49 protein-coding genes and 1 tRNA gene (1 of these 50 running past the window's edge) are annotated in these 57,671 nt (G+C 37.6%); 12 read left to right on the top strand and 38 right to left on the bottom strand.

Annotation, left to right across the window (positions count from 1 at the left end; genetic code table 11):
• The 3 genes in view from EDD61_RS10440 to EDD61_RS10430 are tightly spaced (at most 1 nt apart) and all read right to left on the bottom strand, a layout consistent with a single transcriptional unit that may run on beyond the window.
• Window positions 1-747, bottom strand: the beginning of a protein-coding gene (locus EDD61_RS10440) for a U32 family peptidase (RefSeq protein WP_132225304.1). The gene continues 1,554 nt to the left of window position 1, outside the view; 747 of the gene's 2,301 nt are visible here — the first part of the coding sequence; its start codon is at window positions 745-747; its stop codon lies beyond the left edge, outside the window.
• Window positions 737-1,192, bottom strand: coding sequence for a threonine/serine exporter family protein (locus EDD61_RS10435; protein WP_008689777.1), 456 nt, complete (start codon window positions 1,190-1,192; stop codon window positions 737-739). The genes EDD61_RS10440 and EDD61_RS10435 overlap by 11 nt, the downstream gene beginning before the upstream one ends.
• A gap of 1 nt (window position 1,193) precedes the next feature.
• Entirely contained in the window at window positions 1,194-1,958 is a 765-nt protein-coding gene (locus EDD61_RS10430; protein ID WP_132225302.1) for a threonine/serine exporter family protein, read from the bottom strand.
• A gap of 204 nt (window positions 1,959-2,162) precedes the next feature.
• Here EDD61_RS10430 and EDD61_RS10425 point away from each other — a divergent pair, with 204 nt between their 5' ends.
• On the top strand, window positions 2,163-3,044 hold the full coding sequence (locus EDD61_RS10425; RefSeq protein ID WP_132225300.1) for a diacylglycerol/lipid kinase family protein: 882 nt from the start codon (window positions 2,163-2,165) through the stop codon (window positions 3,042-3,044).
• Between the two features lie 169 nt (window positions 3,045-3,213).
• Here the strand turns inward: EDD61_RS10425 and EDD61_RS13850 are convergent, their stop codons facing one another.
• Genes EDD61_RS13850 through EDD61_RS10415 form a run of 3 tightly spaced genes read right to left on the bottom strand, consistent with a single transcriptional unit; the run spans window position 3,214 to window position 4,718 of the window.
• Window positions 3,214-3,360, bottom strand: coding sequence for a hypothetical protein (locus EDD61_RS13850; protein WP_008689780.1), 147 nt, complete (start codon window positions 3,358-3,360; stop codon window positions 3,214-3,216).
• A gap of 12 nt (window positions 3,361-3,372) precedes the next feature.
• Window positions 3,373-4,020 (bottom strand): HAD family hydrolase, encoded by a 648-nt coding sequence (locus tag EDD61_RS10420; RefSeq protein ID WP_132225298.1) that lies wholly within the window; start codon window positions 4,018-4,020, stop codon window positions 3,373-3,375.
• Window positions 4,020-4,718 (bottom strand): YjjG family noncanonical pyrimidine nucleotidase, encoded by a 699-nt coding sequence (locus EDD61_RS10415; RefSeq protein WP_132225296.1) that lies wholly within the window; start codon window positions 4,716-4,718, stop codon window positions 4,020-4,022. Before EDD61_RS10415 ends, EDD61_RS10420 begins: the two co-directional genes overlap by 1 nt.
• Before the next feature lie 217 nt (window positions 4,719-4,935).
• Here EDD61_RS10415 and crcB point away from each other — a divergent pair, with 217 nt between their 5' ends.
• Window positions 4,936-5,304, top strand: coding sequence for a fluoride efflux transporter CrcB (gene crcB, locus EDD61_RS10410; protein ID WP_008689785.1), 369 nt, complete (start codon window positions 4,936-4,938; stop codon window positions 5,302-5,304).
• 276 nt (window positions 5,305-5,580) lie between these two features.
• Here crcB and EDD61_RS10405 read toward each other — a convergent pair whose 3' ends face one another.
• Together EDD61_RS10405 and EDD61_RS10400 are read right to left on the bottom strand one after the other, a co-directional pair.
• Window positions 5,581-6,024 (bottom strand): GNAT family N-acetyltransferase, encoded by a 444-nt coding sequence (locus EDD61_RS10405; protein WP_008689787.1) that lies wholly within the window; start codon window positions 6,022-6,024, stop codon window positions 5,581-5,583.
• Between the two features lie 181 nt (window positions 6,025-6,205).
• A complete protein-coding gene (locus tag EDD61_RS10400; protein WP_132225294.1) occupies window positions 6,206-8,203 on the bottom strand; it encodes an FtsX-like permease family protein in 1,998 nt (665 codons plus the stop codon).
• A gap of 514 nt (window positions 8,204-8,717) precedes the next feature.
• Here EDD61_RS10400 and EDD61_RS10395 point away from each other — a divergent pair.
• From EDD61_RS10395 to EDD61_RS10380, 4 genes are all read left to right on the top strand, one after another.
• Window positions 8,718-8,791, top strand: a tRNA-Trp gene (locus tag EDD61_RS10395).
• A gap of 124 nt (window positions 8,792-8,915) precedes the next feature.
• The gene (locus tag EDD61_RS10390) at window positions 8,916-10,181 is read left to right on the top strand and encodes a hypothetical protein (protein ID WP_132225292.1); all 1,266 of its coding nucleotides are present in this window, start codon (window positions 8,916-8,918) and stop codon (window positions 10,179-10,181) included.
• Between the two features lie 131 nt (window positions 10,182-10,312).
• Entirely contained in the window at window positions 10,313-11,605 is a 1,293-nt protein-coding gene (locus tag EDD61_RS10385) for a GNAT family N-acetyltransferase (protein ID WP_132225290.1), read from the top strand.
• A gap of 239 nt (window positions 11,606-11,844) precedes the next feature.
• Complete coding sequence (locus EDD61_RS10380; RefSeq protein WP_132225288.1) at window positions 11,845-15,072, top strand: DEAD/DEAH box helicase; 3,228 nt, start codon at window positions 11,845-11,847, stop codon at window positions 15,070-15,072.
• 126 nt (window positions 15,073-15,198) lie between these two features.
• On the opposite strand, the gene EDD61_RS10375 is transcribed toward EDD61_RS10380, so the two are convergent.
• Entirely contained in the window at window positions 15,199-15,645 is a 447-nt protein-coding gene (locus EDD61_RS10375) for an NUDIX hydrolase (protein WP_132225286.1), read from the bottom strand.
• A 32-nt stretch (window positions 15,646-15,677) separates the two neighbouring features.
• The gene (locus EDD61_RS10370) at window positions 15,678-16,088 is read right to left on the bottom strand and encodes a DsrE family protein (RefSeq protein WP_132225284.1); all 411 of its coding nucleotides are present in this window, start codon (window positions 16,086-16,088) and stop codon (window positions 15,678-15,680) included.
• Between the two features lie 88 nt (window positions 16,089-16,176).
• Between EDD61_RS10370 and EDD61_RS10365 the strand changes: the two genes are divergently transcribed.
• The 5 genes from EDD61_RS10365 to EDD61_RS10345 all read left to right on the top strand — a co-directional run bounded on the left by EDD61_RS10365 (window position 16,177) and on the right by EDD61_RS10345 (window position 22,013).
• Complete coding sequence (locus tag EDD61_RS10365; RefSeq protein WP_008978853.1) at window positions 16,177-17,628, top strand: hypothetical protein; 1,452 nt, start codon at window positions 16,177-16,179, stop codon at window positions 17,626-17,628.
• Window positions 17,629-17,685: 57 nt separating this feature from the next.
• Window positions 17,686-18,201 carry a bifunctional pyr operon transcriptional regulator/uracil phosphoribosyltransferase PyrR gene (gene pyrR / locus EDD61_RS10360; protein WP_008689801.1) on the top strand — a complete coding sequence of 172 codons (516 nt, stop codon included), beginning with the start codon at window positions 17,686-17,688 and terminating at the stop codon, window positions 18,199-18,201.
• Window positions 18,202-18,237: 36 nt separating this feature from the next.
• Complete coding sequence (locus tag EDD61_RS10355) at window positions 18,238-19,266, top strand: M42 family metallopeptidase (RefSeq protein ID WP_132225320.1); 1,029 nt, start codon at window positions 18,238-18,240, stop codon at window positions 19,264-19,266.
• Between the two features lie 186 nt (window positions 19,267-19,452).
• Window positions 19,453-20,097: a TMEM165/GDT1 family protein gene (locus tag EDD61_RS10350; RefSeq protein ID WP_132225282.1), complete on the top strand. Its 645-nt coding sequence runs from the start codon at window positions 19,453-19,455 to the stop codon at window positions 20,095-20,097.
• A 149-nt stretch (window positions 20,098-20,246) separates the two neighbouring features.
• On the top strand, window positions 20,247-22,013 hold the full coding sequence (locus EDD61_RS10345) for a M3 family oligoendopeptidase (protein WP_132225280.1): 1,767 nt from the start codon (window positions 20,247-20,249) through the stop codon (window positions 22,011-22,013).
• A gap of 149 nt (window positions 22,014-22,162) precedes the next feature.
• On the opposite strand, the gene EDD61_RS10340 is transcribed toward EDD61_RS10345, so the two are convergent.
• The 28 genes from EDD61_RS10340 to EDD61_RS10205 all read right to left on the bottom strand — a co-directional run bounded on the left by EDD61_RS10340 (window position 22,163) and on the right by EDD61_RS10205 (window position 55,246).
• Entirely contained in the window at window positions 22,163-22,474 is a 312-nt protein-coding gene (locus EDD61_RS10340) for a hypothetical protein (protein WP_132225318.1), read from the bottom strand.
• 83 nt (window positions 22,475-22,557) lie between these two features.
• Complete coding sequence (locus EDD61_RS10335) at window positions 22,558-23,601, bottom strand: SGNH/GDSL hydrolase family protein (RefSeq protein ID WP_132225278.1); 1,044 nt, start codon at window positions 23,599-23,601, stop codon at window positions 22,558-22,560.
• Between the two features lie 17 nt (window positions 23,602-23,618).
• Entirely contained in the window at window positions 23,619-25,181 is a 1,563-nt protein-coding gene (locus EDD61_RS10330; RefSeq protein ID WP_008689810.1) for an MBOAT family O-acyltransferase, read from the bottom strand.
• 10 nt (window positions 25,182-25,191) lie between these two features.
• The gene (locus tag EDD61_RS10325; protein ID WP_132225276.1) at window positions 25,192-25,419 is read right to left on the bottom strand and encodes an acyl carrier protein; all 228 of its coding nucleotides are present in this window, start codon (window positions 25,417-25,419) and stop codon (window positions 25,192-25,194) included.
• Window positions 25,420-25,424: 5 nt separating this feature from the next.
• The gene (locus EDD61_RS10320; protein ID WP_132225274.1) at window positions 25,425-26,939 is read right to left on the bottom strand and encodes an amino acid adenylation domain-containing protein; all 1,515 of its coding nucleotides are present in this window, start codon (window positions 26,937-26,939) and stop codon (window positions 25,425-25,427) included.
• A gap of 432 nt (window positions 26,940-27,371) precedes the next feature.
• Window positions 27,372-28,901, bottom strand: coding sequence for a response regulator transcription factor (locus EDD61_RS10315; RefSeq protein ID WP_132225272.1), 1,530 nt, complete (start codon window positions 28,899-28,901; stop codon window positions 27,372-27,374).
• A complete protein-coding gene (locus EDD61_RS10310; protein WP_132225270.1) occupies window positions 28,901-30,391 on the bottom strand; it encodes a sensor histidine kinase in 1,491 nt (496 codons plus the stop codon). Before EDD61_RS10310 ends, EDD61_RS10315 begins: the two co-directional genes overlap by 1 nt.
• Complete coding sequence (locus tag EDD61_RS10305) at window positions 30,388-31,326, bottom strand: sugar ABC transporter substrate-binding protein (RefSeq protein WP_132225268.1); 939 nt, start codon at window positions 31,324-31,326, stop codon at window positions 30,388-30,390. Before EDD61_RS10305 ends, EDD61_RS10310 begins: the two co-directional genes overlap by 4 nt.
• Before the next feature lie 651 nt (window positions 31,327-31,977).
• A complete protein-coding gene (ptsP, locus tag EDD61_RS10300) occupies window positions 31,978-33,678 on the bottom strand; it encodes a phosphoenolpyruvate--protein phosphotransferase (protein ID WP_008689816.1) in 1,701 nt (566 codons plus the stop codon).
• Between the two features lie 114 nt (window positions 33,679-33,792).
• Window positions 33,793-34,074 carry an MG284/MPN403 family protein gene (locus tag EDD61_RS10295; protein WP_008689817.1) on the bottom strand — a complete coding sequence of 94 codons (282 nt, stop codon included), beginning with the start codon at window positions 34,072-34,074 and terminating at the stop codon, window positions 33,793-33,795.
• Window positions 34,075-34,193: 119 nt separating this feature from the next.
• Window positions 34,194-34,385 carry a hypothetical protein gene (locus EDD61_RS10290; protein ID WP_008689819.1) on the bottom strand — a complete coding sequence of 64 codons (192 nt, stop codon included), beginning with the start codon at window positions 34,383-34,385 and terminating at the stop codon, window positions 34,194-34,196.
• On the bottom strand, window positions 34,382-35,764 hold the full coding sequence (locus EDD61_RS10285) for an ABC transporter ATP-binding protein (RefSeq protein WP_008689821.1): 1,383 nt from the start codon (window positions 35,762-35,764) through the stop codon (window positions 34,382-34,384). Before EDD61_RS10285 ends, EDD61_RS10290 begins: the two co-directional genes overlap by 4 nt.
• Window positions 35,764-36,750, bottom strand: a complete 987-nt coding sequence (locus EDD61_RS10280; RefSeq protein ID WP_008689822.1) for an ABC transporter ATP-binding protein — start codon at window positions 36,748-36,750, stop codon at window positions 35,764-35,766. Before EDD61_RS10280 ends, EDD61_RS10285 begins: the two co-directional genes overlap by 1 nt.
• Before the next feature lie 11 nt (window positions 36,751-36,761).
• On the bottom strand, window positions 36,762-38,615 hold the full coding sequence (locus tag EDD61_RS10275) for an ABC transporter permease subunit (RefSeq protein ID WP_132225266.1): 1,854 nt from the start codon (window positions 38,613-38,615) through the stop codon (window positions 36,762-36,764).
• 11 nt (window positions 38,616-38,626) lie between these two features.
• The gene (locus tag EDD61_RS10270; RefSeq protein WP_008689825.1) at window positions 38,627-39,592 is read right to left on the bottom strand and encodes an ABC transporter permease; all 966 of its coding nucleotides are present in this window, start codon (window positions 39,590-39,592) and stop codon (window positions 38,627-38,629) included.
• A 97-nt stretch (window positions 39,593-39,689) separates the two neighbouring features.
• On the bottom strand, window positions 39,690-41,474 hold the full coding sequence (locus EDD61_RS10265) for an ABC transporter substrate-binding protein (protein ID WP_119957636.1): 1,785 nt from the start codon (window positions 41,472-41,474) through the stop codon (window positions 39,690-39,692).
• Between the two features lie 454 nt (window positions 41,475-41,928).
• The gene (locus tag EDD61_RS10260; protein ID WP_008689827.1) at window positions 41,929-42,276 is read right to left on the bottom strand and encodes a hypothetical protein; all 348 of its coding nucleotides are present in this window, start codon (window positions 42,274-42,276) and stop codon (window positions 41,929-41,931) included.
• Window positions 42,277-42,387: 111 nt separating this feature from the next.
• Entirely contained in the window at window positions 42,388-43,800 is a 1,413-nt protein-coding gene (locus tag EDD61_RS10255) for a spore germination protein (protein WP_132225264.1), read from the bottom strand.
• Window positions 43,801-43,985: 185 nt separating this feature from the next.
• Window positions 43,986-44,987, bottom strand: coding sequence for an oxidoreductase (locus tag EDD61_RS10250; protein ID WP_132225262.1), 1,002 nt, complete (start codon window positions 44,985-44,987; stop codon window positions 43,986-43,988).
• Between the two features lie 17 nt (window positions 44,988-45,004).
• Complete coding sequence (locus EDD61_RS10245; protein WP_132225260.1) at window positions 45,005-46,858, bottom strand: ABC-F family ATP-binding cassette domain-containing protein; 1,854 nt, start codon at window positions 46,856-46,858, stop codon at window positions 45,005-45,007.
• A 15-nt stretch (window positions 46,859-46,873) separates the two neighbouring features.
• Window positions 46,874-48,187 carry an N-acetylmuramoyl-L-alanine amidase gene (locus EDD61_RS10240; RefSeq protein ID WP_008689831.1) on the bottom strand — a complete coding sequence of 438 codons (1,314 nt, stop codon included), beginning with the start codon at window positions 48,185-48,187 and terminating at the stop codon, window positions 46,874-46,876.
• A 133-nt stretch (window positions 48,188-48,320) separates the two neighbouring features.
• Window positions 48,321-49,133, bottom strand: a complete 813-nt coding sequence (locus EDD61_RS10235) for a LicD family protein (protein WP_008978875.1) — start codon at window positions 49,131-49,133, stop codon at window positions 48,321-48,323.
• A 192-nt stretch (window positions 49,134-49,325) separates the two neighbouring features.
• On the bottom strand, window positions 49,326-50,144 hold the full coding sequence (locus EDD61_RS10230; RefSeq protein ID WP_132225258.1) for a Cof-type HAD-IIB family hydrolase: 819 nt from the start codon (window positions 50,142-50,144) through the stop codon (window positions 49,326-49,328).
• Complete coding sequence (locus tag EDD61_RS10225) at window positions 50,145-51,596, bottom strand: glycoside hydrolase family 1 protein (protein WP_128125416.1); 1,452 nt, start codon at window positions 51,594-51,596, stop codon at window positions 50,145-50,147.
• Between the two features lie 76 nt (window positions 51,597-51,672).
• The gene (locus EDD61_RS10220) at window positions 51,673-53,106 is read right to left on the bottom strand and encodes a glycoside hydrolase family 1 protein (RefSeq protein ID WP_132225256.1); all 1,434 of its coding nucleotides are present in this window, start codon (window positions 53,104-53,106) and stop codon (window positions 51,673-51,675) included.
• Between the two features lies 1 nt (window position 53,107).
• Entirely contained in the window at window positions 53,108-53,437 is a 330-nt protein-coding gene (locus tag EDD61_RS10215; RefSeq protein WP_008689837.1) for a PTS lactose/cellobiose transporter subunit IIA, read from the bottom strand.
• Window positions 53,438-53,452: 15 nt separating this feature from the next.
• Entirely contained in the window at window positions 53,453-54,742 is a 1,290-nt protein-coding gene (locus EDD61_RS10210; protein ID WP_008689838.1) for a PTS sugar transporter subunit IIC, read from the bottom strand.
• A gap of 177 nt (window positions 54,743-54,919) precedes the next feature.
• The gene (locus EDD61_RS10205; protein WP_008689839.1) at window positions 54,920-55,246 is read right to left on the bottom strand and encodes a PTS sugar transporter subunit IIB; all 327 of its coding nucleotides are present in this window, start codon (window positions 55,244-55,246) and stop codon (window positions 54,920-54,922) included.
• A gap of 327 nt (window positions 55,247-55,573) precedes the next feature.
• On the opposite strand from EDD61_RS10205, the gene EDD61_RS10200 reads away from it, so the two are divergent.
• Window positions 55,574-57,493 carry a BglG family transcription antiterminator gene (locus EDD61_RS10200; RefSeq protein ID WP_017144564.1) on the top strand — a complete coding sequence of 640 codons (1,920 nt, stop codon included), beginning with the start codon at window positions 55,574-55,576 and terminating at the stop codon, window positions 57,491-57,493.
• The last annotated feature ends 178 nt before the right edge of the window (window positions 57,494-57,671 follow it).

The following is a 57,671-nucleotide window of genomic DNA, read 5'->3' as shown; positions in this document are numbered from 1 at the left end:
CATTCTGCCTTCAATCTTAAAGGATGCTATCCCTGCCTCAATTAAGGTCGGTACTTGTTCTAAGGTATTTAAATCCTTCGGACTTAACAAATACTGCCCTTTGGTCGTGATTTCTTTGTGTAAACCATGATGATCTTCTTCCAATGTATATTGCATTCGACAGGATTGGGCACATTCTCCTCGATTTCCACTGCGTGCCAAAGTCAGAGAAGACATCAGACACTGCCCGGAATACGATACACATAAAGCCCCTTGTACAAACACTTCCAAATCTACGCCAAGTTTTGCATATTCGCGAATTTCTTCAATCGTTGTTTCTCTTGGAACAACCACTCTGGCTGCCCCCATTTTCTGTAACATCGCAATGCCTTGCGGATTATGAATATGCATCTGTGTAGATGCATGTAACTCCATATCCGGAAATCGCTCATGCAGCAAGGTAAATAAGCCGACATCCTGAATGATCAAAGCATCGACATCCATATCCTGCAAACGTTTTACATACGCTATGACTTCTTCCATTTCCTTCTCATAAAGCAGTGTATTCACGGTTACATATACTCGCACACCATATACATGTGCATATTTAACTGCCGTTTCCATCTGCGTATCATCAAAATTATGCGCAAATGCTCTTGCGCCAAACATAGTTCCTCCTAAATATACTGCATCACAACCATTTTGAACGGCTGCCTGCAATGCCTCAAAGCTTCCTGCCGGAGCTAATAATTCCACATTAGTTCTCACTTCTTTTCACCTGCCGTTTCGTTTTAAAAACTGAGCGCATGATTGTTGAAACCATTAAGATACCTAACACCAAAACGCCTGCAATACTAATTGTATCTAAGCCAATATTTAATGCCTCATCTACATGTCCCTGGATCGCCTGTAACATCATGCGATACATACCACCACCAGGTACCAAAGGAATTAAGGCGCAAATGATAAAGGTCGTGACCGGTGTCTTACAGATACGTGCTAAGATTTCTGAATAAAGTGAAAAAGCGATAGATCCCAAAAACATCGCCATCATTTCACTACAGCCATACTGCATGGACAATTGATACACAACACCGCCAATACTGCCGCCAATACCAGCTAGTAATAATTTATTTCCTTTGATATTAAATAACACCCCAAAGCCTAAGCTGGCAAGAAAACTGGAAATCATCACACTGCCCAGATTCAGCATATCAGACACCTCCTTGTACCATGAAAATACTTAAGATAAAACCGATGCCTACCGCAATGGCAATCGCCACTAAAAATGCTTCACAGGCTCTGGCAACTCCGGATAAATAATCACCGGCAACCGTATCCCGTATGGCGTTGGTGATTGCCAGTCCCGGCACTAATAACATAATGCTGGAAATAATCATAATATCAACATCCGTATTCGTTAACAACTTATGCAGACCTAATGCAACCATCGCCGCAAAAGCCGCTCCAATCGCATTAATGAAAAAATTATTTAAATCTCGCTGTTCCATAAAGCACGTAATTGCTTTAATGATCAAACCGATGAAAAAGGCACAGCCTGCCTCTAACATACTGCCTTGAAAGAAGATGGCAAAACCTCCTGCACTAAGCGCACTGAATAGTAAGGTCATCCCAAATGAATAACGCTCTTTTCGACCAATTTCCTGCAATTGTTGATTCAATTCTTCTAAAGAAAAAGCAGTTTCACTCGCTCTTCTTGACAATGCATTGATACGGTCAATGCAATTTAGATCGACCCCTCTTGAATGTACGCGCATGATTTTTGTCGAAGTCTTACCATCCACCGTGATTGACAACATGATACCGGTTGGCGTAACAAAACTTTCCGCATCCTGTACCTCATGAAAACTGTGGCATAGGCGGACCATGGTTTCTTCCACCCGATAGATTTCCGCTCCACTCTCAATTAATAATTTACCGGCATATCCTACGACATTCAGCAGTTGATCACTCTTCATTCTTTCACTTCTTTCTTTCCTTAAACAGTATATCGAAATGGGGTCAAAAAAGAAACCTTTTTTCTTTGAATTTTCAATTACGTCTGCTTATATATATGCGTAAGTTTGACTGCTACATGAACGAATAGAAAAAGATTACGATAAATTATTGGTAATTTTTGGCCTTTTTCATTATAATGTTAGTTATATGCAGGAGGTGATACCATGCGGCAAGTCATGCTTATTGTCAATCCAAAAGCCGGTAAAGGAAATGCCAAAGCAAATTTATTTACCTTATGCAATGCATTTTGTGCTATGGAAGATGAAGTCAAGGTATTTGTGACACAGTTTGGTAACCATGCACGCCAATTGGTTGAAGAAAAGGCCGAACAATTTGATTTACTGTTATGCTGTGGAGGAGATGGCACATGGAATGAAGTTATCAGCGGTCTAATGAAGGTGGCACAAAAACCGGCAGTCGCTTATCTTCCAACGGGAACCGTTAATGATTTTGCCTCAACACTGAAATTAGCAAAAAGTCCTGGTAAGCTGATGGAACATCTGGCAACACCAACGCCTTTTGCTTGTGATATCGGACAGTTCAACAAACGCTATTTCACCTATGTTGCCGCCTTTGGTCTGTTCACCGAAATCTCCTATTCGACACCTCAAGGAAGTAAAAACACCTTTGGCAAGGCTGCTTATTTTTTGGAAGGCATTAAGCAGCTGACCCATATCCCACGTTATCATATAGTTTTAGAAACAAAAGATATGCGTATTGAGGAGGATTGTATCTTTGGCTGTATAACCAATTCACGTTATGTGGCAGGCTTTACTTCTATCACCGGGGAACATGCCAAATTAGATGATGGTTTATTTGAAGTACTTTTACTGCGCGTACCGAATAATCTATTAGATGTGCAAAATATTATAACGGCCTTATTGAAACGCGAAGTAAATACTACCTGGATGCATTTTCTGACAACTTCTGCTTTGACGATGACTTGTGATCAAGCAATACCATGGACCTTAGATGGAGAAGATGGAGGAAGCGTGCATTGTGCCAAGATCCAAAATCATCATAAAGCGATTACCATACTGCTATAACACGATGCAGAGAAATAACAGAATTCTTTCCATTGATCATGATGATAAAGATAAGCAATTTTTTACGCTTTTATCACGCCATTCATAATATCAAATATTACCCATACAAACGTAAAAGTATGCTAAAACACTTAACCTTATCAAATAAAAAAAACAGGAAGCGTTCCTGTTATCCATTGAAATTCACTTTACCAAACTTTGCGCCATTTTTCTTATTTTTCAACTTACGTTCTAACAGGGAGCCTTGTGGCTTCTGTTTTACGCTGCGACTTTTTTCCAGCAAAGCTTTCGTATCTAATTTCTTTTTTTCACTCATGCATTTCACTTCCTATCTTTTACTAAGTAAATATTGTTTTAATTCTTCAACATCGTTCACGATGACATCCGCACCTGCAAGTTGTAATTCCTCTTCATCTCCATAACCAAACAATACACCGACACTGGCAAGATCATGTTCCTTTGCCCCCAATATATCATGCTTACGATCACCAACCATCACACAATGCTCTTTTTCTAGGTTTTCCTTTTCCAAAATATAGGCGATGACTTCACCTTTACGACTTCTTGTGCCATCCAATTCACTGCCATAAATACCATCAAAATATTCAGCAAGGTGATAATGATGTAAAATCGTTTTCGCAAAAACATGTGGCTTGCTCGTTGCCACAAACAACTGTCTTCCATCTTCCTTCAGTTGTTGCAACATCGTTTTTATACCAGGATATACTTTATTTTCCAGGATTCCCTTTTCTTTAAAATAAACGCGATATTGTTTGATTGCTTCATCGCACTGTTCCTTATTAAAACCATAAAATTGTGCAAACGAATCTGCTAAAGGCGGACCGATAAAGATAATTAAATCATTTTTATCTTCGATAGGGATACCCGCTTTTTCTAAAGCATATGCCACGGAATTTGTAATGCCTTCCTTAGGATCCGTTAAGGTACCATCTAAATCAAATAGAATTGCTCGCATTATTTTTCATCCTCCTCTAATATAGAATATAACTCTTTTAAATGGGTTATTTCATAGGTAATTGGTAAATCCTGCACATTTGGTTTTTGTTTAGGATTCATCCAACAGGTCGCAATACCTGCATGAATACCTCCCTGCATATCACTTGATAAGGAATCTCCGATTATTAATGTCTGCTCTTTTTCAAATGATGGAATATGAGCAAAACAATAATCGAAATATTCCTTCATTGGTTTTCGATAACCGATTTCTTCTGATATGAATGCTTTACGGATATGTTGATCTAAGCCTGAATCATGCAAACGTGAATGCTGCGTTGCACTTACCCCATTTGTTACGATATACAATTCATAATCTTTCTTCAAATGTTTCACAAGTTCGAGCGCATGTGGCATGAGGGCATGTCCTTTTCCTAATTCTTTTTGATATATATGCTCAAATTGAACACCATCTTCAGCAATATGGAATTCATTAAACAGCTTACCAAAGCGTGTAAAGATAACTTCTTCCCTTGTCATTCTTCCTTCTTCATAGGCATTCCATAAAGCAGTGTTAATCTGCAGATAACGGTTTTTCATCGCTGGAGTAAAGGGAATATTCTGCATGGTAAAGGTTTTACGCAGAGCTTCTTTTTCCGTCTTATCAAAATCCAACAAGGTATTATCTGCATCAAATAATAGCGTTTTATATTTCTTCATACTGACTCCTTATGCGTAACGTTCATAATGCCATCATAACTTTTACAGCGGCATCACTTTATCACAAACTTCATTCTATTCCTTTACGTATTCATTTTAATCCCACATAACTATATCATAAACAGGAAATAAAACCTATAAAAATTGCCGATCCTTTGCTTTTCTACAACTTAGAACCATGATACAATCATTACCATAAGAGCAGGAGGGCATGTGAATGAAAGAATTGATTTTAGTGGGATGTGGAGGCGCCTTAGGAGCCATATTGCGTTATGGTTTAGGACTTCTTCCGATGCGTACTTCTTTCCCCTTTATGACTATGCTAATAAATATTCTTGGTGCACTCTGTATTGGTATGATAATAGCTTATGCTCAAGAAACAAAAGCACAACCGGATATCATACTTTTCATTAAGACTGGATTTTGTGGAGGCTTTACGACTTTTTCTACCTTTTCTTTAGAAACGGTGCAGCTTTTTGAAACACAACGTTATCTTAGTGGCAGTATATATGCATGTGGCAGTCTGCTGTTTTGTATCCTTGCTGTCTTGTTAGGACGATGGCTAATGTTGCTGTTTCTTTCTTGATATACTATAAAAGATGATTACAGAAACACTGTATTTATCAATGATTAGTGTATTAGCACTCTCATTTATAGAGTGTGTTTATACAAGTGATGTTGATGGATGTTGATCAAATAAGCTCTTGTAGTTTTTCTAAATCAAATAAATTTGTCGGTAAGGTTAATAACGCTTTCTTCCTTCCATCATTATAATTATCTAATAAATATTGAATTTACGACGCACTCCCACCATTTCCTAATGAAAGGTTTTTTTCCTCATATGTTTTAAGGATAAAATCATTTATAAAAGATACCCATTTTTTGTATACAACATCGGAATATAACGAATGCCGCCGGCTTCAATTTCATGATTGATGGCGCGAAAGCCTAAATGTTCGTACACTTCTTTTGCATAGAGTGAGGAATTCACCGTGATGATCATTTGTTTTTGTAAACGCAACATGCTTTGAAACAAAGCTTTCCCTACCCCTTTGCGATGGTAGTGTTCATCTACAAAGAAAAGTGAGATGTGTCCCTCACACATTGCCATTACTCCAATCAAAATATCCTCTTCATATGCTCCTAAAAAGATGAGACGCTCAAAAAGATCATCCCGCATCAGATAGGCATAGAAATCCTTCACACCTTCTTCACTATAATCAACTGCATCAAATCGCAAAAAGGTTTTCCATATCAGCTCCCTCACCTGAACATCTTCTTGTTTCGATATCCGATCAATTCGCATTTACGCTCATCTCCTTTCCATATTTGCGTATATGCAATGTTTTTTAAACCCATCGTTATACATGCTGATAGATAAAAATATTATTTCATTATCAGATTATTTTTCTTACCTATAGCATACCATGAGCAAAAGAAAAAGCATATCCTAAGTATGCTTTTTCTTTAATCATTAAGCTGAATTCTTACTTTCTTGCATATAGTGTCTGTTTATAACTCATGCACGTAAATACATAATAGCTTCCATAAATTAAGATAACGACAATGGCACAGAAGAAATTAGCTAATCCTATATCACCGATTCCCAAACCGGACATTAAAGATGTAGATACTACAGGAATACCAACAGATGCATGAATAACAGCCAACACTAATGGCAATAAGAAATAAATAGATATCTGTGCATAGATGGAATGATTCATCATCTTTTCACTTGTACCGATTTTTCTTAAAATCAAATAACGTTTTTGATTATCCTCAGCCTCAGAAAGCTGTTGCAATGCTAATACTGCTGCACTTGCCACTAAGAAGACTACTCCCAAATACAAACCGACATACGTGAACAGCATACCCAATCCTGCCTGATTATCAATAATCAATTTACGAGTCATAGAAGAATAGCGAAGAGTTTGTTCATTCGTTCCCAACAGCTTCTTTGCATTCTCATGTACCTTCGTATCATATGCCTCGATCTTACTTTCATCTTTAACATCAATATTCCAGAAAGTATGATGGCTAGCTATTTGCGGTGGCAATATGGCATCAGGCACAACGATGGCAGCCCCTGTACTAAACCCAAATTCTGTGGCAATATTGATGGCTTCCTCTTGCTTTACTTGTAAATGCAGTTTATGATTAAACACCTGCAGTGGCTTTTTCGTCTGTTCTGCGATTTCATTTAAGGTTGGAATGATACTAGATGAGCCGCTGATAAAGAAAGTTTCATCCTGCTTTAACTGCATGGGAGATAACTTCCAGGCACGTCTGGCTTTATTAAAGTCACTTAATGTGATAATTTCCAGATTTGCATCTTTATACAACATACCAGTGTCTACATCTTTCGCATAATTAAATAAATCCTTTAATTTCAGATGATCCGTATAAACGGAAATTGTCTCACTACTCGTTATATTTTTATCCGTGTCTAGCATCAAGATCTGACGCATCTTTTGTGTATCAGCTTTTTGATATTGGGTAAAGGAATAAGCATATGGTGTCTGTGTATCCAAGGATGTTTTTAATGAATCATTCAGATTCCATCCTACAGATAAGGCTCCTACACTTAATAACAGCATGAGGCAAACTATGCTCATAGAAACAAAACTAGTATTGATTTTGGCATTTACCTGACGTAATACAAACATACGCAATCCGCGATAGTATAAACGCTTGCTGGAACGTATGAACTGTAAGAGAAAACCCGATAGGGACAAAAAGAAGAACAATGTTCCTAAGCTTCCCATAATAAGAATAGGAACTAAACAGCTTGCAAACATCTGAGTAGAGCGTGTCGCCAGATAATAAGCTGCCCCTAACAACAACAAAGAAACGATAAAGATAAGTACAGCGATGAAAGGTTTTTGAATTCTAGCTTTTTCCTGTTTACGCTCAGCCTGCAATAGTTCTATCAATTTTACTTTCGCTATAACTCTGGTGTTCAGCAACATGATAACCAGAAAAATAATCGTAAAGGAGATAGCAGTGATAATAGCTGCTGATGGCGAGAAGACAAAGTTATAATTTACTTGAACTGAGAACAGATGTGCGGTAAAGATGCCTAAGCCTTGTGAGCACAATATACCTAGTAATAATCCAACACCAAGTGATACCACACCAATGCATACGGTTTCATAAATTAAAACCTTAGAGATATCTTTTTTCTCCATGCCCAACAACATATATAAACCAAATTCTTTTTTCCGTCGTTTAATCAAAAAGTTGTTGGCATACATGACCAGAAAGGCCAGTACGATAGCCACAAAAACGGATAAGATTCCCATGAAAATGCCAAGTGTTTGTAGCATGATGGATTGTGAGTCATTTAATGACATGATTTCCTTTTGCGCTTGAAAGGAATTAAAGGTATAGAATAAACAGATAGAAAACATCAGAGTTAGAAAATAGATCATATAATCTTTATAGCTTTTTCTGACGTTATGCAGCGCAAGTCTGGTTAATTTCATTTACATCCCTTCTTTCACTGTAATTATAAAAGAACAAGTATCTCGCTGCCATCGTTGTCACTTACACTTTCCTTACAAATTTGAAATAATAATAAATTTTTCCACATAGCATTGGCCAAAAAAGCATAAGAGGGGTTATGTATCTAGAATGCCTTATGATACGTTATATTATAACTATAAAAGAAAAAGAACTAAAGGTTAAGTAAGCAGCAAGAGACTATGAAGTACTTCAGCAGATGCCTGCGTCATACATACAATCCGACTTTATGAAATAAAGATATCTTATGATGATAAATGCCGAATGGAATATGCTATAGGAAGTAGTCAAAGCGAAATTAGGCAACAGAATGCTGAACATGGCAAGTTTGTTCCTATAAAACAAAAAGACAATATTTTCCATCCGTATGAATACTATTTTACCATATGCTGGCATGTTAGAAAGTACATATTTTTCCTTATTTTATTATTGCCAGATTTTATTTTCTATGGTAATATAGTTAAGCAGTTAAATCTTAGGGGTATAGTACAATGGTAGTATAACGGTCTCCAAAACCGCTGATGGGAGTTCGATCCTCTCTACCCCTGCCATGAAAAATAGCCAGACACCGAAACGGTGTCTTTTTTTATAAACTGGCAGGGGCAGAGAGGTCCTTATAAACAGACCATATCTTTCCATAGCAAAAGATAATACTCAATATGCTATAATAAACGCATGAAAACAACACATAAAGAAAAATTATATCTGAATGAACATAATAAAAAACAATTAGGCGCTATGATACGATGGCTGCGTTTACAAGCCGGCTGGACACAACAACAGCTTGTTGATAAAGTAGGGATCCTCTCTTTACGGACATTGATATCTTTAGAACAAGGAAAAATTGTAAAAGATGATGATATTTATGATACGTTACTGGATCAATTTGCATTATCCTTTAATTATACGCACCCTATGGATAAACATATCGAGCAAATGCTATCGGCTATGCTTTCTGCTTATGCGCATTATGATGACGAAGCTATGCGTGCCATCTGCATAGCTTTATTGCAATCCTTACTTCCTTATCAGCAACATGTGCAGGAATTCTTTTATATCCGCATATTACAAGTCTTTACTCGCCTTTGGACAAGTCAGGAATATCTTTCATCAAAAGATTACCAATTATTTTTATCCTGTCATGATTTTCTAAGTGAATCCTTGCAAATCATGATGGAGGATGCTCTTTATCAATGGCAATGTACTTTTCCCCATAATAACATTGTATTAGAACAACTTTATCAACAATTCCATATGCATTACCATCATCATATCACCCGCTTTTCAATTGGTATTGTCTTACATTTAAGTGATAAACATCACGACTATCTACAAGCTTTTCTCATCTTAAAGGAATGTGAACAATATGAGCTAATGCATAAGGACAATCCCCATGCGCTTTTTTCCATATATCATTGGATGAGTAATCTTGCCATTTTTATAGAGCCCCAGCAATTTGAATTCTATAAAGAAAAAGCTTTATCTTATATGAAACAAACAAGCCTTTCTTCTCATACGCTTGCTATCTTCTATTATAATATTGGCGGATGTTATTATTATCAGAAACAATATGCCAAAGCGCTGACATGTTATCAATCTTCTTTCGATACAAAGAGCCATTCCCCCTTGCCTTTATTGATATGGATGTGTCATGCACAATTCTGTCTTGATAAAACATTGCCAACCTGTATCATGCAAAAAATTGATGTACAAGCCTGCAGTAAAGCATTACGCGATTGTTGGCACTATTTTATCTTAAAGCGTGATGGTCAAAATGCCCAGACATTGGAAACCTATATCATGAAAACACTGTTACCTGTCTTACAGACTCTGGCACCGGAATTTCATAAGGTTTACCACGATGAGTTAAAAGCTCTGCTTCCTCTAACACGCAATTATAAACAACTATTGTTATTTGAAGATAGATTAAATCTCGCCTAACTATCTTTTCCCATTTCTTTTGCATATGCCTTGTTTTTTTCTTCTTAACAAGCGTCTTTTACCTATACATGCAGATTTATTGGAAGGCATTTTATCAGTGGTACAATAAGCTTTACAGGAGGCTGATATTTATGAATTTAGAAGAACTTTATCAACATGTTCATGAAGAAGAACGATTACAGAAATCACCCGCAGCGCATATCGAATTTCTTACGACCATGCAGTATCTTACACAATATTTGCATGGACATGAACGTATTTTAGACTTAGGAGCTGCCACTGGAGCTTATGCTTTACCGCTTGCTGAAGCAGGCTATGAGGTATGTGCCATGGATCTGATGCCCCATCACCTAAATCGTTTGAAACAACAAAAGAAGAAACAGATGAAGCTGACCCTTCACCAAGGAAATGCTATGGATCTCTCCAGGTTTTCAGATGATAGTTTTGATATCATACTATGTATGGGACCTCTATATCATCTTAAAGAAGAAGAGCAACGAATCTGTTTGGATGAAATGCATCGCGTTGTAAAAGATGGTGGAATTATCTTTTGTGCATTTCTTAGTAACCTTGCCGTGTTTACCACGGAAGCCTTATATCCGAATAGTTCTTTTTTGAATAGCTCACAATATGATCCAACTACCTTTAAAGTCATCAATGATCCCTTTGTAAGCACCTATGTGCAGAAAGCAGAGCAACTCTTTCAAAGCATGGGCTTTACGCTTTTAAAAACCTTTAGTCAAGATGGACTTTCAGAAGTATTGGCAGAACGGATCAACGCATTAACAAAACCACAATATGAAGAATGGCTGCGTTTTCATCTGGCCATTTGTGAACAAAGAGAGCAACTTGCACATTCCAATCATCTCATTAGTATTTTGCAATCCCATAAAACACGTCAACGTTTACAGGATACAACGCGTTTACGGCTGCAGCGACTGTCTATGCAAGATCATGTACAAATGTACGAGATGGCTAAAGATCCTGACGTTGCTCGCATGTGTGGATGGAAGCCGCATGCTTCTCTGGAAGAAACAAAACTAATCTTATCTAATTTTCTGATAAACGATCACACATGGGGCATTTATCAGAAAACGGATAATACTCTGTATGGACTCATCAGCTTAGATGCGGATCAACATCGTCCTCGCAATGGCTATCGCATGTTGGGCTATTGGATCGGAAAACCCTATTGGGGCAAGGGCATTGTTGTCGAGGCTGCAAAAGAAGTCTTACGCTATGCATTTGAAGATCTGCACTGCACAATGATCAGTGTCTATCATTTCCCTTTTAATATACAAAGTAAACGTGTTATCGAAAAACTGGGATTTCAATTTGAAGGCACCTTGCATGATGCTTATGAATATTACGATGGTACCTACTTTGATGAAGTTTGTTATTACCTAAAGCAGAAACCGTCATAGCCATCTTGTGATTTCTCACTTTATAAAAGTTAAAAAGGTAAAATCTTGAATATGTGATGCTATACTATTGCATACAAAGTATTCACAAATTGGTGGTATTTGCCAATACGAATGGTGGTAGCATTTCTACGCTTTCTTCTGATGAATTCTTTCCTTCTTACATTGATAAATTTTTTAATCTTCATCGCGTTTCATCTGAAATAATGATACAATAATAAGATGAAAGATAAGGTGATGGTATGGAATTTACAATAGCTCAGATACGTGACTTTGCAGGCGATGAGCAAACATTTGAAAAGGGAGAAAAATTGATGAAGGAAAAAGCCATCAAATCGTTGGATATCGATGACTTTTCAAGTCCTGAGATCATTATGGTCAATGCTAATGTCGTAGATAAAAAAGTATATCGGGAAGTGAATATGTCAATCGATAAGGATGACTTCATCGTAAGAGCTCATTTGTGTGGCTGTGAAGAGCATGCCCAAAAAATGACCTGTGCACATTGTGTTGCTGTTTTGCTGCGCCTAATGGAAGACAGTAAGCGCAAAAACGCGGAAAAGGAACAGATGGAAAATAAAGTAGTCGATAAACATGCCATTCAGATCATGAATATCTACGAAGAACAAATCGTCTATTCTTCATTGGCCATGAACTTAAAAACAGCCATTCATTTGGAACCCGTATTAGAAATACGTAAAAAAAACATTCTTGCGTTAACCTTAAAAATCGGCAATGAAAAACAATATATCGTCAAAGACATCGCATTATTTCTGGATGATATTGCCCATAATGTAAAAAAAGCCTATGGTAAGGAACTGGAATTCATGCATAATTATTATAGCTTTGATGAAACGAGTCAAAAGCTGATTGATTTCATGCGTCATCATGAACATGATGTTTTGTATTTTTTAAATCATCCTGCCTTAGAAAAAGCCCCGCAATCCCGTAATATTTGCATGACGCCGGATGCTTTAGATGAATTTTATGAATTATATACCGATCAGGATGTCATGCATCGCATGAAAGAAAAAACATTGATCAACATGCGCTTTCTTGCTACCAATCCCCCTTTTTCTTTACAGATACACAAAGATGCCCAGCAGATTTTTCATATTTCTCTGAATGAAGGAGACTATCGTCTGTTTAAAGGACGAAACCATCTATATGTTCTTATGAATCATATCCTTTATCGTTGTGATAAAGATTTTACAAAAGCCTGTGAGCCAATGCTCAGCGGATGCTTAGAACATCATAATACCTTAACCGTGTCAGATGGCTTGATGAGTGCTTTCTATAATAATGTTATTTTAAATGTCAAAAAATATCTGCCTCTGCATGGTGAAGATATTTCTATGTATGCGCCATTACCATTAGAATGTAAGGTGTATATCGATATGCCGAAACAAAATGTCATATCTGCACGTTTGCTGTATTGTTATGGAGATGATATGTATAATGCGTTCAGTGATACTTCCTTATCCGCCAGTCGCAACTTCAATGATGAAATTGCCGTACGTCTGATTTTTACCAAATATATGACACGGATTGACGCGATGGAAGGACTTGCCTATATTGAACATTCACAAGATGCCATATATGAATTTTTAAATAAAGGCTTTGAAGAATTATCACAGACCTGTGAAATGTTTGCCAGTGAGAAATTCCGCAAACTGCAGATACGTGATAGTGTGAATATCTCTATGGGTGTACGTATTGAAAGTGATTTGCTAGAAATTGATTTTGATACCTTTGATTTTCCTGTCGAAGAGTTGCAAGAGGTATTAAAAGCATACCGTTTGAATAAAAAATACTATCGTATGCGCAACGGTTCTTTTGTCAATATTGAAGATAGTGCTTTGCAAGAGTTGTCTTTTATTTTAGATGGCATGCATGTAAGTGAAAAAGAGCTCGAAAGTGGTAAAATCAAGGTTCCCAAATATCGTTCTTTATACATCGATAAAAGCCTAAAAGATGCTGAGATGATCAAGGTTGAGCGCGATGCGACTTTTAAAGATATCATCCGTAGTATACGCAATGTTAAGGACTCTGATTTTAAGGTTCCTCACAGTCTGAAAAACATTTTGCGAAATTATCAAAAAGATGGTTTCCGCTGGCTAAAAACGATGGCCAATTATGGTTTTGGAGGAATTTTAGCTGATGATATGGGCATTGGTAAGACCTTGCAAGTAATTACTTTATTGGAAGATGAAAAGCTCCATGATCCACAGGCTATCTCTCTTGTTGTCTGTCCAAGTTCACTGATTTTGAACTGGCAAAGTGAAATCGCGAAATTTTCTGATGCCTTAACGAGCATTTTGATTACCGGGAATATGGAGGAACGAAAAGCCTTAATCTACAAAGCGAAAGATTATGATGTCGTGATCACCTCTTATGATTATCTCAAACGTGATATTGAACACTATGAAAATTTCCACTTTACTTATCAAATCATTGATGAAGCTCAGTATATCAAAAACCATAATACGAAGAATGCCGTATCTGTCAAACAGATTCAGGCAGCCCATCGATTTGCCTTAACCGGAACACCGATTGAAAATTCATTAGCGGAATTATGGAGCATTTTTGATTTCTTAATGCCAGGTTATCTATATACCTACCCTTACTTCAAAAAGCAATATGAGATTCCTATCGTGAAAGAAAATGATCCTATAACCTTAAAGGAATTAAAGCGAATGGTAGAACCGTTCATCTTGCGCCGTGTAAAGAAAGATGTCTTAAAAGAACTTCCTGAAAAAGTCGAACATACGATGATGATCGAATTAGATGAAGAAACCCGAAAATTATATATGGCAAATGTATCTTTGATACGAGAAGATTTGCATAAAAGCTTTAAACAAAAAGGCTTTGAAAATAGTAAGATCATGGTGCTGAGTATGTTGACCAGATTGCGCCAATTGTGCTGTGATCCCCGCTTGCTGTATGAAAATTACCAGGGGGTAGGCAATAAAATTAACGCGTGCATGGAATTTATCGAAAACTGTCGTGCATCGGGTAAAAAAGTCTTATTATTCTCACAGTTTACCTCACTGTTATCGTTGATTGAAAAAGAGCTAAAGCAACGCGAAATTGATTACTATCTATTAAAAGGCAGCACCCCAAAAGTACAGCGTCAGCAATATGTAAATGCCTTTAATGTTGATGCTACACCGGTTTTTTTGATATCTTTAAAAGCCGGAGGAACCGGGTTGAATCTTACCAGTGCCGAAGTTGTCATTCACTTTGATCCATGGTGGAATGTATCTGCCCAAAATCAAGCTACCGATCGAGCCTATCGCATCGGACAGCACAACAATGTACAGGTCGTTAAACTAATTGCCAAAGATACAATCGAAGAAAAAATCATGCATTTACAAGAATTAAAACAAGATTTAAGTGATAGTATCATTCACTTGAATGACGGTTTGATTACTAGCATGAGCAAAGATGAAATTATGGATTTATTCTAACTTACAAGAACAAGAGGCTGGATCCTTGCAAAGCGCATATGCTTTTAAGGACAGCCTCTTTCATTTCGTCTATAAGATTTTCAACGTTTTTTTAGTTATAGAAACAAGCTTTTTTTCAACGCTTTTTTATTTCTTTGTTAACATGGATTGTGCCTTTGCGAATAATATCGGCTGTATCTGAGGATATGTCCACTCTGGTATCTTCTTTACATCCGTGAAGAAAGCAATTTCCTGTATCTCACTTTCAGGAAGTTCATCAAAGTCATACACCTCTGCATAATACAACATACCAAATGTTTCATGCTCATCACTGCTTTCTTTTACGCGTGTTTTACCAAGGCAGGAATACACACACAAGGGAATTAGTTGATATTCCTTCGCTCCACTTTCTTCATAAAACTCCCGTCTTGCACAATCCAGAATAGACTCATTTGCTTCTCGATGTCCGCCGCATAATTCATAGCTGTTGCGCTGTTTGTGTTTACAAAAGACCCATTGTTCCTTATATTTAGCCACTATGACCGCAAATAGCAACTTTTCATCATCAACCTTTTCATAAAATTTGATTTTCATAAGACCACCTCTTCTCATTTTTCATGCAATTGTTATGGTTTTATATAGGTAAAACCTTTTTCTTGCAATGCGACAATATCAGCCACACCTGCTTCAACAATGACGATATGCTCAAGAAGATCGACAGCTTCTAACTGCTGTGCACGCAACGCATTTTGACATGCGTGAAAAGATATTCCCTTAGCAAATAAAGCAAGGATTTCCTTTGCAATATTTTCCTGTGTATCCTCTTTCCCATATCCTTTTACGGCTTCACCATTTGCTACGACGACGATTTGAAACACCTCATCATGATGTTCATAAAACGTGATAAGATTCTTCACATTTCCTAATGTTAATGACCAATTCTTCATTTCATCTATATGAAATACAACTTTTTTCATATTCAACACTTCTTTCTGTGCATTCTTTTTTTTTATTATAGCACATCTATTCTTACACATAACGATGATTGCTAGGAAAGTATGTTTTCAACAGATCATTTGACTATTTTGTTAATGGCGGGCATACCTATTTAACAGGTGATATACTATGCTGTTTGCATTAGAATTTGATGAGGAAGTCAGTGCTCGCTCTTATTTAAAAGAATTATTAAAATGTTATCCATACGATATTGAAGAGACCATGGTGCTTTCTCTTTTAACAAAAAACCCTTTCCCTTACCGTCCTTTATTAACTTTTCTGCAATACTTTTCTGCTATTGGTAAAATTCACATCATCACCAAGCCAGATGTTCCTTCTCCCTCTTTACAGCATCTTTGGGAAAATATGAGTCGTCTTGTTCAACAATCAGGCTCCATTTTACCCATGCATCAATTTGCTTTTGATGCTACCTATCAAGTAAAGAAACACCCCTTATCGCATCCCTATGCGCACCTTCCCTTGAGTCATATTCCTTTCTTAAGCGAAGTACAGTTACACAGTGTTCCGGTCATCGCTATGGCAAAACATTCTCATCAATATCCGATACGAAAAAGCGATACTTTTTTATATCGGGATATCAGTATGGATGCCGCTAGCTATCTTGGCATCTGTATCCGCATCGGCAATTTTCAAGGCATTGTTTTTTTACATCGTAAAGCATTGTGGTTTGCGGCAGCTCTATCCGCCATGTATCCTATTACAGAACCAGGTGTTACTTATGATTTCCTTCTCTTGTTTGGGTTACAAAGCCATCGTAAACAGCGGAGTTACTATTACGATCAGACAAATGCCTTATACATCGGTATGGTCAGCGGTGGGGATGAGATGTTACATTTTCTCTACTTAAAAGAAATGATTTTAACCTTATACAATGCGCTTTGTATTCAAAAGCATGATCTCCCTATTCATGCCTCCATGGTGCATATTGCATGTTCGCAACAGCAACAAAATCTTGTCTTTGCCGGGATGACCCACAGTGGTAAAAGTGAATTATTAGATGCCATATTGAAAAGTTGTCATACCCGCAAGATAGCCGCAAGTGCTTATTATGATGATAGCGGCATTTTGCACTATCTTGATAATGCCATCGTCAGTACCGGTAGTGAGGTCAGTGCCTGTAAAGATATCTCTTATGTAAAAAAGCAACAACTATTCGCACATTATGCATCCGGCATCTTTCTAAAAGAAGAAGATACTATTCGTTATCAGATCACTCCTTTGACAACCTATGAAAGCAGTCTGCAATTTTATCCGGTCCATGCCTTATTCTATTTAAACGCAAAGGCAAAGTTTCAAGGATGGCGAAAAGTTGAGAGTTTGGATGATGCCATCGCTTTATTTCTCGGTCATCATGATAAAGAAGATTTCTTCTGTCAAACCTTAGCTGCTTATGATCATCAGGTAAAAAGCCAAGAACTCATTCATGAATTTTTAACCATTCTATATACACAAAACGTAGGTATTTATGAGCTGAGTACGAAGGGAACACCGTATCAGAAACAATTTCTTTTTGAGCGATTGGCAAATGCTATTCTTGATGAAATCCTAGACGGGAAATGATTGCGTTTAAAGGCGGAAACAGGTATACTATGAGTAGTGTTTTCAAGGAGGATCTGCATGGAAACAAAAGAGATAATCGACGCTTTAGGATTGCGCCGCAGTTTAACCAGAATTACACATGAAATCATTGAACATAACAAAGGTGTTGAAGATATCGTTCTTGTCGGCATCAAGACCAGAGGTGAAATTCTCGCTCAGCGTTTAGCTAAAATGATTGCGCGTGTAGAGCAAGTACAGGTACCTTGTTATGCATTGGATGTTTCCCATTGGCGTGATGATCTGGAGCAGGCACACCCTTTACCAAACCAAACCATGCCGGTAAAGGATAAGAAAGTTATTTTAGTAGATGATGTCTTATTCAAAGGACGAACCGTGCGCGCTGCCATGGATGCCATTATGCATTATGGAAGAGCAAAAGAGATACAATTGGCCGTCTTGGTTGATCGCGGTCATCGTGAATTACCGATACGCGCAGACTACATCGGCAAAAACATTCCTAGCTCTTTACAGGAACAGATTCGCGTAAAAGTTGAAGAAATTGATGATTGTGATGGTGTGTACATCTCACGTTAAATCACTAAGTAAAAATAGAAAGTAGGTAAGATGATGATGAATAAAGAATATGTTGTAGCATTCGCAAAAAAGTTATTAGCAATTGATTCCCCTACCGGGTATACCAAAAAAGCCATCGACTTCGTTGAAGAAGAAGCAAAGCGATTCGGATATCAGACAAAACGTAATCACAAAGGCAATTTATGGATCTATGTAAAAGGTAATCATCATCATAAGACACTTGGTTTATGCGCCCATTGCGATACCTTAGGTCTTATGGTCCGCTCGATAAAAAGTGATGGAAAGCTTGCCTTAACCAATTTAGGCGGTCCTATCATTCCGACACTGGATGGGGAATATTGCCGTATCTATACAAGAGATGGTCAATGCTATAGCGGAACGATTTTATCCACTTCTCCAGCAGCCCATGTCTATAAAGATGCCAGCACGAAGAAACGTGAAATTGATGAAATGGAAGTACGCATTGATGAAGTCACTTATACAAAGGAAGATACGCAGAAACTCGGGATTCAAAATGGAGATATTGTTGCCATCGATCCAAAAGTACAAATTACCGAAAGTGGTTTTATTAAATCTCGTTTCTTAGATGATAAAATCAGCGTTTCTGCGTTGATGGGCATTTTACATCATTTAAAAGAAAATGCCATTACCCCTGCTTATGATTTGATCTTTATGATGAGCACCTATGAAGAAGTCGGACATGGTATGGCGCATATCCCAGATGAAATTGCTGAACTTTTAGCTGTCGATATGGGATGCATCGGCTTAGATTTGGCATGCACAGAACAAGATGTTTCTATCTGTGCCAAAGATTCCAGTGGTCCTTATGATTATGATCTTACCAGCAAACTTATTGAGCTGGCTAAACGTGAAACCGTATCCTATGCAATTGATATTTATCCACAATATGGTTCAGATGTCAGTGCCGCAAGAAATGCCGGAAATGATATCAAAGGGGCATTGATTGGCCCGGGTGTTCACGCTTCTCATGGTATGGAACGTACACATATCGATGGTGTCCTTAACACCATGAAATTGATCCTTGCCTATATTTGCGAGGAATAAAGAATGCATTTCTTACCCGTATGATTCGTACGGGTTTTCTTTCGCTTAGGGCTTTTTCAAATTAATCCCTATTTTACTGACGCTTACACCTTTCCTTCTTCATATTTATTTTGTCGCAGCAGGGAAAGGATGATTTTATACATGAAAGCTCTTTATTTCACATATAGTAAAATAAGAGGTGATCTTATGTTGCTGCATACGTTTTTATTTGTTTTTATCGCGGAAATGGCTGATAAAACACAACTTATGATGATGGCGCTCACCAATCGCTATCGTATGAAAAGTGTGATATTAGGGATGATATTAGGGGTCATCATCATCAGTGCTTTTTCTACATTGGCCGGAGATCTGATAGGCGATATGATCCCTATGCAGTTTATCAAATTGGCCGCTGCCGCAATGTTTCTAGGCTTTGGTTTTTTTAACTTACGCATTACAAAAGAAGAAAGCAAGGGGCATCATATTTCCTTAGGATTGCCTATTTTTTCTATTGCCTTTACCTTTATTCTAGCTGAGCTCGGTGATAAGACGCAATTAGCAACCGTAGCACTTTCAGCCGATCACATGGACCAGCACCTACAAGTTTTTCTGGGAGCATCCTTAGGCCTTATCATGGCGAATATTTTTGGTATCTTTGCTGGAAAATTTATCTTTGCCCATTTAAGTGAAGATAGTGTTAAAGTAGTTTCTTCCTTTTTCTTCTTTCTCTTTGGCTCCATTACCTTGTTTGAGGCCTATCCAGCAGCCCCCTTTTTCTATATCATCTATTCCATTCTCATCATCAGCATTGCCTGTATGATTTATGAGAAAAGTCATAAAGAGATAGCATAGTATTATCTTCACATTCATCAAAAAAAGAAGAATTGCTTACGGCTTACACACTCTTCCTTCTAAGAAAATAAACCTTCCATAATCTTCTCCTTCATTTTGGAATTTCTATGCTATAATAGGGGTAATCTAACAGAGAAAGAAGGTCTAAAATGAAAGAAACTTGGTCACTTGATGTCCTCTATAAGGGTTATGATGATCCGCAATTTGAAGCAGATATCAAGAAACTTGATGAATTGATTGCACAATGCAATACCTTGGCAGACACCTTATCCGATAAGGATGAAACTGCTACCTTGAAACAAATTCTAACTACATTAAATGAATTAGAACAGGTCAGCTACCAGCTGTTGGCATATGCCAATCTGCGCCAAAGCTGTGATACCACTGATGCGCAAACAGCAGCTTATTTAGATAAGATCACTAAGAAAACAAGCAACGTGGCAAAAGCAAAAGCAAAATTCAATCGCTATATTGCACAAATAAAAGATCTTGATGCTTGCCTGGAAAAAGAAGAAGCATTACAGGAATACACCTACTTGTTACATTCGATTCAAGAAGATGGTCGTTACTTACTCAGTGATGATGTAGAAGAAGTATTATCCAAGATGGATATCTCGGCAGGACAGGCTTGGGAAACCATGCAAAGCTATCTGACCAGCACCTTAGAAGTAGACTATGATGGAAAAACAACTACCCTTTCACAGATTCGCAACTTGGCATATGACTCTGATAAAAAGGTGCGTAAACGCGCTTATGAAGCAGAATTAGCTGCTTATGCCAAGATTCGTGATGCTATTGCCTTTTCTTTAAACAACATCAAAGCACAAGTCTTAACAGAATGTGAATTGCGCGGTTTCGCTTCTCCATTAGCAATGACACTGCATCAGTCCCATATGAAACAGGAAACCTTAGATGCCATGCTATCGGCCATGGATGATTATATGCCGGTATTCCGTAAATATTTAAAACGCAAGGCGGAAATGTTAGGTTATCAAAACGGACTTCCTTGGTATGAGCTATTTGCACCTATTGGAAAAGACGATACAAAATTCACGATTGAAACAGCAAAAGACTATCTGTTGAAACATTTTGCGCCTTTTGCACAGGATATGGCGGATATGATGGAAGAAGCCTTTGCAGATGAATGGATTGATTTCTATCCACGTAAGGGTAAGGTTGGAGGCGCATTCTGCGAAAATCTCCCTTTCTTGAAACAAAGTCGTGTTTTAACGAATTTTGATGGTTCCTTAGGCGATGTTGTGACATTGGCTCATGAATTAGGACACGCATATCATGGTATGATGATCCAGGATCACAAGATGCTTAATACAGATTATTCCATGCCAGTTGCCGAAACTGCTTCTACCTTTAATGAAAATATCATCATGAATGCTGCAATTGATGAAGCAGAAGGTGAAACAAAACTGGCATTAATAGAAACACAGCTTCAAGATCTTACACAGATTATGTGTGATATCTATTCTCGTTTCTTATTTGAAAAAAAGGTATTTGAAAAACGTAAAGAGGGGTTCCTATTCCCGGATGAACTAGAAGCGATGATGTTGGATGCACAAAAACAAGCATATGGTGATGGCTTAGATGAGCAGTATTTGCATCCTTATATGTGGATCAATAAGAGCCATTATTATTCATCAGCTCTGAGCTTTTACAACTTCCCTTACGCTTTTGGCGGTTTATTTGCCCGTGGCTTAATTGTAAAATATCATGAAATGAAGGATGCTTTCGTACCAAAATATCGTGAATTGCTACATGCGACAACGGTATCCGATGTTGAAGATGTTGCTAAATTGGCTGACATTGATCTGACTTCTAAAGATTTCTGGATCAGTTGTTTAAAAACCGCTGAGGAAAGAGTAAATGAATTCTTAACTCTGAGCGAGTCCTATAACAAATAAACCCTATGTTCATATAAAAACGGTAACTATTCGCCATATCTTAATATGGCATGTAGATACCGCTTTTTTTGCATATTCTAATTGTATTGTTTCATAAAACACAAACAACAAAATGCTGTATCATACATCGTTTTTTTAACTGCTAGGTATCAACAATTTAGAAGCTTATTCTTCTCTATTTTGATACTAGAAAATACTCTATATGTATATGCATCATCTTTTTTAATTTTCATAGTATCATATACGGCCTGATTCATAATTTCTAAATAATCCGTAGTTATGATTTCAACATCTACTGTGACTTTCTTTTTTGACACTTTTTGCTTGCCTACTTTGAATACCATAGCGGCATAGCTTTCTTTCGTTGTCTTTTTCTGCAATGCCGAGCTTTTATCATAGGATGTTTGATCAAAATTAATACCTGCATATTCACAAGCTTTTTTGTAATCATCCGTCTTCATGGAAGTCAAAAAAAAAACTCTATATTGGATTATCCAATATAGAGGTACATATACCTGTAAGATTCATTTCATAATAGGTATTCTTAAATAGTAACTGTCTTGACAGGTCTTTTATAAGACTTTCGTTTCTCATTAAATAAGCGATAAGCTTTATTGAAGGAAGTAATTACTTCTTGATCAGTTGTTTTTTTCAGTCGATAATGACGACGAAAATACTGACTGAGCTCCATCGTCACCTTTTCTGCACCAAAGATATTCAAATGTACTCCGGAATCATTCGTATCCCTTCTCCAATCGATGTTCTTCTCCATATTCGTATTTAAATCTAAATATGGCAGATGTCGTTCTTTTGCATACAACTCTACTGCCTCTTTTTTACTTTGATTCCATTCTTTGGCACCCGGTACTTTTAATAACATAAGCTTAATATGATTCTTTTTACATATATCATGAATCATATCCATATATTTTTTACTATTCGCATCAAACATCGCCTGTGAAGATGCACGCATATAATTGGTCTTCCCTTTATACGGTTTTTGCTTGTAGCTACTAATAAAGCCCTTCGTATCATTCATTGGCGAACCAAAGGTTTCAGCTATATCAACCGCATTTATTTCATTATAACGATTATGATATAAAAAGACAGGGAATAATAAACTTATTTTATCAGTTAAAGAAAATTGAAATGCTGCATCTTGAATCATATTAATTTTATTCATCGAAAGTTTCATGTGATCGATAATCTTTCGTTTATTTCCCATAGAATATTTATGATCATTAAATGCGCAATTCACTTCCATAACGACTACTTTTGGCTTTTGCATTTTTAATGCTTCTTCCAATAAATAATACAAAGCATAGGTTCTTACCGAAGGAGCGCCCAGTGCATAACTGGTAAAACCATTTTCCTTCCACAACTTAGCAGGTATGATACTGCGATACATACTACTATCACCAAGAAATAAAACATCTAATGAGTTTTTCTTTTCTTCATAGAAGCCACGTATCGTTTTGCTCATCTTATTATCTTTGGGAATTAATATCATGGAAAATAAGTTTAATAATAGAGCAAAAATAACAATAAAGGATGTAAAGGCTAGGATAGATTTACGTCTGTTTTTCATGATGTTTGCTCCTTTCACTAAAATTCACCATATATAAAATCGCTTGCTTGATAACCATGACCATAAATACCAAATACGATAATGGATACCCCTATGATAAGGATAATACCATAACGCAACAACAGACTTTTCTGATCGAATAATGCAAATAAATTTACACGTCTTTCCTTTAAGCCTGCTATTATAAACATCAATACCAATCCCCATATCAAAATGCCAAAATCAACAAGAGTCAGCCCATGTGCTAAGATATCCGTTTCCTGCATCGTAAAAATCCGCAACAGCATTTGCAAGGCATCATCTAGTGAGTGCGCACGAAAGATCAGCATGCCACCAAAAACAATCAATACCGTACGTAAGATACAAAAGAGACGATAGCCTTTTCGCTGTTCATGAAGATGCCACGTATCTTTGATTTTCGTAAAAACAGGGGCAAGCAACAAGCCCATCATCATAATTAGATAATAATATAAACCATATACAATATATTTCCAGCTGGCGCCATGCCAGAATCCATTGAAAAACCAGACAAAAAAGAGGGGAAATGCGCTTAGGATAAATCTTCCGAAATTCCCTTTCATATGCTTTTTCACAGAACGGTTCAAATTCATATTCATTTTAGATAATGATATTGAATAAAATACGTAATCTTTTAGCCAAGTCCCTAACGTACGATGCCAGCGACGCCAGAATTCAGCTATACTTTTTGAGAAAAACGGTTGTTCAAAATTTTTCTCCATGTGAACACCAAACAAATAGCCAATTCCACGTACGATATCCATAGCGCCACTAAATTCAGCATATATTTGTAATGTATATAAGGCAACAGCTAAAAAAGCGGTAAAACCTCCATGCATACCACTAAATACTGGATTCACATATAGCGCAGCTCGATCAGCGATGACTAATTTTTTAAAAAGTCCCCAAAGAATTAGATATAAACCACTCTTGAATTTTATAATGTCAAATTCATTGCCCGCATACAATTGATCGGCTAACTGATCAAAACGTGAGATCGGACCTTCTGTCATTTGTGGGAAGAAGGACAAATACAAAGCGACTTTCCCAAGCTGAGGGCTTGCTTCGTATTTGCCTCTATACACATCTACCATGTAACTGATGGCCATTAAGGTATAATAGGAGATTCCAAGTGGCAGTACAAATTTTTTTACTGCGATATTAACATTAACATGCAATAAAGCATTTATGGCATTCAGATTACCGGCAAAAAAACCGTAATATTTTAAATAGCACAAGATACCAATATTGATTGCCAATACGACGATCAAAATCAGTTGCTTCCGTTTCTTCATCATAGCCTTATAGGCTTTCTTTTGGTCTTTTTCTAAACTTTTTATGGTAGCTTTTTGCAGCTTTATCTGTTTGTTAATAGCTAAGCCGCCGATATATACACTCAAAATACTACCTATCAGGAAAATGATCAATGCCTGCGAGGCCGCAACATAAAAGATGACATTTGCTAAGAGCAAAATACACCATCGCCACTGTTTCGGCGCAAGATAATAAAGCACACAAGATGCTGTCACTAACAGCATGAATGGCAGCGATATCAATGACATGATACAAATCCTATTCTTCCATTAATCGCTCAATCAGCGCATATAGCTTTTCTACATCATTGAAAATCTCTGGCTGTACTTCCATAACTGGAATTTCAACATCAAATTCATCATCAATAGCCGCAATAATTTCAACGATATCGAAGGAATCCAAAATACCATCCTCAATAAGTTTCTTTTCTTTTTTAAAATCGACTCCTGGTTTCATATCTTCTAAGATTGCTAGTAATTTCTCCATATTTTTTATCCTCCTGCATACATAGCTTTTAAAGCTTTCCGATCTATTTTCCCATTTGCATTATAAGGCATGCGTTTTATAGGAATAAATTTATTGGGCCACATGTAATTGGGCAGCTTGGCCTTTGCCTGTTCCAAAATTGCTTTTTCCGTTAAATTTTTGCCCTGATAATATAAGATGATCCATTTCGCTTGTGTATCATAGATACACGCACAGGCATCCATCCCCTCTATCGCAAACATAGCGGTTTCAATTTCACCAAGTTCAATGCGATATCCCATATGCTTGATTTGAAAATCCTTACGTGATAAGTACATCAGCTCACCGTATTCATTGTATTTCACAATATCACCACTGCGATAAATAAGCTCTGGATAATGAGGCTGCAATGGATTTTGAATAAACACTTCGCTTGTTTTCTCCACTTGATCATAATATCCATTTGCAAAAAAACTTCCTCGTACACAAAGTTCACCGGCTTCATCGCCTTTTGCTTGTGTACCATCTTCTTTTAGCACAATAACATCACAATTGTTACAAGCATTTCCGATTGGCAAAGCTTCATCATCCGCAAAATCACGGTTTACAATATAATACGTACAAATATCGGTAACTTCTGTTGGACCATATAAATTTGCATATAAAGCATCAGGTAAATGTCTGCGCCAGATATTTAAAATCTTTGTTGGCATTACTTCACCTGCAAACAACACCTTTTTTACATCTTTAGGCGGCAATACTTCTAAACCTTTTAAGTTTGCCACGATACCTAAAGCACTCGGCACCCAGTAAATGGTATTGATCTTATTTTGAATCATGCAGTCCAAAAGCTTTGCTGGAAAAGAGAAATAAAGTTTTGGCAGCAAATAAAGACTAGCACCTGATAAAAGGGTTGCATAAATATCAAGCACAGACATACTGAAATAAAACGGTGTCTGATTACCAAAGATCGTTGTTTCATCGATTGCAAAGGTTTCAACAACCCAATGGGCATAGGCAAGCACACTGCGATGTGATACAACTGTTCCTTTCGGAATACCGGTTGAGCCGGAAGTAAACAATACATATGCCGGATCCGTATCAATCATCTTTCTTCGCCTGGATAATAAGTTTGCTTCTTCTATCGCATAGGTCTTGTTTTCTTCATAAAGCAACAAATCTCCTTTAAAATTTAACTTTTCGGCTGTTTTCCATTGCTTATGATCGCTAATAAGCAGGCTTGGCTGCAACGTATTCAGTATACATTCCATACGCTCAACGGGCATCTTTACATCTAAGATCGTATAATAATTTCCACTATATAACACTCCCATCATTGATACGAGAGCCTGAATGCTTTTATCAATCAAAATGACAACAGGCTGATTCTGTGATGGTATTTTTTCTATAATCTTACAAGCAATCGCTTTTGCTTCATTGACAAACGCTTTATATGTAATGCTCTTTTCCGGTTCCATCAGCATTGTTTTATCAGGATAACGAGAACAACTGTTTTCCAGCATCTCTACTATATTCTTCATAACAATTAGCTCCTTTACATAAGAAGGAAACTCCCTTCCTGTTCACCTGTATTATAGCATCTAGATGCATTTTTACTTCTTAAGGGTTCTTAATTCTAAATGACATATATGTCACTTTTATCCTTACATTCTCCTACAAAGAAAAAAAGTCATTTTTACTTATGTTAGAATTATCGGTAAATAAAACCTAAAAAAAGTAAGCTAACATGCTTACTAAACAAACACATCATGTAAAAAAGTCATGTTCTGGGAGTAACATGACTTTTTTAAAGAAAAAGGATTCATCTAAGGCTGGCTGGTAACAGCCTTACATTATGGTATTGCAGATAGTATTATTATAGTCTCTTTATCTGCATTTTTATTATAGAATGAAAAAATAGTAAAATTTAGCTATCTTTAGCAATTCTTTGTGTTTAACCCCATACAAAGCTATTATTCCTTGTTCTCAAAGGTATTTTTATATACCTTCGGGGTAACGCCGGTATAATTTTTAAATACTTTAGTGAAATAATTTTGCCCTTGGAATCCTACTTCATAAGCGATTTCTTTTATACGTTTATTTGTTTTCAGTAATTCTTTACTAGCCTCTACACGTCGTTCACTCACTAGTTCCGTAAATGTTTTATTCAAAGAGCTGCTGAGTAATTTGGAAATATAATAAGGCGATACCTGCAATGCATCTGCCATATCACTCAATGTAATTTGTTTGCGATAATTACTGTCAATATAACGAATGGCATGACGTACCAGTAAATTCGTATTACGGAATTTCTCCTCAGCAATCAGATCATACAAGCGATGTATTTGCATATGTAAATATAAAGGTACTTCTTGGTGAATACTGCTTGTCACACGCAAAGGTGTAATTTTGACTTTAGTAAAATCAATTTCCGGATATTGTTTTTCACAACTGTTTTTCAAAGACGTAATTAATTCAGATACATCTTTATACAATTGTTCTTTTTCCTCCTGAATCAGTTGAAGACTTAATTGATTCAAATGTTTTTTTAAAGATTCTTCATCCATCTTCTGAAATGCTTTCATGAATACTTCTACCTGTGTAGCAATATTTACCGCATTTTCTTCACTGCTTTTTTCATCTTCTATCAATAGCTTCAAAGCTGGCTGTGCCTGAGCACTTAATCGATCTCTCGCCAAATCAAAGGAATGATGAAATTTTATTAATTCACAAACAATAGGACCAATACCAATTACGACATCTTTATATTCACTACGCAAACCATCGATATATCCTGCCAGCTGTCGGACTTCCTGTTGGTCAATCGGACGCTCAAAAAGGATAAAGAAAATTTGCAGTCCATGAAACAATTCTTTGATACAGCGATATCCCTGCTTTTTAAAGTTTTCACAAATGGTATCCATGGCTGTGGTATGAAAAGCACATGTCAAACTCTGCATGATCATACAAAAACCACTACAGATATGGGGACTTAATAGTCGTAAAGAACGTTTTAATTCTAATTCGTTCTCATTTGAGATGATCGCATACAAACATTCATTTTCAACTACCGGAGTAATTTTTTCAATCTTCTCCAATAATTCATCATGCTGTTGCTGCTCTTTACGTTTTTCTCGATGCTGGTGTATCAATCTATCTACGACTTCTTTCAAATGTTCTATGTTGTATGGCTTTAAAATAAAATCACTCACACCTAGGCGAATGGCCTCTTGTGCATATTCAAAATAGTTATAACTGGATAATACAAGGAAGGAAGTGTCTTGTTGCTGTTGTTTGATTCGCCGTATGACCTCTAAGCCATTGATTCCCGGTATATTGATATCGGCTAAGACAATTTCCGGCTTTTCACGTTCAAAAACATCCAGTGCTTCTTTCCCGTTTTTCGCCATATACAATCCTTTTAAAGTAAAGTTATCGTGTAAGATTTTATAAAGTGTCTCGCGTTCAATTTGCTCATCCTCGATTATTAAAATTTTATACATCAGGAACGCCTCCTTAGATCAATCTTAATATTAATCTCAAAGCCACAGTTTTCCAGACTATTGATGATAATGCTCACTTCATCACCATAAAATTTCTTCAAGCGGCTGGTAACATTGTATAAGCCCAGATGCACACGATCATCGCTTCCTTTGGCATAATCATTTAAAATTAATTTTTCCAATTCATCTGAGGCCATACCAACACCATTATCACTTACACTGATGATTACATGATCGTTTTGCTGCGTAACCTCAATCATGACCTCACCATCTTCCGTAACATCCTGTAAACCATGGAGAACTGCATTTTCAACAAGCGGCTGTAAGATCATGCCTGGCATGCGTATATCAGGAAGATCCTCTTCTGCCTCGACAATAAAGCGAATACGTTCTCCATAACGTTTCGCCTGAATATAATTATAGTTTTCAATAGCTGCTAATTCTTTTTTCAAACTGCTGATGCGGCTGGTATTATCCAAAGCATAACGCAACAGACGGCTGGTGCGTTCCATCAGCTCACTTGTTTCATATGCACCTTCACTATAAGCCTTTTTATAAATCATATTCAAGGTATTAAATAAGAAATGAGGATTAATTTGATTTTGCAATACCCTCAATTCACTTTGCGCAAGCAGTTCATCTTTTTTCAAATTTTCGTTTTGCTGCTCCAATACACGTTTCTCTAGATCGGATTTATCATTCGCATATTGAATATTTTTTTGTATACTTCTTGAAAGGTCCTCTAACGCCAAACAAAGCACATTCATTTCTTTGTTTACATTGGAAATTTTTGATAAGTCGTATTCACCCATTTTAATGCGATTCATATTATTCATGATTTTCTCAATCGGATCTGTCATCGAACGAATCATCGTAATGGAAAAATAAGCAAGCCAGGTAATCACAAACAGAATAAAGAATAAAGATACTAGATGCAGCGTTCGCTGATTATCATTTACCGCAATTTTCTGCTGCTGCATATCTTCGGTTACAATATCATAATATTCTCCACTTGTCTTTGCTATCAGCTCATATTCATGTATTAACTTCTGATACTTCTGATTAAAGTCTTCTTCTTGCTGTAGATTACTGGCAATGACCAATTCAGCATCGATATAATACTTATCAATCATATTCTGCAAGAGTTCAAAACGCCATTTTCGCTCATTCCCTTTTAGGCTCAGCATGATCTTATCTATGTTTTTTCCGGATGCATTATAAGAATCACGAAAAGCTTTATAATTTGCATCACTGGGCTGATATAAATAGACCTGAAAATTATCATTCATTTCCTTCACATGAAAATAAAAGCCATTTAAATCATTGTAGCTCACATAGGTATCATTAAACTTATCGATAATTCGTATATTCAGCATGACATATGTCGAACAAACAAAGGCTACAATGACGATTAACATGAGATTGTAATTAAAAATCTTATCGCTGAAGCTTTCCAGCTGATCATTATGACGCAACCACCGTTTCATCATTCCTTCAGCTCCTTTTCATATGTTTTTAGATTTCCTTTATTAAGCAATAGAATTTGCGCTGGCTGAAGCTCTTTCACCGGCTCTTTTCCATTTCTTACATACTCATATAACATCTCCACGGAATCATATCCGTAACGATAAAAAGATGTAACTATACTTCCGGCAATTTTACCTTCTTTGATCATCTTTACCGTATCATCCATATCATCAACACCATAGATCAGCAGATCATCTTGCATATTCAGATATTCACGCGCCATCACACAGCCAATCGCACTTTCACCGGCAAAATTTAGCGTGATATTTAAATTTTTTTCTTTTTGCAAAACGCTGATCCATTCATTACGTGAACGGGATTGATCTGACTTAGATTCACTGATTGCAACGATTTCAAAACCGCCCGGATGTTTTTTAAATACCGTACGGACGGATTCAATCTGCTGTTTGGCCAAATCGAAATCTTGTTCCGATACCTGAATTCCTATGCGCAGATGTTCATTCTTTCCTATCCGTTTTTCAATATCCGTCAAAAGCATCTGTGCCTGTTGTTCAAAATCCTTACAAATAGTTGCAAGGGGCTTTGCGTCTTCTACCGGTGAATCAACAAGAACGATCGGTACATTTTGCTCCATTGATTCCATGATATATGTTTTCTTGATAACTCCCTGTGTAATAATACCATCTGCTTTTTTCAAAATTGCTGTCTGAATTACATCCTCCATTTGTTCTGTTGAAATTTTGATTGGTCCTTGCCAATCACATTGTATATGATGTAGATCACAAGCATCCTGCATACCGCTTTTTGCCTGCAGCCATAGGGTATGTGTAGATAATGGTGTTGCAAACACAAAATATAATGGTTTTTCTGTTTCCTTCTTCATTGTTTGACATCCGCACAAAAGCATGAGCGATGCCGCTAGTACTGCTTTTTTCATATGTAATCCCTTTCCTCTTTTCATTATTTTAACATAGTTAAGCATAAAAAAAAATGATTCTTGAAAGGGATTGTAAGAATCATTTCTTTCCACCACATGTCGCTAAAATCAAGGTCCTCACACCATGATTCCTCATCTTTTTCCTTGAACTGACTCATGTCATAGGGTTTTCTTAAGAAAAGATGTGCATACAGATGATGCTGTACTGCGGGGTTGCTATCCGCTAATTACAAAATAATTATATCTTACGAAATAAGAAATATCTTGTCATTTTTAGCAAATTATTGTCGTAAGCGCTACAATCAGATTCTCACATCTCGCATATTTATTTAATTTTGCTAATTTCAATGCCAAAAGAGCTATGCGCTACATTTTATCTTATACGATAAGAGGTACGACACCTTCTTTTTATTGATGATTCCAACGTCCTACATTTGAATTTACGTACTCATAAGCATACAATTCGTATCCTATTCAGCATGCGATCTCTTATCTATTTCAACATACTTCCACACAACGATTAGCGATCCTCTTAGAATCTCCTATATCGTATTACTAATAAAGCAAAAAAGGATATCTTTGCGTGATATTACCCTTCAAAAGTTAGACTCACTTTAGGAGGTCACTACAATAAGATACCCTTTTCAATGATTAATCCACTGCTTTTTTAACTAAATCAAGTACTTCTTCAGCAGTAGCAAGTTTTAATGCTTCATCAGCAAGTTTTGCTGCTTCATCTTTGCTTAAACCGTTTACCATCTTACGTGCTTTCAGAATTTGTGTAGCAGACATTGAGAATTCATCCAATCCCATACCTAACAGCAAAGGTACAGCATATGGTTCTCCAGCCATTGCGCCACACATACCAGCCCATTTGCCTTCTTTATGTGCACCATCAATCGTCATCTTGATTAAACGCAATACAGATGGATTGTATGGCTGATATAAGTAAGATACATGCTCGCTCATACGATCTGCGGCCATTGAATACTGAATCAAATCGTTTGTACCAATAGAGAAGAAGTCTGCATGTTTAGCAAAGTTATCCGCATTAACAGCTGCAGCAGGAATTTCCACCATCATACCAACTTCGATATTATCGGCAACCTTTACACCTTCGGCAATCAATTTTGCCTTTTCTTCTTCATAAATAGCTTTTGCGTCACAGAATTCTTTTACGGTTGCAATCATCGGGAACATGATGCATAATCTACCATAAACACTAGCACGAATCAAGGCACGCAACTGTGTACGGAAGATATCTGTACGATCCAGACACAGACGAATTGCACGATAGCCTAAGAATGGATTCATTTCTTCTGGGAATTCAAAGTATGATAATTTCTTATCTCCACCGATATCTAAGGTACGAACAACGACACGGCGTCCTTGCATTCCTTCTAATACAGCCTTATATGCTTCAAACTGCTCTTCTTCTGTTGGGAAGTGATCGTTGTCCATATATAAGAATTCCGTACGGAATAAGCCTACGCCTTCACCACCGTTTTTCAATACACCTTCAACATCTTTAAAACCACCGATATTACCAGCTAATTCAACTTTATGTCCATCTGTTGTGACAGATTCCGCATTCACTAAAACTTTTAATGCTTCTTTTTCTTCAGCATAAGCCTTTGCTTTTGCTTCATATTTCTTAATTGTTTCTTCATCAGGATTTACAAATACTTCGCCATCTAAAGCATCCAGGATTAATGTATCCCCATGTTCAACAGCACTCAGGATATCTCCACATCCTACAACTGCTGGTATTTCTAAAGAGTTTGCCATGATGGCAGAATGACTTGTTTTACCGCCAATACTAGTCGCAAAGCCTTTTACAAATGTATTCAGCTGTGCCGTATCTGATGGTGTTAAATCATAAGCAACAATAATAGAATCTTCACTGATGCTTGATAAATCAGGAATTGTCAGTCCCAGCAGGTTACATTTCAAACGATACGTAACATCCTTGATATCCGCAGCTCTTTCACGGAAATAATCATTATCCATAGACTCAAACATAGCTACCATCTGGTTGGCAACCGTATCAGCAGCATATTCTGCATTTACTTTATCATTTTCGATCATGCCGACAATCTGTGATGCGAATTCAGGGTCACCAGCCATCATCAGATGAGCATCAAATACAGCCAGTTCTTCTTCAGACAGACGTGCTGCTGCTCTTTCTTTTACACCCTCGATATCTGTTTTTGTCTTTTCGAGTGCTGCATTGAATTTTTCAACTTCAATTGCAGGATCTCCTTCTTTTTTAACGATCTCAACTTTTGGAGATTCCAATTTGTATGCTTTTGCGATGGAAACTCCCGCTGATGCTGCAATACCTTTTAACATAAGTACATCCTCCTCTTACTCTTGCAACTTATAAAAAAAGTGTTTTATATTGATAGAAACGTGGTTTTCTAAACGCTTCCATATCTCTATCTCTATATTAAATAATAACATTTTTTAAGCCGTTAAGCAACGAAAGAATGCATGTAAAGCCATGTTTTTCTTCTTATCAAACATCTCTTTCTCATAGTTGATACACCACCAATTTTGATCTGCCGGTAAAAAATACTCATTCATCATCAATATACACTCCTCCCTTTTCAGCTTAAGCAGTGCCTGATTAATTATTTCATGCAGTTCATATAGCCTTTCAATGTCTTTGCAAGTGCGTAAATAATCACGGCGATATAATTGTGCCAGATAATTTGCTTTTGCATGCAATTGACTCATAGATTCCATGTGTCATCACTTCCCTCTACTTATCTATACGACACAAAGAGTCTAAAAACGTAATTTTTCTTCCTTTTTTATCAATTTGCCTAAAAAAAGATGTCCTGCTTTCACAAGACATCCGTATATCAACGAAGGAAAATCAGCCAGAGCACAAAATAAATAATGGCACAGGCAATCAGAATAGGAGGTAAAAACGTGATGAATGCCGCAATTACCATTGCTAACATATCATGTTTTTCCAGATCCACATCCTTTAATTTATCTTCATCAACTTTATTTAAACGATTTTTTATTTCGCGTGCCTTTTTGAGAATCACTTTTTAAGACTCCTTAAATGACATGCTACAAAGTGTTCAGGCTCAATTTCCACCCATTCCGGACGTTCACATTTACACTTCTCCATAGCATATTTACAACGTGTATGGAATTTACATCCTTTTGGAGGATTTACCGGACTAGGAATATCTCCTTCCAAAATCTGTAATTCTTTGTTATGGATATCGGTTGTCGGAATAGCATTTAATAAAGCCTCGGTATATGGATGTAATGGGTTGCGGAAGATATCTTCTGATCTAGCGCTTTCCACCATGTTACCTAAATACATAACACCGATACGATCGGAAATATACTTCACGACACTTAAGTCATGAGAGATAAACAAATACGTCAGATTCTGTGTTTCTTTCAATTCCTGCAACAGGTTTAATACCTGTGATTGAATAGAAACATCCAGTGCGGAAACCGCTTCATCACAGACAATGAATTTAGGATTCAAGGCTAATGCACGGGCAATGCCGATACGCTGACGCTGTCCACCAGAGAACTGATGTGGATAACGATGGATGAAATAAGCCTCCAGACCACATTTATCCATGACCTCGATAATGTAATCCTCTAACTCTTTACTTCCTTTTTTAAATTTCTTTTGTCCAACTAATGGTTCCGAAATAATCTGTCCGACAGTTAAACGAGGATTCAAAGAAGAATATGGATCCTGGAAAATAATCTGAAGATCCTCACGTAAGATACGCATTTCTTCTTTTGTCAATCTTGGTAATTCAATACCATGTTCCCACATCGCATCAATCTTGGCAAAGTTCTCGTTTGAGCGATAGCTGTCTTTCATCTGTTCAATGGATTTTAAGATGGCATCATGCTTCGCTTCTGCTGCTTTAAGTTCTTCTGCACTGGCATTTTTCTTTTCCAGCTGTGCAACATTACAGCCGGCCTTATATTCTTCCAATAATAGTTTGGATACTTCGCTATAATTGTCAGAGAAAACCAGACCACCACATAAGCGATATAAATGGCGCATTGCGTCATCATAAGCATCAACAGATGTATGATTTGGATCTTCGTTATTAATCTTGCTTTCTAAATGCTTCGCTTTTTCATGTAATTTGGCCAAGTCATTTAAATCTTTTTCATAATACTTTGGTTGATATTCATATACTGTACGTCCAAAGTATACCGTATCACCGCGTGTCTGATCATATAATTGCAACAAGACACGTCCTAAGGTTGACTTACCACAACCGGATTCACCAACTAGTCCATAAGTTTCGCCTTCATGGATCGTAATGGTGATACCGTCATTTGCCTTTACATACAGCTGTTCTTTCTGTAATAAAGATTCTTTCTTGACAGGAAAATACTGTCGCAGATTTGCTATCTCAATCAGTTTTTTCTTTTCCATTACTTGTTACCTCCTCTTTTGACAGGGAAGAAACAACGAATCTGATGATTAGGTCCGATTTCCTTCAACTCAGGTTCTTCGTTTCGACATTTCTCTGTGGCATATTTGCATCGAGGAGCAAATTTACATCCTTGTGGCAATGCTAACGGATGCGGCACAGAACCAGGGATAACATCCAGTTTTTCACCACGCTTGGTATTCAAACGCGGAATGGATGTCAGCAGTCCTTCTGTATATGGATGGATATATTCGCTATCCATAAAGATATTGTCAACAGGTGCAGTTTCAACGACCTGACCACAATACATAACGGCAACATCATCTGCCATCTGATTGATAACTCCAAGATCGTGCGTGATAAACATGATTGCTGTACCTGTTTCAGCTTTTAGTTCATTCATCAGTTTTAAGATCTGCGCCTGAATCGTAACATCCAGTGCAGTTGTCGGTTCATCAGCAATTAACAGTTTTGGCTTACAAGCAAGTGCCATAGCAATCATGACACGCTGGCGCATACCACCGGATAATTGGAATGGATAGGATTTGTTGACAGTTTCCGGATTGGCGATTTTTACTTGTTTCAGCATTTCGATACTGCGTGCTTCTGCTTCCTTCTTATTTAAGCCCTGATGCAACATCAGAACTTCACTAATCTGACGATTAACAGTAAATACCGGGTTCAGAGACGTCATTGGCTCTTGGAAGATAACAGAGATATCGTTACCACGAATTTTCTGCATTTCCTTTTCACTAAGCTCAGAAATGACTTTACCCTCGAACTTGATTTCACCTTCATATATTTTCTGATTATTTTCAAATAATTTCAAGATACTCATTGCTGTCTGACTTTTACCACTGCCAGACTCACCTACTACACCAAGTGTACGACCTTCTTCAATCGACAGGCTAACACCGTTGACTGCCTTAATCAGACCTTTTTTGGTATCAAAATAGGTGTGCAGATTATTAATTTCCAGTAATTTCATGTTCTTCACCCCTACTTCTCATTCTCTTTTGGATCTAAGGCTTCACGTAATGCATCGCCGACCAGGTTAACACCCAATGCGGCAATCACGACGCAGACAGCAGGTGTGATCCATTGCCACCAATAGTTCTCGATAACGATCGCTCGCTGCGCTCCATTTAACATGTTACCCCACGACGGCATCGGTTCTTGAACACCAAAGCCCAGGAAGGATAATGCAGCCTCCATCAGCATCTTATCGGCATAACTTAAGGTCATATTTACGATACAGATATTCATAACGTTTGGTAAGATATGACGAACAATGATAGAGCCTTCTTTAATACCCAAAGCACGCGCAGCAAGTACGAAGTCCTTTTCACGTTCGATCAAGATCTGTGCACGTACTAATCGTGCCATACCTGGCCAGGAGATAACACCCAAGATAATCATAATCAGATACATTTTCTGATCAGTTGATAAATCATTTCCAAGTGATGCTGATAAGGTGATAACCAAAGGCATAAATGGAACAGAACTTACGATTTCCGTAAAACGCATCAGCAGATTATCAACCTTGCCACCTTTAAATCCGGAAATCATACCGATCAATAAACCAAGAACGGTTTCAATGATAACTGCGATGATACCAACAACTAAGGTAACACGACCACCATGCATTAAACGTGTGAAATAATCACGACCTTGAGCGTCTGTACCTAATACATAACCATCATTTCCCCATGCGTGGATTTCATTGTTGTTATCCACAGCATAATTTTGGAAATAACCACTGAAAACCTGCTTGATATTCGTTGCACTGCTAGGTACACTGATATCATTTAAGTCATCATTTCCCCATGCATACACTTTACCACTTTCACCAACAGCAAATAACGCATTACGGCTTCCGGATACATCAACGACTTTTTCATTGATTGCCGGTATACCATCGCGCATATTATCGCCATTTGCACCCCATACATGGATCTTGCCTTGGTCATCAAGCGCAATACCGTTTGCATAAGACATTTTTGCTTTTACGATTTTAATGCTGCCATCTGTTAATTCTTTTGGCACATCTGAGAATTCATTACCGGAAACACCCATGGTTGCAATGGTTCCATCTTTTAATAAAAGAACCATATTGTAGCTGTTTGCATCAACAGCCGCAACTCTTCCTTGAATTTCGGAAGGTACATAATCCATGTTGTTTGCGCCAGTTGCACCTAAAATAATTACATTTCCTTTATCCGTAACAAGTGCTGTATATTTATCACTTGCCGATACATCAATAACCTTTTCATCGCTTTTCAGCTGGGCTTTGGCTTCATAAGTCAATTCTGCCTGATGGAAGTCGTTCTTACCCCAACCGATAACTTCACCGCTGTCTGTCAATGCCACCACATGACGGTCACCAGCAGCAATTTTTACTACATTCGTTCCTAAATTGCTTGGAACTTCTGTAGCTCCATCGGTATCTTTACCCCAGGCATATACTTTTCCATCATCAGTTAAGGCAACTGAGAATGTAATACCTGAACTGATTTGTACAATCTTCTTTCCTTCTAATTCTGAAGGGAAATCCAAATAACCAGTACCCGGTCCGATATTTTGCAGGATAGGTTCCTGATAAACCGGATCCATTTGACGGAACATACCGCCAATATAAGCAAAACTGAAAATACCAATGAATAAGATCAAACCAATAATGGTAAACTTATTATGTATGAAGTTGGAGAAAATGACCTTAGAAGGTGATTTGATTTCTTCCTCTTCAAATACATTTAATTCTTTTTTCTTTCCACCAAAGGAGAACAGACGTTTGAACATTCTGCCAAAGGAAGAAAAGATTGATTGCTTTTGCTTGTTGTCTTTCTTTTCCATCTGTTATCCTCCTAATCTAACTTCACACGTGGATCTACTAAAGCATACGTGATATCCGCAATAAAATTGGAAATCAAGTAAATGACTACGTAGAACAGGTTCATGGATACAACCAGCCATAAGTCACGTTTTTGCAGACCCTTCAACAAGATGAAACCTAAACCATTCCATTGGAATACGGTTTCTGTAATCATGGAACCACTAAACAGCATACCGATCTGTGTGATAACAATGGTTACAACAGGAATCAACGCATTGCGGAAAGCATGAGAATATACGATAACTTTCTGGCTTAAACCTTTTGAACGTGCTGTTCGGATGAAATCCTGACTCAATACTTCCAGCATTGCATTACGCACATAACGCATCGTACCGGCTAACTGGATGACGGTCAGGGTCGTAACAGGCAAGATCAGATGCCTGAACCAGGAAGTAATATAGGCTCCTGTAGATAAGCCTTGCTCTGGCATACCAAAAGAAGGCAGCCAGCCTAATTTGAAGGCGAAAATGAAAATAAGACATAAACCGACGAAGAACGTTGGTACACTCATACCGATTAATGAGAATACCTGCCAGAATTGATCGAAGAACGATCCTTTCTTTACGGCAGAGCGGATACCTACCAAAATAGAGATTCCTAATGAAAAAATCAAAACAAAGAAGTTTAGGAATACGGTATTCTTTAATGGTTCTGCAACTACGTTTTTCACTTCTGTTTGATATGTAGAGGATACACCTAAGTCACCATGTGCCAGGTTACCCATCCATTTTACATACTGTGTTACAACATCTTGGTCAAGTCCAAGACTCTTTCTTGCTGCTTCTACTCGTGCGTCATATGTTTCCGGTCGTCCACCTTGTACCATTAACTTCGCAGGGTCTCCAGGCATCAGCTTTGTTAAACCAAACAGCATGATGGAGATAATAAAGACCACCGGGATCAATGACAAGATACGCTTAACTGTATATCTAAGCATTGTAATTCTCCTCTCATTTATAAACACTAAGAAAGAAGATAGCTTTTTGGAGCCATCTTCTCCCTCGTGTGTTTCGATATTACTTCAGACGTACTGCTTACTCAATTGAGAAATTGCAGATACTGTTTGCCCAGTCACGGAATGGAGTAGTCTTGAATCCTTTTACCTTGCTGGCAGCGAAGTCATAGTAATCGTTCGTGTAAGTTGGAATTGTTGGCAATAAGTAGTTCCAACGTTTCTGATATGCTTTCCAGTTTTCTGAAAATTCTTTTTCATCTTTAGATGCTTTCAAGTTTTCAATAGCCTTGTTCAATTCAGCATCATTTAAACCATAAGGGTTGAAGTTTGCTACTTTTTCATATTTACCATGGTAGTCAGCTTCTGGATCTGGTACTTCGTTGAAGCCAGATGCCATGTTATATACGTTGTATTTAACTTCAGCTTTTTGTTTCTGGTAATAGATGTTCAGCATTGTTTCAAAGTCTTTAACTGTAATTTCATATTTGATACCAACCTGAGGAGCGTTCTTTGTCAGCTGCAGTTTGATATTGTCAGTAATGGTATTCTTTTCAGAACCTAAGTGTGAAATCAACAGAACTTCACCTTTGCTGTTGTAACGCAGGTAATCTTTGCTAGCTTTCTTAGCATCGAATGGAGTTTTTCCATCTTTTTCATACTTATAATCAGATTTGTCTAATGCTTTGTTAGCGTTAGCAATTGAGAAAGAATATGTGTTTAGGTTTTTGTCAACCCATTCTTTGTTGTCAATATAAACTTTCTGAGCTGCACCGTAGTCAGAGTAGCATGGTTTACCATAAGCACCCATAGCTGCCTGAGCGATCTTGTTTGTATCTACAATGTAAGCTAAAGCCTGACGTACGTTAACGTCTTTTGTAGCTCCATAGTAGCAAGATATTGGCATGTTACCATAACCATTACGTGGGTAACTAGAGATTGTGAATTTATCTCCTTGTGCTTTTACTTTATCGATTTTTTCAGCTTCGATTGCACCGGCAACGATGTCAACTTCTCCAGCAACCAGAGTATCTACATCCTTGTCCATGTCAATTGCTTTAACGGTAATCTTTTCAATGCTTGGTTTTTTACCTTCCCAGTTTCCAGCATACTCTTTATTCAGAGTTAACTGTACCTGCTGGTTCTTGAAGCCTTCAAATTTGTAAGGCCCGCAAGTTACGGTAGGGTTCTTTAAGAAAGTATTCTTTACATAATCAGCGATAGCTGCCTGATCTTTCTTAGCGATCTTAGCACCTTTGTCATCACTAGTGATCTTCACATCTTTAGCAACAACGTGAGCTGGTAATGGGTAACTCCACAAGAAGTTCTTTTCCCAGTAGTAAGGTAAATTCTTAGCAGCGATTGTGATTGAGAAGGAATGATCATCAATCATCTTAACGCCTGAGAATGTTTCTGTTTTTCCTGCACTGAATGCGTCGTAACCTTCGATTTCGTATCCTGTTGGGTTACCATTTGCATCGATCCAAGATTTTGATGCACGCATCAAGTAAGTCATTACATAGTCATTTGCTGTAACAGGTTTTCCATCATTCCATTTCAAACCATCGTTCAGTGTAACTGTGAATGTTTTAGAACCGTCTTTGTTGTTCTTAACTGCAGGTTCACCTTTCAGTGTTACCTTCGTTTCCCATTTAATGTTTCCATCGTTGTCAACAATAACTGGGTTGTATCCATGAATTAAGTCACGGATGGATTTGTCATAAGAGTTATTTCCAAAACCTTCGATGAATTCACCGTTCATTTTGTCCTGTCCTACGACAAGTTTGTTTTCTGCCTTGCTGCTGCCACAACCAGCAAGTGAAACCGTCATTAACGCTGCGACTGCAAGAGTTAATAGCTTTTTCATATTTTTCCCTCCTATCATTCCTGATAATGACCATATTATACTCTAAAAGAATTGAAAATACAATATTTTTTCGGTCATTTTCACACAAATTGAGTGAAATTTTTTACAATTGTGTGTAACATGTTTACATTTTTGTGAAAATTACCATATGACACCGCAATGCAATTCATCATTTTCAAACATTTGTGGAAATGTGTACACCAATAATAAACAGCGCTTACGCACCTATAAATTCCATGTTTTAAAAAAAAGAGAAGTTACTTACCATCGTAAGCACTTTCTCCTACTTGTTTATTCGGTTGTAAACATATTGACTTGCCATACGGGCTAGGATATGTAGAATCCAAGCAATCATTTGGTAAGCGATACCATCAATTCTTCATGCTTTGTATTCCTTATATACATAACTTTTATTAGAATACGTGCCATCAAGTTCATATAAATCTTCTTCGTCTTATTTTTCAATGGATTTCATATATAGAAAAATACTTACTGCATTCATCACGAGATCGTTTAGGACAAGATATCCCGCTAAGGCTAAATTTTTAAATGCCAAAATGGTATAGCCTGCAAGGATGCCGATATTCAAAAATGTCAACATCTTTTGTTCTTCTTTGGTACTGGACATCATCATACGGCCAAATTCCATGACATGATAGTGTTTTAAAAGATAGCTGTCCATAAAAAGCAGTAACATCCAAAAAAATAGCTTATCCGGAGTATACGTATAAAGGAACAGTGGCATGCAGATAAGCTGTATGACACAGACCTTGATGGCTTCTTTCATGGCATTATGTTTCATTAAGATCCCTTTCCTTCCTTACTATTATAACAGAAATTTCCATAGGCGTCTGAGCGATCTGTTAATGGATCAGAAAAGGGAAGAAGCTATGACATTGCATTTCAGAGATCATTAGGAACGATTGCTACTTTTGCCACGCAGTTTTTTACGTGCAAAAATCATTTTAAAATCATGGGCATGGAAGGGAAATAAGGGATAAAAATAAGAGGTATGCGTAATCGTTTTATTAGATGCTAAAATAAAAGCCATAATGGCTAGCCCGATCCATAGTCCAAAACGTGGCAGAAGGGCAATGATGATAAGCATCATCATTCGCATAAACTTAATGGCATATCCTAATTCATAACTAGGCTGAGTGAAGTTTGCTAAGGCCACAAATGCCATATATAAAATTATTTCCGGAGCTAACCATCCGGCATTGACCGCAAAATCGCCAAGGATCAATGCCCCTATGATACTAAAGGAAGAATTTAAGGAGCTTGGGGTATTTAAGCTGGCAAGCTTTAAAGCATCTATTCCTAATTCTAGCATTAACAACTGTAAGATAATAGGAAGATTCATATTATCCTGAATTAAAGCGAATTGAAACCAATCCGGAGCGAAATCCGGATTGCAGTTAAGATAATACCAGATTGGTGTCACAAACAAGGTTAAGAAAAAGACCATGATCCGAATAAGACGTAAATAGCTACCGGTAATCGGAGGAAGATAATAATCCTGAGCTTCCTGCACAAAATCAAAAAAAGTCGTTGGTAAAATGAGTACCGAAGGTGAATTATCAATCATAACGATGACCTTTCCTTCTAGGACATTACTGGCTGCAGCATCCGGACGTTCACTATAGCGAACCTTAGGGAAAGGATTTAACCATTTATGTGGGACAAGTGCTTCGGCAATGCTTTCCTGTGCCATGGTTAACGCTTCTACTTGTATCTGCGATAACTTATGGCGAATATCCTGCACCAATGCATCATCTGCCAACCCTTCCATATAACATAAGACAATATCCGTTTTACTGATAGAACCGACACTGTGATATTCCATATGTAAGCGTGTGTCACGGATACGGCGGCGAATTAAGGCTGTATTAAAGACCAACGTTTCGACAAAGCCATCACGGCTGCCGCGTAAGACTCGATCATCTTCGGGCTCAGCCATACTGCGGGTAGGATATGTTCTGGCATCAATCACAATGCCTTCTTCATAGCCATCAACGATCATTAATACCGAACCGCTTAATACCGCTGTAATCTGTTTCTCTTCCTCCGCAACCACATCGGTTTCTAAATAAGAGACAAAACGATCACAAAATACATAAACACTTTCCTGTTGTACCGTTGTTTTCATATCTGCCTTTAATAAGAATTCCATCATTTTCTCTAATACTTCATCTTTAACAAAGCCATCAACAAAATATAATGTCATATGAACATCCTGCACTTGCAAAGTTTTCGCAACAATATCAAAATTTTCCTGCAAATGCAGTTTCTCATTCAGTTGTTTACATCGATCTGTATACTTCATAATATCACCTGTTGTTAAGATGCACGGATTTCCTTTTTTTATACCCATGACTGCTAACAAGGTTTTAAAAATAACTGACCATTCTCTCAAGAAGATCACATAGGTTTCTTAAACCTAATTTCCTTTTCCACAATGATCCTATCTTTCTATCTGTTTCTGCTTTTTGAACAAAAAAAAACATGATGTTATTCACCATGTTTATGTATGCCGCGATACAGACATTCGCCTATGTTTTCTTCTGTCAATAGACCGAAAGCATCTTGCCAAGATAATAGAAAATAAGGATCGCGCAGCAATTTTCTTCCTAATAATACATAATCACAATCTTCCTGTGCTAGAATGGTTTCAATTTCTTCTTCCTTTGTGATTAGGCCAACGCCCATTACCGGCAAAGAAGTCATTTGTTTGATAGCTCGTGCATATGGAATCTGATACATCGGATAGGTCTGTATCGGATGTTTGTTTAATCCTCCGCTGGATACAGAAATTGCGGCAGCACCACAACTTTCTATAGCTTCCACAATATCTTTCATATCGGCTATATGCAAGCCATCTTCTTCATACTCTTCTGCTGATATACGAACGATGACATCTTTTTCAAATGTAGAGCGTACACCGGTGATGATTTCCTTTAACAACAAGGTTCTATCCTCACCATAAAGATCCGTTCGCTGATTGGTAAGCGGTGATAAAAATTGATTGATCAGATAACCATGTGCCGCATGAATTTCCACAAAGTCATAGCCAAGCTCTTTTGCCCATTTACCGGCAAATTCAAAATTAACAACAATGCGATGAATTTCTTCTGCTGTCAACGCATGTACATCTGCATTATCCATGGCGGATACCTTATGGGCTGCACATTTACTTTTCATACCGGCATGATTCAGTTGAATTCCTAATTTCACCCCATAATCATGTACGACTTCAACGATATCCTTTAATGGTTCTCGCTGTCGCGGCGTGAAGATTCCTAAACAAGCGTCACTGATATAGCCTTCTGCTGCGATGGCCGTTGCCTCTTGTACGATAAAGGCAGGGCGTCCTTTCGCTAGTGTTTCATAATGAGCTATATGGTGCAAATTGGCTATGCCATCGCCCTTTGCCATATACGTACACATCGCCGGAATACCTATGCGGTTGTTTAATTCCATACGACCAAGCAATGATGTTTCAAATGGTTTCATATGAAGATCCTTCTTTCTTACTGTTCCAGTTTCTCGCTGTAGTCTTCCCATTTCTTCATGAAATTTTCAATTTCATTATGTACGTCATCAATTTTATCATCTAAATCACGCATTTTTTGATAATCGTGATAATATTCCGGATCAAAACGCAGCTCTCTGAGTGCTTCCAGTTCTTTTTCCTTTTCTGCAATTTTCTTTTCCAGTTTTTTTACTTCGCGATCATAATGAATCCCTCTATCCACTTTTTTTGTTTCTTTTTTCTCAACGGCTTTAACGGCCTGTACATGTTCCTCATCTTTATGCATATATTCCTGATAACGCATCGGATAATATGTTGCCTTCCCATTATCAATGACCAATACCGCAGTTGCCAACTTTGAGATAAAGTAACGATCATGACTCACAAATAGCATTGTGCCTTCATAATCACACAAAGCATCCTCTAAGGCTTCTTTTCCAATTAGATCCAAATGATTGGTTGGCTCATCCATCATCAGAAAATTAGGATGTGACAGCATTAGCTTTACAAAGGATAGACGAACTTTTTCTCCTCCGGATAGACAGTCTACTGTTTTAAATACGTCTTCTCCACTGAATAAAAAACATCCCAGTGCTGTGCGTACCTCTGTTCGATTCAGTTCACTGAAATCGTTCCACACCTCTTCTAATACCGTATTATTGGTATCGAATTGCGCAAGCTCCTGATCAAAATAACCTACCTCAATCTGGTGTCCGAATAAGAATTCACCGGATAATGGTGAAACCTGTTCCATCAAGGTTTTCAAAAAGGTTGACTTTCCTTTCCCATTTGGGCCGATTATGGCAACTTTTTCCCCTTGCAGAATATCGCAAGTAATCGTACACAACGGCAGATCGTAACCGATGGTTAAATCCTTGACCTCTAAGACCCGCTTGCCGCCACGTACCCTTGGGGTAAAACGGGCATGAAACCGTTTTTCATCGACATTGGGATCTTCAATTTTATCCATACGTTCTAAGTATTTGATTTTACTCTGCGCAAAAGCTGCTTTATTTTTCTTATAACGGAATTTCTCAATGAGTTCTTCCATGTGCTGTATTTCTTTTTGTTGGCGCGCATACGCTGATTTTTGTTGTTCAACATCACTTTTCTTGGTATTAACATAGTTTGTATAATTACCCGGATAGCGACGCATCACACCATATTCCAATTCATATACGACATCAACAACATCATCCAGAAACATACGATCGTGACTAACTAAGACAACCGCTTTGGGATAGCGTTTCACATAACCTTCTAGCCATTCAATCGTTTCGATATCCAAATGGTTGGTAGGTTCATCTAACAACAAGATATCCGGTTTGCTTAACAATAGCTTGACAAAGGCCAATCGGGTTTTCTGTCCTCCGGAAAACGTAGCAACTTCACGTTTCAAATCTTCTTCCTGAAACCCAAACTTAGTGAAGACAGTCATCATATCACTATGGTATGTATAACCGCCTAAATCCTCATATTGCTGCTGCAAATTGGCGTATTTATTTAAGATGGTTTCACTATGGTCATATACCATCTGCTCACTGATTTCTTCCAGCTGTTTACCTATGCGTTTTACCTTCGCAAAGGCTGTTTCCAATTCTTCTTTGACACAGGCATGCTCATTTTCAAACGTTGTCTGTGCTAAATAACCGATTGTCAGATTGTTTTCCTTATGGATATCCCCTTTATCCAACGGTTCTACTTCGGCAATGGCTTTTAATAAGGTGGTTTTACCACATCCGTTTCTTCCCACAATCGCGATTTTTTCAGTATTGCGGATTTCAAATTGAATATCCTCAAATACCGTATTCGCCCCAAAATATTTACTTCCTTTATGAATTTGATACTTCATCTTGTTTCACCCGCCTTATCTGGTGGTGTTGTCGGCATTGATTCCCTCGGCAAAAGCGCGCGCTGTTTCCTTAATAATCGCATTCTTCTGTTTTTTCCACAGCGCTGCATCTTCTTTATTTGATATATAGACAAAGTCAATTTCTAATCCCTGCATGCCATTGGCATTCACAAAATCAGCATTTTGTTCTTGACTTGTTTCTGAGTATTTCCCTGCCAGTGTTGCTCTTCCACCACTTTCTCTTAAATATAAATTCGTATCATATATCGTTTTACCATCTGCCCCTTCAGCCAATAATCCGGTAACGATACCGGCATCAGAACCAGTATACATCGGTGACAGTGGCATTTTTAAGTTCTTATGTACACCATAGGTCAAATTCCTGGCAAGTGTCTTGCTGGAATAATAACTATGCGCTACTTCAAAGCCGCGAATCGTATCGTTGGCATAATTGCTGAAGCGTAAGAACAAATAATATTTTGCATGCTGCTTATAACCTTTTGCTAAACGGCCATCACTGCCATAGGCTTTCCCTTTTTCATCTTTACTTGCCTTTGTAATGGCAACACGCAATCCATATTTTTCTTCTAATTCCTTTTTCATTAAAACCGCTGCTTTATACATTTCATCATTTTCATTTAACCCATTGACCTTTGAGCCTTCATCCGGCAACCACGTTAAATCCGTATTCATCCCAAACGGATCAATCAACACATCAATATCCCCTTTGCGCGGCGTCTGTGAAGTTACTTGTAAGAAAAGATAGTTTTTATCCAGGGTGATCTGATAATCCTTTAACAGCTGCGTATCTGCAATTAAGGAAACTTTATTGACCTTTCCTTTACGCTGCGCCGTATAAAATGCATTTTCCTTTAAAGGCTGTTGAAAAATCACACGTTTTTTTACCAGATTATCAATGATGGAAACCTCATAATATCCTTCCGGTATTTCATCTAATAAGATCTTTTGATCAACTGTATTTTCCATTGTCATCGAAATTGTCTTTCCATCACAAATATTTTTTAATTCTACGGTTTTCCCACTCAACGTATCTTTATTTTCCGGTGAATATTTCTTTTCATACAAATCCAAAGATTCTCCATAATACAAATAATCCGAAACGCTAATCGTTTCTTTACTTGTCTTATGCAATGCTTTGATCGTCTGTTCCTCATTCAATCCACACACCGTGAATTTCTTTACTTCTTGATGATTGGAAGGCAGAAACATGCCAATTAAAAGATACACGATCAACGCAATTAAAACAAGCAGTGGAGCCACTACCTTCCAGCGCACTTTATATCTTCTCTGTCTTGGTACATATGCCATGTCTTCTACCTCCTCACAATTTTTACTATGTTTTACGATATTTTATTTTTACCATAAGCTAGCTTTTAATAAGAAATATCGTCTCCATGCTATGCATTTTCATAAGCATGAAAAAGTCATTACGTCATCGTTTCTAAAATGCAATATCCTTAATATGCTTTGGCTGCTGATCTTTTTTCGGCGGATAGCTCATATGATTCACGGATACTTCTGCATCCAACAAATCTTTAGGCCGTTTTGGTATCGGCAGCATCGTATCTTCAAATGGGACATACTGAATCGGAAAAACGCTTTCCTTTGGATATACGACCGGATGGAAGAAAGAATTAAAGCACCATGTCAGATCAAAACCGATCATTGGGCTGTCTTGATTTTGCTTACCATACTTACGTGCATTTCGCACATAGCGTTTCTTTAATGGCAGTGGATTGATATGTAGATTTTCCAATGCGGCAATCAAGAGCATCAAGATTCCATTGCGGCAGCGCCATACAAAATCTTTTACATGATTCTCACTCACATAATCAATGATGAAAACATCGATAAAAATGCCATCACTGTCTTTGCATTTGTTTTTTAATAACGCATTGTATTCTTCACAATACGTATGTTTTAAACGAATCTTCATCGCCGGAATCAACACATTGTATTCCTTATGTGTTTCAAAGCTTTGTACGATGTACTTCTTAGGATCCAGATCCTTAACGGCTTCTAACAATTTCAGATAATCCTCATACAGCATACCGATATCCGCATCATCATCCCAAGGGATAAAGCCTTTATGACGTACAGCGCCTAAGCAGCTGCCACCTGTCAGCCAGTATTGGACTTTGTGCTTGCGGCATACAATATCTATATCTTTCAGCATCTCTAACAATTTCAGCTGTAAATCACGCACGGTAATCGTCGTTCCATCTTCTCTTGTTTTCAATATGTATTCTTCCATAAAATCACCGTATCTATTATAGAAGATATTTGTTTTTATCACAATCATTTTATGGAAATATCACAATTTCGCAAGAATGTCTTCAGAAACGATTGCGAAAACAATGAAAATTTAAACAAATATCCTACTTTTTATCTTTTCCTTATGCAGGTGGCTCTACAACATTTGCTGTCAAAAAAAAACACACTGTACTTAAACAGTATGTTTTATAAGCATTTCAAGAAATTGTACGACCCCATCTTCCTTTGCCTCTTTACAATGATAACGAGCAGCATTTTTTATTTGCGTACAGGCATTTGCTACAGCAACACTGTTAGGGAAACAGGAAAACATGGAAAGATCATTTTCGCTGTCGCCAAATACTAAAACTTCCTCTTTTGTGAAACCGTGTTGAGCAACATAGGTTTGTAAAGCTGTCCCTTTCGATACTAGCGGCGAAGTGATTTCCAAATTATCCCATCCGGAAGTTGTTACCTTTACCTCTTGCAAGGTGGATAGTCGTGTTTGTAAACGTTGGCGTTTTTCTTCATCCTTTTCCAAAAGTTCTATTTTTAAAATGGGTTTAGGTAAGTCTGTTTCCGTAATCGTCTTGAAACAAGACAACACCGGTGTGGTATCCGTGAAACTTTGCAAATAGTGTTTTTGAAAGGAAGGCCGATCCTCTTCTTCTAAAGAATAAATATGGGTTTCATCATAACAGCCGATTGCGATAGGTTCCTTTTGCAGCATCTGAAGAATCATCTTTGCGCTTTGTTTTTTTATCGCAGTCGCATGAAGAATCTGTCCTTTTGCGTTTACCTGCATTGCGCCGTTTAATAACAACATATCCAAAGCCAGCAAGTGTTGATTTCGCAAACTTAACACATCCGGATAACTGCGCCCACTGCATAGCACGATCGAAACTCCTTGTTGTTGTAGTTTCTGTAAGGTATGTACGCTGCGCAATGATAATGTATTGTCCATGCTTAATGTGCCATCAATATCACAGGCAATCAAACGAAAGGGAAACACTTATAGATCTTCCCCGTTGCTGGCAATGACACGTCGATACCAGTCATAGCTATCTTTCTTGATACGACGCTTACTGCCATTTCCATAATCATCCTGATCCACGTAAATAAATCCATAGCGCTTGCTCATTTCTGAGGATGAACAGCTAATAATATCAATAGGTCCCCATGGATAATAACCAATCACATCTACCCCGTCCATGATAGCTTCCTTCACATTGCGAATATGCTCACGTAAATAAGCGATACGGCGTTCATCGTGAATCTTTCCATCACTGCTGATTTCATCATACGTGCCAAAACCATTCTCTGCGATGATGATTGGTTTTTGATAACGATCATAATAGTAATTTAATACGGTTCTTAATCCAAGAGGATCAATGCCCCAGCCCCATTCACTTGCATCAATATAAGGATTTACAATGGCCCCATCATCATTAATATCTTGCGTGTCATTGCTTTCTTTTGATGATACACATGTATAATAATAGGATAACGCAAGAAAATCAGCCGGATGCTCTTTTAATACTTGCTCATCCTCTTCACGGATATCTAAATGAATGTTATGCTCTTTAAAATAGCGCAGCATATAGCCCGGATATTCTCCCCTTAGCAATAAATCGGTAAAGAAATATTCTCTTTGATTGCGCTGCATATTCGCAAAAACATCCTCTGGTTTGCATGTTAATGGTTCACTCAATCCATCATATACCATCATACCTACCAGAAAGTCTGGATTGATCTGATGGGCAAGCTTAGTGACAAGCGCACTTGCTGTGCATTCATGATGAATGGCCTGGTATTTTGCTTCCATAAGGTTTTCTACTGTATCACTGGGGATACCGAGATGATTAAAAGATTCATGATGTATCAGATTGATCTGATTCACTACGATCCAATACTTTACCTTATCTTTATACCGACGCATAACGGTTTCACAATAGTTCACAAAGAAAGTGATCGTCTTACGATTATACCAGCCCTGATAGTGTGTTGCCAAATGCAGTGGCATCTCATAGTGCGATAAAGTAATGAGGGGCTCCATGCCGTTTTTTATGATTTCATCCAGCAATGCATCATAAAAGCGTAAACCTTCTTCATTCGGTTGAGGATCATCTCCATTAGGGAAGATACGTGACCAGCTGATAGAAGTGCGAAATGTTTTCAATCCCATCCCTGCTAAAAGCTTTAGATCTTCCTTATAAGTATGATAGAAATCAATCCCATAGCGTTTAGGATAATAGCCTTCTTTATCCTGTAAAGCGAAATCAATATCGTTTCTGTTCGTTTCTTTATTTGATTTCTTTTTCAAATCACCAGCATCTTGCACTTTTAAGATATCCGCAACGCTCCATCCTTTCCCACCTTCTAGAAATGCTCCTTCTGCCTGATTTGCCGCAATGGCGCCTCCCCATAAAAAAGCTTTCGGAAATCCTGTTTTTACTTGTTTCATTTCAATTCTCCTTGTCACATATTGTTCATACTATGTTCATGTTGAAGCAAAGGGACGATTGTATGCGTCCCTTTCTTTACAAATCTTCTCCATTTGTCATTATGACATGTTGATACCAATAGAAAGAATCTTTACGCAGTCGTTTCCCACTGCCATGTCCACGATCATCCAAATCGACATAAATATATCCATAGCGCTTGCTCATTTCCCCTTGCGAACAACTGATGATGTCAATAGGTCCCCAAGATGCATAGCCAAACACTTGTACGCCATCCTTAATGGCTTCTTTCATCGCCGCAATATGTGTCTGTAAATAGGCGATACGATAAGGATCATGAATCTTTCCATCTACGACCTCATCTAATGCACCCAGTCCATTTTCAGCGATAAAAATTGGTATTTGATAACGATCCCAATACAAATTTAATGAGTTGCGAAATCCTAATGGATCCACTGCCCAGCCCCAGATAGATTTTTCTAAGTAGGGGTTCTCTTTGGGATGGGTAGAATCTTTGGCCTTGGTGATGCGGGTAAAATAATACGAAAATGATAGAAAATCTGCGGTATTCTCTTTTAACAGCTGTTCTTCCTCTTCTTTAATCATCACATGGATATCATGATCATAAAAATAGCGCAGCGCATAACCCGGATATTCTCCGCGTAATAAGACATCGGAATAAAAGTATAAACTCATCTGCATCTGCTGGGTGTTGGCAAAGACATCCTCTGGTTTACAGCTTGCCGGATATAAGGCATCATCCCCCAACATCATTCCAATCTGCAAGGAAGGATCAAGGGCGTGGGCAAGTTGTGTGGCTTTGGCACATGCCACAAACTGATGGTGTGTTGCCTGATATTTGGCACTTTCCCAATCTTCATAACCATCCTGCACCATTCCCAAACTGGCAAACTCTCCCCAGCCCTGTAAAGAGTTGATCTGGTTCAATAGGATCCAATAGCGTACTTTATTATGATAACGTTCAAATAGCACGTTACAATATTTCACAAAGAAATCAACCATTTCAGGGGCATACCAGCCCTTATACTTGGTAATCAGATGAATAGGCATTTCATAATGTGAAACCGTCATGATTGGTTCTATACCATTTTTCAGCATCTCATCCAGCAAATCATCATAAAACTTTAAACCTTCTTCATTTGGCTGTTCTTCATCTCCTTGTGGAAAGATGCGTGTCCAGTTAAAGGATGTTCGAAAACAGGTAAACCCCATTTCTTTCATCAATGCCAGATCTTCTTTATACGTATGATAAAAGTCAATGCCATGCCGGCGTGGATAATAGCCTTTGGTATCTGCTAATGCTTCTTCTATCTGTTTGGCAGTATGAGCAAATCCGACTACCTTATGGCGATCATACTGCTCTGGAAGGATTTCAATATCCGCCATAGAGGGTCCTTTCCCATCAATGTTCCAAGCACCTTCTGCTTGATTGGCCGCAATGGCACCACCCCATAAAAAGTCTTTCGGAAATCCTGTGATTTTACGTTTCATCTTATTTCTCCAACTTACGATACAGACGAATCATGCTTTGTACCAGATTTACTTCACTGTTGATAGTCATCAGCGTATCCTGTGCATGGGTGAATAATAAGGTTGTCTGCAGCTCTTCTTCATTGATTGAGCTTTGTATCATATCCGTTTGAATAACATGTGCTTTCGTGATTTCTTTCTTTGCCTGCGTGATCTTGTCTTTTACTTCTTCTTCACTTTTATCATCTAACAGATCATTGATTGCTTCATTGAGCAAATTCCGACAATCACCGGCATGCAGAATGATCTGCATCGCAGCACTATTTAATTGTTCAATCGTTGTTTTATCCATAATAAACCTTCCTTCTTATGCATTGTTTGTTTCCTGTCTTGCGTTTTTACGTGCTGCTAATTTTGCTTTTTGTGCTTCATCCTCTGCTTCTTTCTGTACACATTGCTTATCGTATACCTTAAAGAATGGATAATAGATGATCCAGGATAAGACGAAAATAAATAAGGTAAAGATCAATCCAACCATACCTCCTACAGCATAGGAACAAATAGGTCCAGGCAAATACCAGAAGGAGAATAAAGTCGTTACTTTAGGCAATAAATCAAAATATAAGGCAAACCAGGTCAAGGCCGGTGCTAGTAAACCAATGATCCACATCGGTACCATCAGAATCGGGTTAAAGGCGATTGGTGCACCAAATACCAATGGTTCATTGATGTTACATAAGTTTGGTACCAGACTGGCTTTTCCAATGACCTTACACTTTTTCGATTTTGCCATAAACAGCATCATAAGACCTAAAGCCAAGGTACAGCCGCCTCCACCAAGCGTAAAATAATAAGATACTCCATCCGCATTGATAACACTGGCAGCATTTCCGGCTGCTACCGCTGCCTGATTCGCCGCAATTCCTTGCAGGATCAATGCCGATTCAATTGGATAAATGACCCAGGTAGAAATACCAAACGTGTATAAGAAGGTATATCCAACAAAGTATAAGACTACAAAACCAAGGAAACTGTCACCGGCTTTTAAGATTGGTGAGAATAATGTATAAATGCAATCAAAGATACTGATATGGAGCTGGAAAGTAAAGAGCCAGCCAACAAATAAAATCATCAGTATCGGAATTAACGTATCAAACCATACGGTGATAAAATCTGGAATAGCGCTGTCTTCCTTAAAGAAGGAATGGGTAGAAAAAGCATTCATCACAAAACCGACAAACAAGCCGGCAATCAACGCTGCAATCATACCGCCATTTCCTAAAGTAGAACTTTGAAACAAAATATTTCCTGCCTCATCAAAGGTTGGAGATACTAACATCAAAAAGAATCCGATACCAGCCAATCCTGCTTCTTTTTTCGTTTTATTATGGCGTTTCTTTTCCATCAGCAGATATGGTACTAAATATGCTAAGTATAAGGATAATAAGCCCAGGGAAAAAGTAGAAAGTGGGCTAAAATCCGGAAATCCTTCAATCAATCCGCCAAAAGCGGTCAATACGGTCGTAAATGAACCAATAAAAATCATAGGCATCGCAGTCAGGATAGCCTCCTGGACAGAGGCAATCCACGGATTTCTTGCGAGCTTATTCATTCTCGGTGCGAATTTATCTGTCATCCAATCCATGAATTTTTTCATATGTTTTCTCCTCGTGATTCTATTTCTTAATCACCTTTTACAAAATAACCGCTTGCTTAATTTAACATGCTATGGCAATCTTATCCAATGTATATAGTTCATCAGGGAATTATTTCTAACGTATCTGCTCATAAACATTCCTACGATACCATCGTTTATTAAGCAAGCATTCTACCATTAACGTTCATGCGTTTTCTCATCTTTTAGAAAAGGTAAAGCAAAATCAAGAACGGCATCGCCATCCAATTCCCCATATGCATCTTTGGGGATAATCTGAACAGGAACACCAAATGGATCTGCAATATCCTCTAAATCATGCAGCATGTAGCTAAGATGTGGTCCTACCAATAATAGATCAATATCTTCAATATAATCCTCTACAACAGAGTCACTTCTAGCTTTTACGCCAATTTCAATATTGCGAGCTTTCGCTGCCTGGCGAATGTTTTTGGCCATGAAACCGCTGCTCGCACCGGTGCCACAAACTAATAAAATGTTCTTCATGATCTTCTCCTTTATAATTATGAATGATTTTTATCTGGATTGGTGTTATGATATAAGAGAGATGTATCAAAGTATTCCCGTACTTGTCTGAAGTCATATTCAGCGACGATATATCTCTTTTTCATATTTGCCAATCACATAACTGTCCTCCTTTCCTTATCACACCCTCAGTATAGCGAACACAACAAAATAAGACAAATCAGAAAAGTTCCGTGCAGTAGGAACTTTTTTAATTTGAGCAAAGATTACTTATACTTTATACTTATCGTGTACATATATAATGATGAAGAGTATCTGGGGGCCTTGCATAGGAGAGTGAATAGACATATGAAGGATAATATCTCAATCTTGTTAGACTATCTCTGGCACCATTATGAACATTGGGTAGCTGCCGGTGAGCTATCTTCACTGCTTCATGTTTCCACACGTCAGATACGTAAATATGTCAGTTCACTAAATGAGAATGAAACAAGTCCTTTAGTAATATCATCAAATAAAGGGTATCGATTAAACAGTGCTCAGCAATATTTAGCTTATCGGGAAAAAGGAAGTCAAAATGTGGAAACCCCGCAAACACGGCAAAATCTAATCATTCAAAAACTTATTTCTTCGCAAGATGGTATTGATCTATTTGATCTTGCGGATGAATTATTTGTAAGTGAGTCTACGATTGAAAATGATATTCGCAGTATCCGTAAGATTGTTTCCAGCTGTAATGTAACCATACGCAGAGATCATGATTTGTTATATTTAGAAGGCAGTGAAAAAGATAAACGGCGATTAATGAGCCGCTTAATTTCCAGTGATACGTATGATAATTTTGTCTTAAAAGATGAAGTGCGTTTATTGACTTATCATTATCATTTTTGGGATTTCCGTAAAAATCTTGCCGATATTTTTTCACGCAATAATGTATTTGCGAATGATTATACGCTAAATAATACGGCATTGCATCTTATTGTCATGATTGATCGTATCCGTAATGCCTGTGAGTTAAATGATCAAGTTGATTTCACACCGTTTCTTGATTCGCAACAATATCTTGTGGCACAGGAAATAAAACAGTATATTGAGAAAAACTATCAAATCCATATGAATGATGCTGAAGTTTATAATTTGACGCTTATTATCTCGAACAATACAACGATGATTGATTATTCTTTTATTAATGGCTCTAATATTTCATCTTTTATTGAACAGAAATATATTGATATCGCCCATGCCGTGATTCACAATGTTGAAGAGCGCTATTTACTGGATGCCTTTGATGAAGAATTTATTGCGAAATTCACCATCCATGTTAAGAATCTGTTTAATCGTGTTGCACATAACTATTATGCCAAAAATCCATTGACCGCTAAGATTAAGGCAACGTATCCCTTGATTTATGATATTGCCGTTTATATTGCCCAACAGTTTAAAGAAAATTATGATGTAGTGTTGAATGAGGATGAAATCACCTTTATTTCTTTTCACATCGGCAGTTACTTTGAAAACAATGTGCAATCAAAAAACAAGTTAACAATTCTCTTTTTATATGCCGATTATTACAGCATTCATCAACATACCTTAGAGAAGATCAGCCGTCATTTTGAAGATAAGATAACGATAAAATATGCCGTTTCCATGCCTTCCTATCAACCCAACATGCTGCATGCAGATTTGATTATTTCAACAGTAGAGGCAAGATTTCCTCAGCCATATGTGTTAATTCATCCATTTCTTACAAATAAAGATATGGCCTTATTAGAAACTACCATTTCTAAGATGTTATCCGAAAAAAACAAACAGAAGCTGAAAGATTTTCTATTTGATTTATTTGATCCTCGCTTATTTTATACAGATGTTCATTTAGATCGTACCCAGCTCATTCAAAAGCTTTGTAACGATGCGATTGCACTGGATTATGCCGAAGCTTCCTTTACACAGGATGTCTTTGCTCGTGAGCATATGTCAAGCACCGCCTTTGAGGACGCTGCCGTTCCTCATTCACTTGGTGATAACGCTAAAAAAAGCTTTATAAGTGTCGTCCTTTGTCCAGATGGTATGCAATGGGGAGTGCATGAGGTACATATTGTCACCTTACTAGGCGTACATGATGACAGCAGACAAATATTTGCCCAGATCTTTGATCAGTTGATTGAGATTCTTAGTGAACCGGCTTTTTTAAAAGATCTCATCAACTGTCAAGATTATCAAACATTCATTCGCAAGTTAACTGCTTATATGAATGAGGTCAGTGAATAGAAAAAGCAGTTGCTATTCTAACAATCGTTTGTTACCCTTGTGTTATCGCTTTTCTGATGTCATACTATATCTATATAATTGATAAAGGAGCTAGCTATTAAGAAGTCAAGCCTTTTTGAAAAAGATTAAAAAAGCATGACAAAAACAAGTGCTGGTAAGAGCACAAAAATTGATCTTT

Source organism: Longicatena caecimuris, assembly GCF_004341945.1.
In the GTDB taxonomy this organism is placed as follows: Bacteria; Bacillota_I; Bacilli_A; order Erysipelotrichales; family Erysipelotrichaceae; genus Longicatena; species Longicatena caecimuris.
The sequence above is the reverse complement of the archived record's forward strand: the minus strand, read 5'-3'. Positions and strand labels throughout refer to the sequence as shown.

Bases quoted from the DNA above. Each gene is read 5' to 3' on its own strand.
- EDD61_RS10335 (WP_132225278.1), bottom strand. From the start codon at position 23,601: ATGAAAAACAGACGTAAATCTATCCTAGCCTTTACATCCTTTATTGTT.
- EDD61_RS10435 (WP_008689777.1), bottom strand. From the start codon at position 1,192: ATGCTGAATCTGGGCAGTGTGATGATTTCCAGTTTTCTTGCCAGCTTA.
- EDD61_RS10345 (WP_132225280.1), top strand. From the start codon at position 20,247: ATGAAAGAAACTTGGTCACTTGATGTCCTCTATAAGGGTTATGATGAT.
- EDD61_RS10390 (WP_132225292.1), top strand. From the start codon at position 8,916: ATGAAAACAACACATAAAGAAAAATTATATCTGAATGAACATAATAAA.
- EDD61_RS10250 (WP_132225262.1), bottom strand. From the start codon at position 44,987: ATGAAACCATTTGAAACATCATTGCTTGGTCGTATGGAATTAAACAAC.
- EDD61_RS10425 (WP_132225300.1), top strand. From the start codon at position 2,163: ATGCGGCAAGTCATGCTTATTGTCAATCCAAAAGCCGGTAAAGGAAAT.
- EDD61_RS10375 (WP_132225286.1), bottom strand. From the start codon at position 15,645: ATGAAAATCAAATTTTATGAAAAGGTTGATGATGAAAAGTTGCTATTT.
- EDD61_RS10405 (WP_008689787.1), bottom strand. From the start codon at position 6,024: ATGCGAATTGATCGGATATCGAAACAAGAAGATGTTCAGGTGAGGGAG.
- EDD61_RS10320 (WP_132225274.1), bottom strand. From the start codon at position 26,939: ATGAAGAATATAGTAGAGATGCTGGAAAACAGTTGTTCTCGTTATCCT.
- EDD61_RS10385 (WP_132225290.1), top strand. From the start codon at position 10,313: ATGAATTTAGAAGAACTTTATCAACATGTTCATGAAGAAGAACGATTA.
- EDD61_RS10210 (WP_008689838.1), bottom strand. From the start codon at position 54,742: ATGAAAAAATTCATGGATTGGATGACAGATAAATTCGCACCGAGAATG.
- EDD61_RS10370 (WP_132225284.1), bottom strand. From the start codon at position 16,088: ATGTGTAAGAATAGATGTGCTATAATAAAAAAAAAGAATGCACAGAAA.
- EDD61_RS10225 (WP_128125416.1), bottom strand. From the start codon at position 51,596: ATGAAACAAGTAAAAACAGGATTTCCGAAAGCTTTTTTATGGGGAGGC.
- EDD61_RS10215 (WP_008689837.1), bottom strand. From the start codon at position 53,437: ATGGATAAAACAACGATTGAACAATTAAATAGTGCTGCGATGCAGATC.
- EDD61_RS10415 (WP_132225296.1), bottom strand. From the start codon at position 4,718: ATGAAGAAATATAAAACGCTATTATTTGATGCAGATAATACCTTGTTG.
- EDD61_RS10305 (WP_132225268.1), bottom strand. From the start codon at position 31,326: ATGAAAAAAGCAGTACTAGCGGCATCGCTCATGCTTTTGTGCGGATGT.
- EDD61_RS10340 (WP_132225318.1), bottom strand. From the start codon at position 22,474: ATGAAGACGGATGATTACAAAAAAGCTTGTGAATATGCAGGTATTAAT.
- EDD61_RS10265 (WP_119957636.1), bottom strand. From the start codon at position 41,474: ATGAAAAAGCTATTAACTCTTGCAGTCGCAGCGTTAATGACGGTTTCA.
- EDD61_RS10220 (WP_132225256.1), bottom strand. From the start codon at position 53,106: ATGAAACGTAAAATCACAGGATTTCCGAAAGACTTTTTATGGGGTGGT.
- ptsP (WP_008689816.1), bottom strand. From the start codon at position 33,678: ATGTTAAAAGGTATTGCAGCATCAGCGGGAGTTTCCATCGCAAAAGCA.
- EDD61_RS10235 (WP_008978875.1), bottom strand. From the start codon at position 49,133: ATGGAAGAATACATATTGAAAACAAGAGAAGATGGAACGACGATTACC.
- EDD61_RS10330 (WP_008689810.1), bottom strand. From the start codon at position 25,181: ATGTCATTGATATCGCTGCCATTCATGCTGTTAGTGACAGCATCTTGT.
- crcB (WP_008689785.1), top strand. From the start codon at position 4,936: ATGAAAGAATTGATTTTAGTGGGATGTGGAGGCGCCTTAGGAGCCATA.
- EDD61_RS10380 (WP_132225288.1), top strand. From the start codon at position 11,845: ATGGAATTTACAATAGCTCAGATACGTGACTTTGCAGGCGATGAGCAA.
- EDD61_RS10205 (WP_008689839.1), bottom strand. From the start codon at position 55,246: ATGAAGAACATTTTATTAGTTTGTGGCACCGGTGCGAGCAGCGGTTTC.
- EDD61_RS10420 (WP_132225298.1), bottom strand. From the start codon at position 4,020: ATGCGAGCAATTCTATTTGATTTAGATGGTACCTTAACGGATCCTAAG.
- EDD61_RS10295 (WP_008689817.1), bottom strand. From the start codon at position 34,074: ATGGAATCTATGAGTCAATTGCATGCAAAAGCAAATTATCTGGCACAA.
- EDD61_RS10280 (WP_008689822.1), bottom strand. From the start codon at position 36,750: ATGAAATTACTGGAAATTAATAATCTGCACACCTATTTTGATACCAAA.
- EDD61_RS10270 (WP_008689825.1), bottom strand. From the start codon at position 39,592: ATGCTTAGATATACAGTTAAGCGTATCTTGTCATTGATCCCGGTGGTC.
- EDD61_RS10245 (WP_132225260.1), bottom strand. From the start codon at position 46,858: ATGAAGTATCAAATTCATAAAGGAAGTAAATATTTTGGGGCGAATACG.
- EDD61_RS10255 (WP_132225264.1), bottom strand. From the start codon at position 43,800: ATGAAGTATACAGATCGATGTAAACAACTGAATGAGAAACTGCATTTG.
- EDD61_RS10260 (WP_008689827.1), bottom strand. From the start codon at position 42,276: ATGAAACATAATGCCATGAAAGAAGCCATCAAGGTCTGTGTCATACAG.
- EDD61_RS10400 (WP_132225294.1), bottom strand. From the start codon at position 8,203: ATGAAATTAACCAGACTTGCGCTGCATAACGTCAGAAAAAGCTATAAA.
- EDD61_RS10275 (WP_132225266.1), bottom strand. From the start codon at position 38,615: ATGGAAAAGAAAGACAACAAGCAAAAGCAATCAATCTTTTCTTCCTTT.
- EDD61_RS13850 (WP_008689780.1), bottom strand. From the start codon at position 3,360: ATGAGTGAAAAAAAGAAATTAGATACGAAAGCTTTGCTGGAAAAAAGT.
- EDD61_RS10325 (WP_132225276.1), bottom strand. From the start codon at position 25,419: ATGGAGAAATTACTAGCAATCTTAGAAGATATGAAACCAGGAGTCGAT.
- EDD61_RS10430 (WP_132225302.1), bottom strand. From the start codon at position 1,958: ATGAAGAGTGATCAACTGCTGAATGTCGTAGGATATGCCGGTAAATTA.
- EDD61_RS10200 (WP_017144564.1), top strand. From the start codon at position 55,574: ATGAAGGATAATATCTCAATCTTGTTAGACTATCTCTGGCACCATTAT.
- EDD61_RS10310 (WP_132225270.1), bottom strand. From the start codon at position 30,391: ATGATGAAACGGTGGTTGCGTCATAATGATCAGCTGGAAAGCTTCAGC.
- EDD61_RS10315 (WP_132225272.1), bottom strand. From the start codon at position 28,901: ATGTATAAAATTTTAATAATCGAGGATGAGCAAATTGAACGCGAGACA.
- EDD61_RS10285 (WP_008689821.1), bottom strand. From the start codon at position 35,764: ATGGAAAAGAAAAAACTGATTGAGATAGCAAATCTGCGACAGTATTTT.
- EDD61_RS10350 (WP_132225282.1), top strand. From the start codon at position 19,453: ATGTTGCTGCATACGTTTTTATTTGTTTTTATCGCGGAAATGGCTGAT.
- EDD61_RS10355 (WP_132225320.1), top strand. From the start codon at position 18,238: ATGAATAAAGAATATGTTGTAGCATTCGCAAAAAAGTTATTAGCAATT.
- EDD61_RS10240 (WP_008689831.1), bottom strand. From the start codon at position 48,187: ATGGCATATGTACCAAGACAGAGAAGATATAAAGTGCGCTGGAAGGTA.
- pyrR (WP_008689801.1), top strand. From the start codon at position 17,686: ATGGAAACAAAAGAGATAATCGACGCTTTAGGATTGCGCCGCAGTTTA.
- EDD61_RS10365 (WP_008978853.1), top strand. From the start codon at position 16,177: ATGCTGTTTGCATTAGAATTTGATGAGGAAGTCAGTGCTCGCTCTTAT.